We start from the raw sequence: 53,811 nt of genomic DNA on the forward strand, positions 1-53,811 counted from the left end.
CCACCCCGGCGGGCGGCATCCGCGAGACACGCGAGGACGGCTCGGTGATGTGGGACTTCGCGCTCATCGGGCGGAAGGTCGTCGTCGTCCGGTGACGGGCGGGAGCGGCGGGCGCTCCGGTGACGGGCGGGAGCGGCGGGCGCTCCGGTGACGGACAGGAGCGGCGGGCGCTCCGGTGACGGACAGGAGCGGCGGGCGCTCCGGTGGCGGGACGGGGGACGGACGAGGTGGGCGGGACGAATGGGGTAGGCGGGACGAACGGGGTGGACAGGGGTGACGAGGTGGGCGGGTTCCGCCCGCTCGGGCTCAGGCCGCCTCGCGGTGCTTCCGCACGGTCCCGGCACTCCCGGTGTTCCCGGTGTTTCCGGTGTTCTCGCCGTTCCCGCCGTTCCCGCCGTTCCCGCCGCTCCCGAGGGTCCCGGCGGTCCGCTGCCGCGTGCCCGGGTCCGGCTCCCGCGGCGGCGTGGAGACCAGCCGTGCCGCGGCACAGGACGCCAGAAGGGCGTGCATGGTCACACCGGGTGCCACGCGGGACTGTGCCGTGGTGTGTTCCGTGGCCGACATGGACGCCTCCTCACCCCCCGGGGGCGGACGTAGTTAGGTAAACCTAACTACGGACTGGGCACCATGTGACCACGGCGGAGGCACCGGGCGCAACAGCGTGCCGACGCCGTGTCGGAAACCGTGCCGGAAACCCGGCCGCCGCCCGCACGCCCGTGCGGGCCCGCGCCGACGCGCGTGCGGCAGCCTCAGCCGGCCGTCCCGGCCGTCCCGGCCGCCCCGGCCGCCCCGGCCGCCCCGGACAGACCCGACAGGTCGGCCCCGGCCCAGCGCTCCCCGACCCCGGTGACGGTCACCCGCCGTACGTCGTCGCCGTCGCCGCCGTCGTCACCGTCGCCGCCGGCCGCGGTGCCGCCGGCCGTGTCACCCGTCGCCCGGTGGATGACGACGTGCAGCCGGTCCTCGGTGAGCTCCTCGACCTTGCCCTCGCCCCACTCCACGACGACCACGGACTCCGGCAGGGACACGTCCAGGTCGAGGTCCTCCATCTCCTCCAGGCCGCCGGAGAGGCGGTAGGCGTCGACGTGGACGAGCGGCGGGCCGTCGCCGAGGGACGGGTGCACGCGGGCGATCACGAACGTCGGCGAGGTGACCGCGCCGCGCACGCCGAGGCCCTCGCCGATCCCGCGGGTCAGGGTCGTCTTGCCCGCGCCGAGCTCCCCGGTGAGCATCACGAGGTCGCCCGCCCGCAGCAGCCCTGCGAGCCGGCGGCCCAGTTTCCGCATCTGCTCGGGGGAGGTGACGGTCAGCTCGGTCTCAGCCGCGCCGTGCGGTACTGCTGGTGCTGCTTCCATGGCCACCAACCGTAGCCCCTGCCGGGACCGCGCCCACGCGGACGAGCAGGTCGGCGAGCCGGTCGGTGACCACGTCCGGGTGCTCCAGCATCACCAGGTGCCCGGCGTCCGGGACGAGGACCAGCTCCGCCTCCGGCAGCAGGTCGGCGATGGCCTCGCTGTGCTCGCTCGGCGTGACCAGGTCGTCGATCCCGGCCAGGACCAGCACCGGGATGTCCCGGAAGTGGGCGAGGGCCCCGGTCTTGTCGTGGTCGTCGAAGGCCGGGTAGAACTCGGCGACCACGTCGATCGGCGTGCTCTCGATCATCCGCTCGGCGAAGCGGGCGACGGCCGGATCGACGTCCCTGGACGCGAACGAGTACCGCTTGATGATCCCGGCGAACAGGTCGGCGGTGGCCCGGCGCCCCTTCTCCACCAGCTCCGCGCGCTGCCCCAGCGCCCTCAGCACGCCCGGCAGCACGCGCCGCACCATGGTGACCCCGGCCACCGGCAGCCCGAAGTTGACCTCGCCGAGCCGCCCGGACGACGTCCCGACCAGGGCGACGCCGACGACCCGCTCGCTGATCAGCTCCGGGTACTGGTCGGCCAGCGCCATCACGGTCATGCCGCCCATGGAGTGACCGACCAGCACGATCGGCCCCTCGGGCGCGGCGGCGTCGATGACCGCCTTCAGGTCCCGCCCGAGCTGTTCGATGGTGAGCGGCACCCCGTCCTCGACCTGCGCCCTGCCCCGCGCCGAGCGGCCGTGGCTGCGCTGGTCCCAGTGCACGGTGCGCACCACGCCGCGCAGCGCGGCGCGCTGGAAGTGCCAGGAGTCCTGGTTGAGGCAGTAGCCGTGGCTGAAGACGACGGTGACCGGGGCGGGGTGCCTGCGCCCGAACAGGCGGCGCCGGCGGGGTGCGGGCACCATGTCCGGCCGCACGTCGTCGACCTCGTAGTACAGCTCGGTGCCGTCGTCGGCGCACGCCTTGCCGGGCGTGCCGCGCAGCGCGCCGTACGGCCCCGCCGAGTCCAGCGCGAGCCGGGCCTTGCGCCGTATGCCGCGGCCCACGGTGAACCGCTCCACGGCGACGCCGGCGGCCGCGCCCGCGGCGAGCACGCCTATCGCGGCACCCGCGATGCCGGTGGCCCGGCGCCAGCCGCCGGCCACCCCCGAGGCGGAGGCCGCGGCCGCCGCGGCGACGGCCTCCGCGACGGCCTCCGCGCTGCTCTCGCTCACGTACCGCTCCTCTTGTGTGTCGCCGGGACCCCTGTGTGGCTACCCCGCTGATTCCTCGTTCACGTAGACGCGAGGAACACGCGTTCCGATGCGAGTGACGATCTCGTACGCGATGGTCCCGGCCGCCTGCGCCCAGTCCTCGGCGGTGGGCTCCCCCCGGTCGCCGGGCCCGAACAGCACCGCCTCCGCGCCGGCCGGCGGCTCGTCGCCGCCGAGGTCGACCACGAACTGGTCCATCGCGACCCGCCCGGCGACCGTGCGCCACTTGCCGCCGACCAGCACCGGGCCGGTTCCGGAGGCGTGCCGCGGGATGCCGTCCGCGTAGCCGAGGGGCACCAGACCGAGGGTGGTGTCGCCCGGGGTGACGTAGTGGTGGCCGTAGCTCACGCCGTGCCCGCCCGGCACCCGCTTGACCAGCGCCAGCGACGCGCTCAGGCGCATCACCGGGCGCAGCCCGAAGTCGGCCGGGGCGCCCAGCTCGGGGCTGGGCGAGATGCCGTACAGGGCGATACCGGGGCGGACCAGGTCGAAATGGGCCTCGGGCAGGGTGAGGACGGCCGGCGAGTTCGCGATGTGCCGCACCTCGGGCTTAAGGCCCTGCGCCTCGGCGTACGCCACCATCTCCCGGAAACGGGTGAGTTGCGCGGCGATGGACGGGTGCCCCGGCTCGTCGGCGCACGCGAGGTGCGACCACAGCCCGGTGACCCGGATCAGCCCCGCCCGCTCGGCACGCCGGGCCGCCGCCACCAACTCGGCCCAGTCCTCCCCGGGCTGGCAGCCGCCCCGCCCGAGCCCGGTGTCTGCCTTGAGCTGCACCCGCGCGACCCGGCCGGCGCTCCGCGCCGCCGCACCGACCTCCGCCAGCGCCCACAAGGCGCTCACCGACACGTCGAGGTCGGCCTCGACCGCCTCCCGCCACGGCCCGCCCGGCACCCACAGCCAGCACATGATCCGCCCGTCCAGGCCCGCCGCGCGCAGCGCCAGCGCCTCCTCGGGCGTGGCCGTGCCCAGCCAGGCGGCGCCCGCCGCGCGGGCCGCCCGGGCGCACCGGACGGCGCCGTGGCCGTACCCGTCCGCCTTGACGACGGCCATCAGCGCCGCCCGGGGCGCCCGCGCGCGCAGCGCGCGCACGTTGGCCCGCAGAGCGGCCAGATCGATCTCGGCGCGGGCGCGCAGCGGCGCGCTCCACGGGGGTGCACTCTCGTTCATCGCGCCCCCAGTGTCTCAGAGGGGTGGGACGGGCCTGTTCCGGCTCCCGTTGCCGGACGGATATTCCACATACCCGGCGACGGGCCGGGGAGCCATCGGGGCGGTGGCCTTGTATCGGCGATACCGGCAACACCGGTGATACCGGCGAGGGGCGGCTGACTCGGCAAATCATCCAAACTACGCAAACCGCCCAATCTGCGCGCCTCGTGGGCCTTCGCGCCTCTTCGGCACCCCGGGCTCCGCCGGCGCCCGCCCCGCCGGGCGCCGGGCGCCGCGCCCCCTGAGCCCCGCGCCCTGCGCGGTCCCGCGTCAGTCCCGTACGCTCCGCCAGGCCCGGGGGATGGCCTCGGCGACGTCGTGCGCCCCCACCGGTGCCCCCTGTGCGGCGAACCGCCCCGCGAGGCCGTGCAGGTACGCGGCCACGCTGCCCGCGTCGAGGGCCGGCAGGCCCGCCGCCAGCAGCGATCCCGCCAGCCCGGACAGCACGTCCCCGCTGCCGGCGGTGGCGAGCCAGGGCGTGCCGGTCGGGTTGACCCGCACCGGGCCGCCGGACGGGTCGGCGACGAGCGTGGTGGAGCCCTTGAGCAGGACGGTCGCCCGGTAACGCGCCGCCAGTTCGCGCGCACTGGCCAGCCGCGCCGCCTCGACCCGCTCCCGGTCCACTCCCAGCAGCGCGGCGGCCTCCCCGGCGTGCGGGGTCATCAGCGTCGGCGCGGTGCGCCGCCGCACCGCCTCCCGGTCCGCCAGCCGCAGCCCGTCCGCGTCCAGCAGCACCGGCACGTCGGCCTCCAGCACCTCCGCCACGGTCGCCGCGTCGTCCCCGGCCCCCGGCCCGACGACCCAGGCCTGCACCCGCCCGGCCTGGCGCGGGCCCCGGTCGGAGACGAGCGTCTCGGGGAAGCGGGCGATGACGGCCTGCCCGGCGGGCCCGACGTACCGCACCGCCCCGGCCCCGCCGCGCAGCGCGCCGGAGACGGCGAGCACGGCGGCCCCCGGATAGCGCGCGGACCCGGCGGCGACCCCGACGACCCCGCGCCGGTACTTGTCGCTCTCGGCGGCGGGCGCCGGCAGCAGGCGGGCCACGTCGGCGTGCTGAAGGGCCACCAGTTCGGGCCGGGCGGGCAGCAGTTCGCCCAGCCCGATGTCGACGAACCGGACCGTGCCGGCGTACTCCCGGCCCGGGTCGACGAGCAGGCCCGGCTTGTGCGCGCCGAAGGTGACGGTCACGTCGGCACGGACGGCGGCGCCGTGCACCTCGCCGCTGTCGGCCTCGATGCCGCTGGGCAGGTCGACGGCGACGACGAGGGCCCGGGAGGCGGCGGCGCGCGCGGCGAGCGGCGCGGCGTCCGGCCGCAGCCCGCCCCGGCCGCCGATGCCGACGATCCCGTCGACGACGAGGTCGGCCCGGTCGATCAGCTCCTCGGCGGTCCCGGGCCGCGCGACGCGCCCGCCGGCCCGGCGCAGCGCCGCGAGCCCCCCGGCGTGCGCCCGCTCGGGCCGCAGCAGGACCGCGGTCACGCCCGCGCCGCGCCGGGCGAGGCGCGCGCCGGCGTACAGGGCGTCACCTCCGTTGTCCCCGCTGCCGACCAGCAGCACCACCCGGCTGCCGTACACCCGTCCGAGCAGGTCCGCACACGCGGCGGCCAGCCCCGCGGCGGCGCGCTGCATCAGCGCGCCTTCCGGAAGCCGCGCCATCAGCTCGCGTTCGGCCGCCCTCACCGTCTCTACGCTGTACGCGGTACGCATGCCGTCGAGTCTCCCCCAGCGCGCCCCGCCGCCGCACCCGGGCGCCCGCGCACGCCCCGGGTCTCATCCCTCCGCGATCACCACCGCCGACGCCACCCCGGCGTCATGGCTCAGCGACACGTGCCACGACCGCACCCCGAGCTCCTCCGCCCGGGCCGCCACCGTCCCCGTCACCCGCAGCCGCGGCTGCCCGCCGTCCTCGACGTACACCTCGGCGTCGGTCCAGTGCAGTCCGCCGGGCGCCCCCAGCGCCTTGGCGACCGCCTCCTTGGCCGCGAACCGCGCCGCCAGCGACGCCACTCCGCGCCGCTCCCCGCTCGGCAGCAGCAACTCCCCGGGCAGGAACAGCCGTTGCACCAGTCCCGGAGTCCGCTCCAGCGACTGCGCGAACCGCTCGATCTCGGCCACGTCGATCCCGACCCCGATGATGCTCATGCCGGGCACTCTACGCAGGCGGCCGGGCCGGCGGCGCGGACGCCGGGCGCGGAGGCGGGCACGCACGGGGCGCGGGCACGGGCCCGCACGGGCCCCGACCGCGGACGGACACGAACCCGGCCGCGGTCCCAGCCGCGGACGGACACGAACCCGGCCGCGGCCCCGGTCGCGGACGGACACGAACCCGGCCACGCACACGCGCGGGCCCCGGCCGCGCTCCGCGACCGGGGCCCCGCCGCTACGGCGTCGACGACCGCCGCAGGCCATCCGCAGGCCGTCCGCAAGCCACTACCGGCGCTATCAGCGCTACCAGCGGTACCAGCGGCCGCGCCGGCCTCCCGTGCCGGCCGGGCGGACGACGAAGCCCAGCAGCCACAGCACCAGGACGATCGCCGCGATCCACCACAGCGCCTTCAGGGCGAAGCCCGCGCCGAAGAGGATCACGGCCAGCAGGAGAACCAGAAGAAGGGGAACCATTTCGCATCAACCTCCGGTCCTCCGGGTGCCCGCGACCGGCCGGGAACACGCACTCGAAATTCACGGTTTTTCCATCAAATCCCGGGGAATCCGCACGAGTTCGCCCTATTCCACGGTCACCGACTTGGCCAGGTTGCGCGGTTGGTCCACCTCGTTGCCCCGGGCCGTGGCGAGTTCGCAGGCGAAGACCTGCAGCGGCACCGTGGCGACCAGCGGCTGCAGCAGCGTGGGCGTGGCCGGGATCCGCACGAGGTGGTCGGCGTAGGGCACGACCGCCTCGTCGCCCTCCTCGGCGATGACGATGGTGCGCGCGCCGCGGGCCCGGATCTCCTGGATGTTGGAGACGATCTTGTCGTGGAGCACCGACCGCCCGCGCGGCGAGGGGACGATCACGACGACCGGCAGGTCCTCCTCGATCAGCGCGATCGGCCCGTGCTTCAGCTCGCCGGCCGCGAAGCCCTCGGCGTGCATGTAGGCGAGCTCCTTGAGCTTGAGCGCGCCCTCCAGCGCCACCGGGTAGCCCACGTGCCGGCCCAGGAACAGCACGGTGTTCTTGTCGGCGAGAGCGCGCGCCAGCTCCCGCACCGGTTCCATCGTCTCCAGGACCCGCTCGACCGCGCCGGCGATCTGCGACAGGTCCCGGATGACGGCCTGGATCTCGTCGCCCCACTTGGTGCCGCGCACCTGCCCCAGGTACAGGGCGACCAGGTAGCACGCCACGAGCTGGGTCAGGAACGCCTTGGTCGACGCCACCGCCACCTCCGGCCCGGCGTGCGTGTACAGCACCGCGTCCGACTCGCGCGGAATGGTGGAGCCGTTGGTGTTGCAGATCGCCAGCACCTTCGAGCCCTGCTCGCGGGCGTGCCGCAGGGCCATCAGGGTGTCCATGGTCTCGCCGGACTGGGAGATGGCGATGACCAGGGTCCGCGCGTCCAGGATGGGGTCCCGGTAGCGGAACTCGCTGGCCAGCTCCACCTCGCACGGGATGCGCGTCCAGTGCTCGATGGCGTACTTGGCGATCAGCCCGGCGTGGAAGGCCGTGCCGCAGGCGACGATGACGACCTTGTCGACCTCCCGCAGCTCGGAGGCGGAGATGCGGACCTCGTCCAGGGTCAGCGAGCCGGAGGCGTCGATGCGGCCCAGCAGCGTGTCGGCGACCGCCTTGGGCTGCTCGGCGATCTCCTTGAGCATGAAGTAGTCGTAGCCGCCCTTCTCCGCCGCCGAGGCGTCCCAGTCGACGTGGTAGGACCGCACCTCGGCGGGGTTGCCGTCGAAGTCGGTGACGGTCGCGCCGTCGCGGCGCAGCTCCACCACCTGGTCCTGGCCCAGTTCGATCGCCGAGCGCGTGTGGGCGATGAACGCGGCGACGTCCGAGGCGAGGAAGGCCTCGTCCTCGCCGATCCCCACCACCAGCGGCGAGTTGCGGCGCGCGCCGACCACCACGTCCGGCTCGTCGGCGTGCACCGCGACCAGCGTGAACGCGCCCTCCAGCCGCCGGCACACCAGCCGCATCGCCTCGCCCAGGTCGGCGCAGGAGGAGAACTCCTCGGCGAGCAGGTGCGCCACGACCTCGGTGTCCGTCTCGGAGGCCAGCGTGTGCCCGCGCTCGGCCAACTCGCCCCGCAGCGCGGCGAAGTTCTCGATGATGCCGTTGTGGACCACCGCGACCCGGCCCGCGTTGTCGAGGTGCGGGTGGGCGTTGGCGTCGGTCGGCCCGCCGTGCGTGGCCCACCGCGTGTGCCCGATGCCCGTCGAACCCGTCGGCAGCGGCCGTTCGACCAGCTCCTTCTCCAGGTTCACCAGTTTCCCGGCCTTCTTCGCCGCCGCCAGCCCGCCGTCCGCGAGCACGGCGACGCCCGCCGAGTCGTATCCCCGGTACTCCAGCCGCTTCAGCCCGGCCATCACGACCTCGAGCGCCGACTGCGACCCCACGTATCCCACGATTCCGCACATGGGCCGCAGCCTACGGGCGCGCCCCGGCCCGTTTCCGTCACTCCGTGCCCGATTTCGGAAATTCCCGCCGGAGTACGCACCGCCCGCCCCGCGGCACCGGTGGAGGAGGCCGCCCCTGGCGTTTTCGGGACACGGCTCCAGAAGCGCGGGCAATCGCGCCTCCGCCAGACCCGGAGCACTGCAAAGCCACCGCTCCGAACCATGAGGCCACTACGAACGGTACGTCGGCGCAGGCAGACTGATCGGTAGGACCTCCGAGCAGACCGGGAAAAAGCCGACCTCATGGTTCATCGTCGTGCAGGACAAGTGGAGGGCGTCCGCACGATGCGTCCGATCGGGAAGCCGGCAGTCCGCCGGGGAGGGGGATGAGGCATGGAGATCCATGTGCGGAACCGGCTGCACGTGCGGGTCTCGGAGAGGATCGGGGACGACGCCGACGGGAGCTTCCTGAAGGCGTGCCGGGAAGCTCCGGAGGACAGCCACCTGCACGGCGTGCAGTCGGTCGGCGACACGATGTTCAACGAGCTGCAGGCCGCCCACCTGGTGGCCGAACTCGGCGGGCTCGCCGAGGAGAAGCAGACGGACGTGATCCGTCGCGTGGCGAAGATGGCGCAGGAGGCGGCCGCCTGCCGTGGCTACCTGTACATCTCGGGAGACTGAAGGAAGACGTTCCGTATGCCTCTTGTCATCTACGTGGAGGATCAGAACCACGAACGCATGGCGAAGACCTATGAGGACCACAAGGAGACCTTCCTGGCCTTGTGCGAGGCGGCGCCGGAGGGCAGCATTCTGCGAGCCGTGAACCGCTATGGCGACACCATGCTCAACGAGATCCAGCTCAAGCGGTTCGTGGCCGAGCTGAACCGGTTGCCCGATGACAGGAAGAACAGCACGGTGCGGAAGCTCGTCGCCGCGGCTGAGTTCGCGATCGCCTCCCACGGCTACCTGTTCTTCACCGGGCCGGCACCCGCGTGAGCCGGTGCCCCATCCGCCGGGCGCGGCGGCAAGTGCGCCGGGACTCGGCCTCAGGACGGGCCGTCACCGACCCACCCCGACAACACGGCCGGCGCGGCAGAGGCTGCCGCGTGCCCGCCTGAAAGACGCGCCCAGTCACCAGCTCGGCTCCCACGTCCACACCGTGTTCCCAGGGATGTGACGGTTGATGAAACGCCACGACGAGTTCACGTTCGGCGTCCCCTGGATCACGGAGTTCTTCCACCAGGACTGGACGCACGACGCCCCGACGGCGGCCGAAGCGGTGGCCCGCCAGTTCCCGGGGGAACTCGATCCGGCAGCGGTACTGCTGGTGCGCCGTGACGCGCGGCTCCTCCTCGACCACCTCGCCCCGGACCGGATCGAGGTGCTGTGGGAAGCCTGCACAGCAGAGGAGTCCTTCTTCCCCCGCCGTGCCGCGGACGGCGCCGAGTGGATGCGCCGGCTGACCGAGGTGTGCGACCGGTGGCTCTCCCGGCGCGCGGACACACCGGCGCTTTCCGACGCCGACAGTTACGAGGGCAGGGAACTCGCCGGTCCGGTTCTGGCCGAGGTGGAGGAGTTCAGGAGCGTCATCGGCTCACAGGTGGCGGACGCGCTCACCGAATGCGCCCGGCGCTGTACGCCCGATCTCGCCTTCCGCTTCCTCCTCAAGGTTCTGCCCAGGAAGTACTTCACACCGCCGGACAGGTACTTCCATCTGACCCGCGAGCACTATGCGCGGCTGGAGGACATCGGGACGGCCCTGCGCTACGGCGAGTTCGTCGTCAGCGAGGTGAAGTACCTGGTCGAGGACGGCTGACGGCTCGGCGGAGAGGGCTCACGCGCACCACGGGCCCCCTCCGCCCTTCCGGTGCCCGCCGGTGATCGTGCAGGGCGGCGTGACGCACCCCCGCCCCGTTCGAACTCCGTCAACAACGGGCTGTGGTCTCCCCGGTCTCCCCCGTCTCCCGATCTCCCGGTCCCCTCGATGCCCGGAGCGCCCACCGGAACCGTCCGGAGGCGAGTTCCTACGCCGGTCTCACCCGCGCGGAGCGGAGCGCGCCCCGGACGGCGGAGCCGGCCGGTCCTCGGGAGGTAGGCCGAGGGCGGACAGGCCCTCGGTCGCGTGGCGTTGGCCGCGGTGGTAGCCCAGGGAGCGGGCCAGGCGCAGGGCGTGCCGGTAGTGGGCGGCCGCGCCGTCGGGGGCGCCGAGGGCGCGGTCCGCGTGGCCGAAGGCGTTGGCGCACTCCACCTCGGCCCACCGGTCGCCGAGCCTGCGGGCCGCGCGCAGGCCCTTTGCGCACAGCACGCGGGCCTCCTCGGCACGGCCCGCCTCCGCCTCCAGGACACCCAGGTAGGACTGGCCCAGCGCCTCGGGACGGCGGGGTTCGTCGGGCTCCCCGTCCCGGCTGAGCGCCACGCCCGCCTGGAAGGCCATCCGTGCCGAGCGGTGCCGGCCGAGCGCGTGGTGGGTGAGGCCCAGTTCCACCAGGATCTGCGCCTCCAGGTCGCGGCGCAGGTGGGCCCGGCTCAGGCGCAGCGCCCGGGTGCCCAGCCGGTGGGCGGCCGCCGCGTCGCCCGCGTCGATCTCCACGCGCGCCAGGGCGCCGAGCGCCAGGGCGGTGCGCAGGTGGTCGTGGACGGCCGCGTACCCGTCGAGCGCCTGGGTGAGCAGGGTGCGGGCGGCGTCGAGGTCGCCGCTGATCCAGCGGGACCGGCCCAGGTGCTCGCGGGCCAGGGCGGTCAGGTCGGGCCATCCGTGCGTGTCCGCGAGCCGCAGGACGCGCTGGATGTGCCGCTCCGCCTCCTGCGGCATGCCCGCCGTGAGGGTGGCGTCGACCAGGTTCAGCGCCAGCTCCGCCTCGGCACGCCGGTTCGCCGCCCGGCGCGCCGCCCGCAGGCCGGCTTCGGCGGCGGACAGCCACTCGGGGATCCGGCTCTGCTGCTTGCACGGGCCGTGCAACAGGGAGGCGAGGGTCCAGGCCGCCGGGTAGGGGCCGTGCTGCGAGGCGTACTCGACCGTCGCCAGGAGGTTGGGCAGTTCCCGGCGCGCCTGGCGCGGGGTGACGGCCGCCTCCTGGTGGGCGCCGGGGCCGGGGCCGACCGTGTACACGGGGCTCGGGTCGCCGCCGAGGGCCTGCGCGACGTACGTGTACCAGGCGATGAGCTGCCGCAGGGCGGCCTGCCGGTCGGTCTCGCCGTCCTCCCGCCGCGCGCGCTCCCAGGCGTATTCGCGCAGCAGGTCGTGCGGGAAGCGGAAGCGGCCCGGGGCGTGCTGTTCCAGGAGGTTGGCCGCGGTCAGGGCGGCGAGCAGGCGGTGCGGTTCGGTCGTGCCGGTGGCCGCCGCGACCGCCTGCAGCGACAGGTCGAGTCCGGGCAGCGAGCCCAGCAGCCGCAGCAGCTTGCGTGCCTCGTCGTCCAGGTGGCGGTACGACAGGCCGATCGAGGCGCGTACGGAGGCGCGCTCGTCGTGCGGCAGCGACGACACCTCGAGCGATCCGACCTCGGCCAGCGCGTGGGCCACGTCGTTCAGCCCGAGGCGGCCCCGGGCCGCTCCGGCGGCCACCACCCGCAGCGCCAGCGGCAGGTGCCCGCACAGCCGGGCGATCTCGGCCACCGCCTGGTCGGTGTCCTGGTCCGGGGCGGTCCGGCCGGCCGTGCCGAGCGCGGCGCGCAGCAGGGCGGCGGAGTCGCCGGGCGGCAGCACGCCGAGCCAGGTCAGCAAAGCTCCGTCGTGCACCGCCAGGCTGACCAGTGCGCGCCGGCTGGTGATCAGGGCCGCGCATCCGGCCGTGGCGGGCAGCAGGGGACGTACGTGCTCGGCGTCGGCGGCGTTGTCCAGCACGAACAGGACCCGGCGGCCCTGGAGCCGGGAACGCAGCGCGTCGGCCCGGTCGCGCGGGTCCACCGGCACCTGGCGGGCGGGGGTGCCGAGCGCGCGCAGGAAGAAGCCGAGCACCTCGGCGGGGTCGGCGGGCCCGCGGTGGTCGAAGCCGCGCAGGTCGGCGAAGAGCTGCCCGTCGGGGAAGGCGTCCTTGACCTGGTGGGCGCAGTGCACGGCGAGGGCGGTCTTGCCGACGCCCGCGGTGCCCTCGATGCAGATCAGCGGCGCGCCGTCGCGCAGTTGCCCGACGATGCGGGCGACGTCCTCCGAGCGCCCCACGAACTCTCCTGATTCGAGGGGAAGTTGACTCGGCGGTTCGGTGGAGGGGGTGGGCGGGGCCGAGGTGTCGAGCACCTCCTGGTGGGCCGCGCGCAGCTCGGGGCCCGGCTCGGCGCCGTACTCCTCCACGAGCCGCCGGCGCACCCTGGTGTAGGTGTCCAGGGCCTCGGCCTGGCGGCCCGACCGGGCGAGGACGCGCATCAGCAGGGCGTGCGGGCGCTCGCGCAGCGGGTGCCGGGCGGTCAGCCGGGTCAGTTCGGCCAGGTGCCGCTCCCCGCGGCCGAGTTCGATGTCGAGGGCGTACAGGTCCTCCCGCGCGACGAGCAGCCGCTCGGCGAGCCGCTCACGCTCCAGCTCGGCGCCCGGCCCCTCCACGCCTTCCGCGTAGACCCCGCGCCACAGGCCGATGGCGCGGGTCAGGGTCCTGGCCGCCTCCTCCAGGCCGCCCTTCTCCCGCAAATCCTGTGCGTGGGCGATCAGTTGCTCGAACTCGGCGAGGTCGCACTCGCAGCCCTCCAGGGCGTACCCGGTGTCGGTGAGGACGATCCGGGCGCCCGCCGGCAGCAGGCGGCGCAGACCGGACACGTACTTCTGCACGAGATTGGGCGCGTGGCCGGGAACGTCCTCTCCCCAGACGTCGGCCATGATCCGGTGCGTCGGCACGGGATACGGGGCCCGGGCGAGCAACGCCACGAGCACCGCCCGTTGCCGGGGCGGACCGAGCGGCACCTCCCGGCCCGCGTGGAACGCGCTCAGCGGACCCAGGACTTCGACACGCACGCGTGCACTGTTCATGACGACTTCTCCCCCGTGGTCGTCTGCATTGCACGCATCCTACCGATTTGATCGGTCAACAGCTCGATTCTTGGCGGGCTGTTCCCCGCATCGTCACCGTGCCGGCATCCCTCGCCGGACGGCCGCTTTCCGGTGCGTTCCCGTCCGGTTCTCTCCGGTTCGTTCCGGCCGGCTCTTTCCGGTTCCCTCCGGTTCGTTCCCGGCCGGCTCTTTCCTGTTCGTTCCGGTTCGTTCCCGTCCGGTTTGCGCCGTCTTCCTCCGTGCCGCGTGCTTCCCGCCGCGCTTCCGCCGCCTTCAGCGCGCGTTCCAGCGTCCGGTCAGCGGCCGCCCGTTGACTCGTTCACGCACCTGCTTCACCCACGCCCGATCCGGAGGCACTGCTGTGACCGCATCCACGGACGACTCCGTGTCCGCCCCCGCCGTCTCCCTGTCCTTCAACGCGACCGTCGACCGCACGCTCGTGCACCGCGCCTCGGTGGCCGAGGTGTTCGTCACCGACTCGGTCGAGGTTCCGGGTTCCGCCGCGCAGGGCGACGGGCCCCGGGCGTACGACGTGGCCGCCCAGCTCCCCCGGGGGCACCTCGTGGGCGAGCACCCGTCGGCGTACGACTTCCTGCTGCTGGTGGAGGTGCTGCGGCAGACCGGCGTCGTCATCGCGCACCGCCACATGGACGTGCCGCTCTCCAGCGCCTTCATCTTCAGCGCCCTCCGCTACGAGCTGCTCGACCTGGAGGCGATCCGCATAGGTGACCGGCCGGCGCACGCGGTGACGCACGTCACCGCCCGGCCCGAGACGAACCGGGCGGGCCGGGTCCTCGGCTTCGAGTTCGGCGGTGTGCTGGACCTCGACGGCGTGCCCACGCTGCGCGCCTCGGGCGGCCTGACCTTCGTCGGCTCCCGGGCCTACCGCATGCTGCGGGCGAGCGGGCTGGAGCGGGCCCGGACCGCGGCCGTGCCCCGCACCCACCGTCCGGCGCCCGCCTCGCCGGGTGCGGTGGGGCGCCGCGACGTCCGCAACGTGGTCGTGACCGAGCCGGTGGTCGAGTCGGGCGGTGAGGCACGCGCGTTCCTCGTCGTCGACACCAAGCATCCGCACCTGTTCGACCACGCCCTCGACCACGTGCCCGGCAACCTCCAGCTGGAGGCGGCCCGGCAGCTCGCGGTGGCCGCGGTGGCCCGCTCGCACGGCCTGTCGTCGCAGGAGCTGCTGATCACCTCGGTGCGCGGCCGGTTCACCGAGTTCGCCGAACTGGGCCTGGCCACCCGCGTGACGGCACGGGTCGGCGGGGTGCGGCACGCCGAGGAGCTCGGCACGCTCACCGTCCCCGTCGAGGTGCGGCTCAGCCAGGACGACACGACCGTCAGCGAGATCACCCTGGAGGTGGCCCAGTGGCTGTGACCACCCTCGTCTGCGACTACGGCGGTGTGCTCACCAACCCGCTCGCCGAGACGTACCTGGCCTTCAGCGACCACACCGGCATCCCCCTCGACGAGCTGCAGGCCGCGTTCGGCCGGGCCGCGCACCGGTACGGGGTGAGCCCGATGGCCGAGCTGGAGACCGGCGCCATCGAGGAGGAGGAGCTGGTGCGCCGGGTCGTGGCCGAACTGCCCGAGGAGCTGCGCGGACGGGACCTCCTCGGCGGGCGCCCCTTCGGCGAGGTCTGGTTCCGCGGCCGCCGCGCCAACCGGGAACTCCTGGCCTTCCTGCGCCTCGTCCGCGCCGAGGGGCACCGGGTGGCGCTGCTCACCAACAACGTCCGCGCCTGGCGGCCGCGGTGGCGCGCCACCCTCTCCCCCGACGGCTCCGGCGACCTCGGCGGCCTGTTCGACCTCGTCGTCGACTCCAGCGAGGAGGGCGTCCGCAAACCGGACCCCGAGATCTACCGCCGGCTGCTGTCCCGGCTCGGTGCCGCCCCGGAGACGGTCCTGTTCCTGGACGACCTGGAGGAGAACTGCGCGGCGGCGCGTGCCCTCGGCATGCGCGCGGTGCGGTTCGAGACCACGGCGCAGGCGGTCGCGGACGTGGCGGCGGCCATGGGGGTGCCGGTCGGCGCGCCCCACCACGACCTCGCGCTGGGCGTGCTGTGCCGGGGAGGCCGGCGGTGAGCCGGGACAGCGACGTCCTCGTCGTGGGCGCCGGGCCGACCGGGCTCGCCGCGGCGTGCACCCTGCTGCGCGAGGGCGTACCCGTCCGCGTGGTGGACCGGCGCCGCGGCCCGACCGCCCTGCCCAAGGCCCTGATCGTGTGGAGCGGCGCGCTGGAGGTGCTCGACCGGCTCGGGGTGGCCGACGCGCTCGCGGAACGCGCGCTGCGGCTGCGCGGCGCCTCCTACTGGTCGCGGGGCCGCGCCGTCGCCTCCGTGGGCTTCGGCGCGCTGGCCGGCAGCCGCTTCCCGGGACCGCTGTGCGTGCCGCAGCCCGTCACCGAGGAACTGCTGTACGAGCGGCTCCTGCAGCTCGGCGGGCGCGTCGAGTGGGGCACCGAGGCCGCGGACGTCACCGTCGAGGGCGACGCGGTGCGCGTCGGGCTGCGCACCGCGCCGGGCGGCGCGCACCCGCCGGGGACGCCGGCCGCGCCGCAGACCGCGCGGGCCCGCTGGCTGGTCGCGGCGGACGGGGCGCACAGCACCGTCCGCACGTCGCTGGGGATTCCCTTCGAAGGCGGCACGTACGCCCGTGACTTCCTGCTCGGCGACGGGGTGGTCAAGGTCGAGGGCCCGGCCGCCGTTCCGGTGGACGAGGCCCAGTACCACCTCACCCCGGACGGGGTGCTCGTCGTCGTCGCGCTGCCCGAGGGCGGTCACCGGGTCTTCTTCGACCAGCCGGCCGGCAGCGGCGAGGCCGCCCCCGCGCTGCCCGAGCTGCAGGCGCTCCTCGACGCCCGCGGGCCCGGCGGCTGGACCCTCGCCGACACCACCTGGACCAGCCGGTTCCGCGTGCACACCAGGGTCGCGGCCCGGTTCCGGCAGGGTCCGGTGCTGCTGGCCGGGGACGCGGCGCACTGCCACAGCCCGGCCGGCGGCCAGGGGCTGAACACCGGTGTGCAGGACGCCTACGACCTGGGCTGGAAACTGACCGCCGTACTCGGCGGGGCGGACGAGAGTCTGCTGGACAGCTACGAGGCCGAGCGCCGGCCCGCCGCGGTGCGCGCCGTTTCCCGGGCCGACGCGCAGACCAGGCTGTGGCTGCTGCGCTCCCCGCTGGCCCGGCTGGCGCGCGACACCGCCCTGCGCGCGCTGTCGGCGAGCGGCCTGCTGGAGAAGCGGCTGGTGCCGGAGCTGGCCCAGGTGGACCCGGACCTGACGGGCAGCCCCGCGGTGGGCGGGCCCGCCGGGGACGGCATCGTGCCGGGCCGCCGGATCCCCGACGCGCCCCTGTCGGCCCTGCACGGCCGGCAGGCCGACACCCTGCACGGCTACCTGGCGGCGGGCCGCCACACCGTCGTCGTCCTGGGCACGTCGGCGTACGACGAGGCGGCCGTCCGCGCCGCGCGGCGGGCCTGCGCGCACGACACGACCGGCCGGCTCGACGTCCTGCTGATCCGCCCCGGCGCGCTGCCCGGTGCGGGCGCGCTGCCCGCCCACGACACCGCGGACGGGCGCCTGGGCACGACGTCCCAGGCCGTGTACGTCCGCCCGGACGGCGTGGTCGGCGCCCGCCTGCCGCTGGGAGGAACGGCGGACGTCAACGATCTGCTGGCCCGCGTCCCCGTCCTGAAGGGAGCCGTGAACCACCGTGTTCCGCCCACGCGGTAGCCGAAAGCCCGAACCCGGCACGCCTCCCGCGGGCCGCCCGGGGGTCCGCGCCCCTTGGCTGGTCCTCCTCTTCGGGCTGCTCTTCGTCGTCAACGCCGTCGTCGTCGGCTCCGACGTGGGCGGCCGGCTGCACGGCGGCGGCACCACCGACCCGGCGTCCGCGTCGGCCCGGGCCGACGCGCTGCTGGAACGCCACTTCCCGACCGGCGCCCCCAACCTCGTCCTGCTCGTGCGGGGCAGCGCCCCCGGGGCCCGGGTCGACGACGCCCGCGTCGCGGCGCAGGGCGCGCGGCTCACCGAGCGTCTCGCCTTCGAACCCGGGGTGGAGGGGGTCAGCTCGTACTGGCAGACCGGCTCGCCGCAGTTGCGGTCGGCCGACCGCCGCGAGGCGCTGGTGGTGGCGCATCTGGCGGGCGGCGAGGACGAGACGGCCCGGGTGCTGCACCGTCTCGCGCCCCGCTACCGGGGCAGTCCGCCGGGCGCCGGGGCGCTCGAGGTGCGCATCGGCGGCACGGTCGCCGTGCGGGAGCAGATCCAGTCGACCGTCCGCGACGATCTGCGCACCGCGGAGCTGATCGCGCTGCCCCTGACGCTGGCCGTGCTGGTGCTGGTGTTCGGCAGCGTCGTCGCCGCGCTGCTCCCGCTGGGTGTCGGCCTGGTGGCGATCGCCGGCACCGACGCCGCGCTGCGGCTGCTCACCTCGTTCACCGAGGTGTCGGTGTTCGCCCAGAACCTGACCACGGCGCTCGGCCTGGGCCTCGCCATCGACTACGCCCTGCTGCTGGTGCGCCGCTTCCGCGAGGAACTGGAGACGGGCGCCGACCCGCAGGCCGCGGTGGGCCGCACCCTGCGCACCGCGGGCCGCACGGTCGCGTTCTCCGCGCTGACCGTCGCCGTGTCCCTGGCCGCGATGCTGGTCTTCCCGCTGTACTTCCTGCGCTCGTTCGCGTACGCGGGCATCAGCGTCGTCCTGCTCGCCGCGACGGCCGCGCTGGTGCTGCTGCCCGCGGCGCTGCGGCTGCTGGGCCGGCGCGTCGACGCGCTGCGGCTGCGCCGCCGGGGCGCCGCCCGTCCGGGCCGGGCGGCCGCGCACGTCGTGCGCCACCCGGTGCGCTACGCCGTGGCGGTCACGGCCCTGCTGCTCGTCGCCGGCGCCCCCTTCCTGCGCGCCGAGTACGGCACCGCCGACGACCGGCAACTGCCCGCGTCGGCCGAGGCCCGCGCGGTGCAGGACGCGATCCGCACCGACTTCGCCGCGGGCGCGACCGGGGGCGTCGAGATCGTCGCCCGCGGCGGCCCCCGGCTCGGCGCGTACGCGGCCCGCCTGTCGGCGCTGGAGTCGGTGGCCGAGGTGGACACGCCCCGCGGCACCTACCGTGCCGGACGCCTCGCCGCCGCCGCGGGCCCGGCCGACGCCGCGCGGGCCGCCGACGGCCTGAACCGGATCACCGTGGTGCCGCGCAAGGGCGTCGAGGAGTTCTCCCCGCGCGGCGCCCGCCTCGTGCGGCAGGTGCGGAAGGTCGGTGCCGACCGCGCGTTCCGGTCCCTGGCGCCCCTCGCGGGCGGGCCGGCGGCCGCCCTGCAGGACAGCAAGCACGCCATCGCGGCGAAGCTGCCCGTCGCCGGTCTCGTCGTCGCCCTGGCCACCGTGGTGCTGGTGTTCCTGCTGACGGGCAGTCTGCTGCTGCCCCTGCTCTCCGTGGTGTTCGGCGCGCTGAGCCTGACCGCGATGTTCGGCCTGGTCGTCCGGGTGTTCCAGCAGGGCGACCTGTCCGGCCTGCTCGGGTTCACCCCGACCGGCACCATCGAGACGACCCTTCCGGTGCTGATGTTCTGCGTGGCGTTCGGCCTCTCCATGGACTACGGCGTCTTCCTGCTGTCCCGGATCAAGGAGGAGCACGACCGCACGGGCGATCCGACGGCGGCGATCGTGACGGGGATGCGACGCACCAGCGGCCTGATCACCGCGGCCGCGCTCATCCTGTCCATCGTCTTCGTCGCCATCGGCACCTCGCGGATCACCAATATCAAGATGCTCGGCCTGGGCTGCGCGGTCGCGGTCCTGACCGATGCGACCGTGGTGCGTGGACTGCTCGTACCGGCCCTGCTGCGGCTCGCCGGGCACGCCGCCTGGTGGGCCCCGACTCCGCTGCGCCGTTTCCAGGAGCGGTTCGGTCTGCGCGAGGAGAGCGCCGGCACCCCCTCCCCCCTGTCCTCCGACACCGAACTGGAGCCCGTGAGATGACCCGGGAACCCGATCCCGCCCCGCCCCGCCGCATCGTCGTCACCGGAGCCACCGGCCTGCTCGGCACGGCCGTCGTGGAGCGGCTGCTGACCGAGGGCTGCGAGGTGACCGCCCTGGTGCGGGACCCCGCCAAGGCGGCCCGGCAGTTGCCCTCCGGGCTGCGGCTGTCCGTGGTACGGGCCGACGTGACCGACCCGGCGAGCTACCGCGCCACCCTTCCCGGCGCCGCCGCGGTCATCCACACGGCCGCCTACTTCCGCGAGTACTACCAGCCGGACGCCGACCTGGCCCTGCTGCACGCCACCAACGTCGACGCGGTCACCGTCCTGCTGCACGAGGCGGCCGACGCCGGGGTGCCCACGGTCGTGCACACCAGTTCCATCAACACGCTCGCCCCGGGCACCGCCGAGCACCCGGCCGACGAGTCGGCCCCGCCGCCGCGGGACTGGGAGAGCAACGCCTACCGGGCCAGCAAGGTACGGGCCGAGCAGGCCGTCGCCGCGTTCGGCGCGAAGCGGCCGGAGCTGCGGGTGCCGATCGTGCTGCCCGGCTGGATGTGGGGCCCCGCGGACGCCGGGCCCACCTCGGCCGGCCGGCTCTTCCTGGCCGTCGCCCGGGGCGAGATGCGCGCGGTGCCCCGCGCGGGCAACCACGTGGTGGACGCGCGGGACGTGGCATACGCACTGGTGCGGGCGGTGGACCACGGCCGGCACCTGCGCCGCTACATCGTCGCCGGCCGCTGGCAGGCGCTCTCCGCGACCTGTGCGGGCATCGCGGCCAGTGTCGGGGTGCCCGCGCCCCGGCAGATCCCGGCGGGCGCGGCCCTGGCCTTCGCCACCGTCCTCCAGGCGCGGGCGAGGCTGCGCGGCGTGCCGCCCGTCGCCACGCGGGAGGGCGTGCGGGTCCTGCTGGACGGCAACCGCACCCGGATCACCTCCGCCCGCGCCCAGCGCGAACTGGGCGTCACCTTCCGGCCGTTGCAGGAGACCTTCGCCGACATGGCCGCCTGGTACCGCCGGGCCGGGATGCTCGGCGCCGAGCACACCGCACCCGAGGAGCGCACGCGATCATGAGGATCCGTCTGAAGTCCGCCCTGCTGACGGCCGCCGCGGCGGTCCTCGCCGTGACGCCGGTGTACTGGGCGAACGCCGTCGCCAAGGACACACCGCCCCGGGCGGCGGCGCCCCGGTCCGGACAGCCCGGCACGGACCGCGAGCCCTTCGCCCTCGACCGGGACATCACCGACCTGCCGGTGAGCTTCACCGTCCGCAACATCAACCGCACCCCGGCCGCCTGCCCCACCGACGGCAGGACGTACACGGTCCGCGGCCACCTCACCGCGCCCACCGCCCTGCTGGCACGCGGCGGCACCCAGGCCGTCACGCTCTACGAGCACGGCATCGCGGCCGGCGAGTGGTACTGGCGGCTGCCCGCCCGGGGCTACCACCACACCGAGGAGCTGGCCCGGCGCGGCCACGCCTCGCTCACCATCGACCGCCTCGGCTACGACAGCAGCGACAAGCCCGACGGCTACGCCACGTGCATCGGCGGCCAGGCCGACATCGCCCACCAGATCGTGCAGCAGCTCCGCCACGGCACCTACCACGTCCGCGGCACCGCACCGAGGTTCGCCAAGGTCTTCCTCGCCGGGCAGTCCAACGGCGGGCAGATCGTGCAGATCGAGGCCTACTCCTTCCACGACGTCGACGGCCTGGTGATCATGGACTGGACGGACCGCGGCCTGACCCCGCAGGCCAACGCCCGTTTCTTCACCTCCCTGCAGACCTGCCTGCGCGGCGGCACCCACGGCTACGCCTACTACGACCTGGGCACCCGCGAGTTCCGGTCGGGCAACTTCCACGACACCGACCCGGCCGTCGAGGACCTCGCCGCCCCGCTGCAGAACCGCCACCCGTGCGGCGACATGGTCTCCCAGCTCGGCGCGGTCCTCGTCGACGTCCAGCGCCTGCGGACCATCACCGTGCCGGTGCTCTTCCTCTACGGGGAGGACGACGCCCGGGTGCGGGGCGGGGCCCAGCAACGGGCCCTGTTCACCGGGGCCAAGGACACCCGGCTCGTCACGGTCGGGGGCGCCGGCCACTACATGGGCATGGCCCGCAACGCGCACGTCGTGCACGACACGCTCGCCGCCTGGCTGCACGCGCACGGCGGCTGACCGCCGTCCCTCCGCCTCCCCGTCTCCCCGCGCCTCTCCGCGCTCTTCCGCTCCCCTCCGCATCCCGTCCCTCCCCTCTCTTCCGCTCCCCTCCCCTCCGCCTCCCGTCCCTCCCCTCCCCTCCGCTCCGCCCACCGTCATCCGATTCCCGAAGGAGTCACGCCATGTCAGCCAAGCCGCCGGTCCTCGACCGGCTCGGCACCCTCACCACCGTCAGGCGGCGTGCCGTGCTGATCACCGCGGCGGTCCTGTTCCTGCTGGCCGCCGCCGTGGGGGCGGGAGCACAGTCCGCGCTGTCGCTGTCCCGGTTCGAGGCGCCCGGCTCGCCGTCCTGGTCCGCGGACGACGTGCTGCACCGGGAGTTCAAGGACGGCTCGCCCAACTTCGTGCTGCTGGTGACCGCCCGGCACGGCACCGTCGACGATCCGGCCGTCGCCGCCGCGGGCCGCGCCCTGACCGGCGAGCTGGCCCGGACCGAGGGCGTGGACACGGCGGGTTCGTACTGGACCCGCGGTCCGCACAGCCCGCTGGTGAGCACCGACCGCAGGCAGGCCCTGGTGGTGGCCTGGCTGCACGGCAGCCCGACCCACGTCCGCGGCGAACTCGCCGACGTCTCCCCGCGTTTCACCCGCACCACACCGCTGCTCACGGTCCGTCCCGGCGGTCAGGACGAGGTGTTCCGGCAGGTCGGTGAGGAGACCCGCAAGGATTTCCTGCGGGCCGAGGCGGTGATCGTCCCGTCCGTGTTCCTGCTGCTGCTCGTGCTCTACCGGCGCTGGGCGGCTGCCGCCCTCACCCTCGCCGTCGGCTTCTTCTCGGTGCTCGCCTCCCTCGCCCTGCTGCGCGGCGTGACGCTGTTCACGGACGTGTCGACGTTCGCGGCGAACCTGGCGCTTGTGCTGGGTCTCGGACTCGGCCTGGACTACAGCCTGTTCGTGATCGCCCGCTTCCGTGAGGAGGCGCAGGCGGGCGGCGACCGGCTCGCCGCCGTGCGCCGCACGGTCTCCAGCGCCGGCCGCACCGTCCTGTTCAGCGGTTTCACCGTGGCCGCCTCCCTGGCGGCCCTGTTCGCCTTCCCGTTCCCCTTCCTGCGCTCCTTCGCCTACGCGGGCATCGCGGTCGTGGTCACCTCGGCGTTCGGCGCGGTGGTGCTGCTGCCCGCGGCCCTCGCGACGGTCGGGCAGCGCACCCTGCGTCCCGGCCGGGCCGGCCGGGACGCGCAGCTCGCCTCGGGCCGCTGGTACCGGGCGGCGCTGCGCGTGATGCGCCGCCCGCTGCTGTACGGGCTGCCCGTCCTGGCCGTCCTGCTGGCGCTCGGCGCGCCGTTCCTGGGCGCCCGGTTCGGCCTGCCGGACGAGCGGGTGCTGCCGGCGTCGGCGTCCAGCCGGGTGGTGCAGGAGCGGATCGACGCCGCGTTCCCCGCGCAGGAGACCGACGCGCTGCAGGTCGTCGCCCGGGACGCCGGGGAACGGGCCGCCGCCTACGCGCGGCGCCTGTCGGCCCTGCCGGGCACCTACCAGGTCGACACCGCGACCGGCACGTACCGCGCCGGCACCCGTATCGCGCCCGTCGCCGATCCGGCCCGCTACCGCGCCGACGGCGGCCGCCTGGTCCGCTTCTCCGTCGTGCCCGGCAAGCGCGCGCTGAACGGCGACATGGCCGACTACGTGGCCGCCGTCCGCGCCGTCGAGCCGCCCTCGCCGGACGTCCGGGTGGGCGGTTTCCCCGCCGACATGGCGGACTTCCGCTCGGCGCTGCTGCACCGGCTGCCCTACGTCGTCGCGGCGATCCTGCTCATCACCTTCACCGTCCTGTTCCTGATGACGGGCAGCCTGCTGATCCCGGCGAAGGCCACCGTGGCCAACCTGCTGTCCCTGACGGTGATGTTCGGCGTCCTCGTGTGGGTCTTCCAGGACGGGCACCTGTCGGGCGTCCTGGGCTTCACCGCGTCCGGGCGGATGGAGCCGAGCATCCCGATCCTGATGTTCTGCATCGCCTACGGCCTGTCCATGGACTACGAGGTGTTCATCATGGCCAGGATCGCGGAGGCCCACGACCGCACGGGCGACACCCGCACCGCCGTCGCCGAGGGCATCCAGCGCAGCGCCCCGCTGGTCAGCGCGGCCGCCGGCATCCTCGCCCTGACCTTCGCCACCTACACGACGGGCTCCGTCGTCTTCCTGAAGGAACTGGGCGTCGGCATGGCGCTCGCGGTCCTGGTGGACGCGTTGCTGATCCGCACGGTGCTCGTCCCGGCGTTCATGCGGCTGGCGGGGAACGCCAACTGGTGGGCACCCGCGCCGCTGAAGCGGCTGCACGGACGCTACGGCCTGCGCGAGAGCGCGGCCACGCCACGGCCCGCGCCGCACACGCCCTGACCCACGGCCCGCACCGCACACGCCCTGACCCACGGCCCGCACCGCACACGCCCTGACCCGCGGCCCGCGCCGCGCCCGCGCCGCGCCCGCTCCACGCGCGGGCGCGGCGCGGATTCCGGGCGCCCCCGGCCCGGGCGGCGGGCCCCGCGTGACGCACCCCACCCCCCGCCCCGTTCAAACTCCGTTAACAATGGACTGTGATCTCTCCGGTCTCCTCGATGCCCCGGAGCGCCCACCGGAACCGTCCGGAGGCGACTCCCTACGTCGATCTCACCCGCGCGGAGTGGAGCGCACTGCGGGACAAGACGCCGCTGCCGCTGAGCGCGGAGGAGGTGGAGCGGCTGCGCGGCCTGGGCGACGTGATCGACCTGGATGAGGTGCGCGACATCTACCTGCCGCTGTCCCGGCTGCTCAACCTCTACGTCGGCGCCACGGACGGCCTGCGCGGCGCCCTGAACACCTTCCTCGGCGAGCAGGGCTCCCAGTCCGGCACGCCGTTCGTCATAGGCGTCGCCGGCTCGGTCGCGGTCGGCAAGTCCACCGTCGCCCGCCTGCTGAAGGCGCTCCTGGCCCGCTGGCCCGAGCACCCGCGCGTGGAGCTGGTCACCACCGACGGCTTCCTGCTGCCGATGAAGGAGCTGCAGGCCCGCGGCCTGATGTCCCGCAAGGGCTTCCCCGAGTCCTACGACCGCCGCGCCCTGACCCGGTTCGTCGCCGACGTCAAGGCCGGCAAGGACGAGGTCACCGCGCCCGTCTACTCCCACCTGATCTACGACATCGTCCCCGGCGAGAAGCTCGTGGTGCGCCGCCCCGACATCCTCATCGTCGAGGGCCTGAACGTCCTGCAGCCCGCCCTGCCCGGCAAGGACGGCCGCACCCGCGTCGCGGTCGCGGACTACTTCGACTTCAGCGTGTACGTCGACGCCCGCACCGAGGACATCGAGCGCTGGTACCTCAACCGCTTCAAAAAGCTGCGCGAGACCGCCTTCCAGGACCCGTCCTCCTACTTCCGCAAGTACACGCAGGTGTCGGAGGAGGAGGCCCTGGACTACGCGCGCACGATGTGGCGCACGATCAACAAGCCGAACCTGGTGGAGAACATCGCCCCGACCCGCGGCCGCGCCACCCTGATCCTGCGCAAGGGCCCGGACCACAAGGTGCAGCGCCTCAGCCTGCGCAAGCTGTGACGTCTACGCTGCCGCCATGCTGCATCTGCGTGTGATCACCCCGGCCGACCGGACCGACGACGTGGTCCGGCTGATCGAGCGGACGGTCGGCACCACCCACCTGGTGGTCCTGCCGGGCGCCGCCCGCGACCCCGCCGGCGACGTCGTGCTGTGCGACGTGGCGCGGGAGGCGGGCGACGAGCTGCTCACCGGGCTGCAGCGGCTGGGCCTCGCGGACAGCGGTTCCATCGCCGTGGAGAACATCGACCTGTCGCTGTCGCGGCGGGCCGACCGGGCCGAGGAGGAGGCGCCCGGCGAAAGCGCGGACGCGGTGCTGTGGGAGCACCTGGTCGAGGCGACGCACGAGGAGTCGACCCTGTCGGTGACGTACGTCGCCTTCCTCACGCTCGCCACGATGATCGCGGCCTGCGGCGTCGTCCTGGACAACGCCATCCTGATCGTGGGCGCGATGGCGGTCGGGCCGGAGTTCGGGCCGCTGGCGGGCATCTCCACGGCGGTGGTGCGCCCCGCGCCCCGGCTCGCGCTGCGCTCGCTGGTGGCGCTGCTGGTGGGTTTCGCGGCCGCGATGGCGCTGACGGCGGGCTTCAGCCTGTTCATGGACGCCGTGGGGCTGTTCAGCGAGGGGCGGCTGGAGGCCGACCGGCCCAACACCGGCTTCATCTACGCCCCCGACTGGTTCTCCTTCGTCGTGGCGGTCCTCGCCGGAGCCGCCGGCACGCTGTCCCTGACCTCCGCCAAGTCCGGCGCCCTGGTCGGCGTGGCGATCTCCGTGACGACGGTGCCGGCCGCCGCCAATGCGGCCGTGGCCCTGGTCTACGGCGACACCCACCAGACCCTGCGGTCGACGGAGCAGCTCCTGCTGAACCTGCTCGGCATCCTGCTGGCGGGCACGCTCACGCTGCTCGCCCAGAAGTGGTTCTGGTCCAGGCAGCGCGAGCGCACCCGCGGGCCGGCGGTCTGACCGGCGAGCGCACCCGCGGGCCGGCGGTCCAAAAGGCTCATGAGAAGGCTCAGGAGAAGGCTCATGAAGACCCTGGTGAGCCTTCTAGCCGAGCGCCGACTTCACCGCGTCCGCCAGCCGCCCGGCCACCGACCGCGCCTGGTCGATGTCCGCGGCCTCGACCATCACCCGCACCAGCGGCTCGGTGCCCGAGGGCCGCAGCAGCACGCGCCCGGTGGAGCCCAGCTCCCGCTCGGCCTCGGCGACGGCGGCGGCCAGCTCGGCGGAGGTCTTCACCCGGGACTTGTCGACGTCGGGGACGTTGATGAGGACCTGCGGCAGCCGCTCCATCACCGACGCCAGTTCCCGCAGCGTGCGGCCGGTCTCGGCGACCCGAGCCGCCAGCAGCAGGCCGGTCAGGGTGCCGTCGCCGGTGGTGGCGTGGTCGAGGACGATGACGTGCCCGGACTGCTCGCCGCCGAGCGCGTAGCCGTTCTCCTTCATCTCCTCCAGCACGTACCGGTCGCCGACCGCGGTCTGCACGAGCCGGATGCCCGCGCGCTCCATGGCGAGCTTGAAGCCCAGGTTCGACATCACGGTCGCGACGACGGTGTCGGAGCGCAGTGCGGAACGCTCCCGCATCGCCAGCGCGAGCACGGACAGGATCTGGTCGCCGTCGACCTCCTCGCCGGTGTGGTCCACCGCGAGGCAGCGGTCGGCGTCGCCGTCGTGCGCGATGCCGAGGTCGGCGCCGTGCTCGACGACGGCCGCCTTGAGCTTGTCGAGGTGGGTGGAGCCGTAGCCGTCGTTGATGTTGAGGCCGTCGGGCTCGGCGCCGATGGTGATCACCTCGGCGCCGGCCCGCCGGAACGCCTCGGGCGAGACCCGGAAGGCCGCGCCGTGCGCCTCGTCCAGGACGATCCGCAGCCCGTCGAGGCGGTGCGGGAGGACGGCGAGCAGGTGCTCGACGTAGCGGTCGAGGCCCTCCTCGTAGGAGCGGACGCGTCCGACGCCCGCGCCGGTGGGCCGCTCCCACGGCTCGCCGCGCTTGTGCTCCTCGTACACGGTCTCGATGCGGTCCTCCAGCTCGTCGGCGAGTTTGTGGCCGCCGCGGGCGAAGAACTTGATGCCGTTGTCCGGCATGGCGTTGTGGCTGGCGGAGAGCATCACGCCCAGGTCGGCGCCGAGCGCGGCGGTGAGGTGGGCGACCGCGGGTGTCGGCAGCACGCCGACGCGCAGCACGTCCACGCCGGCGCTGGCCAGGCCGGCGACCACGGCGGCCTCCAGGAACTCCCCGGACGCGCGCGGGTCCCGCCCGACCACCGCCGTCGGCCGGTGGCCCTCGAAGGTGCCCGCCTCGGCCAGTACGTGCGCCGCGGCGACGGAGAGGCCGAGTGCCATCTCGGCCGTCAGATCCGCGTTGGCGACGCCGCGCACGCCGTCCGTGCCGAAGAGTCGTCCCACTTGTCCTCCTGAGCAAACATCAGTTCCGAACAGCCCCGCCGAGGGCGTCCGCGGCGTCCGGCCCACCGGGCGAATCGTTCCGTCCGGATCTGCCGCGGGGGGGCGTACGACGCCCGGTCATCAGATCACACGAGCCTGAGAGCGTCTTGTGCCGTTATACGCCTCCGGCCGCGATAAACGAACGCCCCGGCGGGCACAGTGGCGTGCCGCCGGGGCGTTCGGAGTACAGCAGGCAGCAGGGGTCAGCGCTTGCTGTACTGCGGAGCCTTGCGGGCCTTCTTCAGACCGGCCTTCTTGCGCTCGACCGCGCGGGCGTCGCGGCGGAGGAAGCCGGCCTTCTTCAGCGGGCCGCGGTTGTTGTCCACGTCCGCCTCGTTCAGGGCGCGGGCCAGACCCAGGCGCAGGGCGCCGGCCTGACCGGAGACGCCGCCGCCGGAGATGCGGGCGATGACGTCGTAGCGGCCCTCCAGCTCGAGCACCTTGAAGGGCTCGTTGACCTCCTGCTGGTGCACCTTGTTCGGGAAGTAGTCCTCGAGGGTGCGGCCGTTGATCTTCCACTTGCCGGTGCCCGGGACGATCCGGACGCGGGCGATGGCGTTCTTGCGGCGGCCCAGGCCGGCGGCCGGCTGGGGCTCGCCGAAGCGGGAGGCGAGGGACTCCGAGGTGTACTCGCCCTCGACGGGGGCCTCGGACTCGGTGGTGTAGCTGTCGAGGTCAAGCTCTTCGAGCGGCTGCTCGGGGGTGGTCTCGGCCACGGTTCTCCTCAGATTCTCTATCTCAGTCTTAGGGGGTGGCCGGACTTACTGCGCGACCTGACGGATCTCGTACGGCACCGGCTGCTGGGCCTGGTGCGGGTGCTGGTCACCCCGGTAGACCTTCAGCTTCGAGAGCATCTGACGGCCCAGGGAGTTTTTCGGGAGCATGCCCTTGACGGCCTTCTCGATGGCCTTCTCCGGGTTCTTCTCGAGCAGCTCGTCGTAGCGGACGGAGCGCAGACCGCCCGGGTAGCCGGAGTGGCGGTAGGCCATCTTCTGGGTCCGCTTGTTGCCGGAGAGGTGCACCTTGTCGGCGTTGATGATGACGACGAAGTCACCGGTGTCGACGTGGGGCGCGTAGATCGGCTTGTGCTTGCCCCTCAGAAGAGTGGCGGCGGTCGACGCCAGGCGGCCCAGGACGACATCCTGGGCGTCGATGACGTGCCACTGGCGGGTGACATCGCCGGGCTTGGGGCTGTACGTACGCACGGTTCGTAGCCTTCGCTTCTTCAGTGAATGGTCCTGACAAGGTCACCGAAGACGATCACGACAGCCTTGACCGCACGGCGGTGACGCAAGCCGCGTGCTGATCGCTGGTCATCGGCCCGGTGGACCGGTGTAAGGCCCCTCACGTGAGATTGAGCAAGCCAATACACAACAAGGAAGTAGGGTACCCGCCGCCGGGCAGCGGGGTCAAAACGGGATCGCGGCACCCGGCGTGCCGCCGTTGACCTGCACCGACCTGCACCGACACGGCCCTCTTCCGCACCATCATCGTACCGGCGCCCGGCACCCCGGCGTCCGGCACCCGGCACCACCGCCGCCGGCGACGCCCAGGAAACACCCCTCGCCGAACTCGACCGAACAGGAACAAAACGGTCCGGACCCGACCGGTCCGCTCTCCCGGAGACGCCACTCGGAGACGCCCCTCGGAGACGCCCCTCGAAGACGGCCGCGCCGGCCACCCCGGAGACGACCACACCGCCCCTCCCCGGAAACACCTCCGCCGCCCCCGCGGGAAGACGGGAACACGGGAACCGGGAAGACGGGAACACGGGAACACGGGAACACGGGAACACGGACCGCGGGCACAAGGTCCGGGATGCCCCGAACCCGGGACCCGAAGCACCCGGAGATGTCGCCTTTGCCCGCCCCGGACGCCGAATCCCCGGAACTGCCGGGCCACTTGAGGCGGACCGGAGGCGGACCAGAGGGGGGCGCGCCCCGTCTAAGATGCGCCCCATGAGTTACGGGCAGGGCGGACCCCAGTCCCAGTGGGATCCCTGGAAACCGCATTCCCAGCAGCCGTGGAGCAGCGACGGCGGCGGTCAGGCGCCGGACTGGGCCGCGCTCGCCGAGGCCTCCGAGGCCCGCGCGCGGCGGCGCCGTCTGCTGTTCATCGGCGGCGGCGCGGTGGCCACGGTCGCGATCGGCGCGGCCGTCGCGATGGGCGTGGTGTCGGCCGACGGCGGCGATCCGGCGGACCGGGCCGCCTCCGGGCTGCCCTCCGCCGCGTCCCTCCCCAGCGACTCGGCGACCCCGTCCTTCGCGCCGACCACCGCTCCGCCCCCGCTGGATCCGAAGGACTTCATATCCAGCGCCAAGAAGGACACGGCCCCGCTCAGCGCGCAGACCCTCTTCCCGGGCACGCGGCTCACCATGGGCTCGACCGTGTACCAGAAGGGCCCGACGGCCGACACGCGCGACTGCGCCTCGGCCGCCGCCCACACCCTCCCGGCGGTGCTCACCGCCAACGACTGCACGCGTCTGATCCGCGTCACCTACACCCTGGACGGCATCGCCGTCACCGTCGGCGTCGCCGTCTTCGACACCGAGGCGCAGGCCACCAAGGTCAAGCAGCAGGCCGACAAGAGAAGCATCGTCAAGCCCCTCACCGGCAGCGGTGTGAAGCCCTTCTGCAACGGCGCCGTGTGCCGCTCCACCACCAACTCCCTCGGCCGCTACGCCTACTTCACCCTCACCGGCTTCACCAGCGGCAAGGACGTCACGACGAAGGACACGAAGGTCTTCAGCACCGGCAACGACCTCGCGGAGTTCACGTTCCGCCAGATCCGCCGGCGCGGGGAGGCGCAGGCCTCTGCGGCGGCGAACCAGTGACCGGCCGCCGCCGCGCGCGGCCCGCCGCCGCCCCGGACACGCCCTGAGCCGGACCCGCCGCCCGCCGCCCGCCGCGCACCGGTCCCGCCGCCCGCCCGGCGGGCGGCGGACGAGGTCAGCAGCAGCCCGCGGCCCCCGGCAGCGACCGCTTCCGGCGCGCCTGCCGGTTCCGCTCCGCGAGCTGGTCGTCCGGCGGGTAGCCGACCTCCTCCAGCGTCAGCCCGTGCGGCCGTACGACGTGCACGGCGGAGTCGCGCACGCCCGCGGCGAGCACCTTGGCCGGCCAGTCCGGGGGACGGTGGCCGTCGCCGACGAACAGCAGGGCGCCGATGAGGGAGCGGACCATGTTGTGGCAGAAGGCGTCGGCGCGCACGGTCGCGGTGATGATCCCGTCGGCGCCGCGCACCAGGCTCAGCTCCTGCAGGGTGCGGATCGTCGTGGCGCCCTCGCGTTTCTTGCAGTACGCGGCGAAGTCGTGCTCGCCCAGCAGGCCCCGCGCGGCCTCGTTCATCGCGTCGACGTCCAGGGGCCGGTCGTGCCAGAGGACGTGGTGGCGCAGCAGCGGGTCGACGCCGCCGGGGTTGTCCGTGACTCGGTACGCGTACCGGCGCCAGATCGCCGAGAAACGGGCGTCGAAGCCGGGCGGTGCCTCCCGCAGGGCCCACACGCGCACGTCCTTGGGCAGCCGGCCGGCGAGCCGCTTGAGCAGCTTCTCGTGGTGCTCGCGCCACACCCCCTCCGGCAGGTCCACGTGCGCCACCTGGCCGCGCGCGTGCACCCCGGCGTCGGTGCGGCCGGCCACGGTCAGCTCGTACGTCTCCTTCGACCGCGTCACCGTGCGCAGGGCGTCCTCGATCTCCCCCTGCACGGTTCGCCGGCCGCCGGCCTGCTTGGCCCATCCGGAGAAGCCGGTGCCGTCGTAGGACAGGTCGAGGCGGACCCGGACGTACCCGGGCTGTACTTCATCGCTCACGACAGGGATCTCCTCGTCAGGTACGCGAAAGCGGGCCCGCCCGGCAAGGGGCGGACCCGCTCACAGCGCTCAGGCGGCGCCTCAGGCGTCCTTGGACTCCTCGGCGGACTCCTCGGCCTTCTCGGCGGCCTCCTCGCCCTTGGCGTCCTCGGCCTTGGCCTCGGTCTCCTCGGCCGGGGTCTCCTCGGCCTTGGTCTCCTCCGCCTTGGCCTGCTCGGCCTCCTTCACGGCGCGCTTGGTCGCCGCCTCGGCCTCGCCGACCGCCTTCTGCTGCACCGTCAGCGCCTCGACCAGCTCGATCACGGCCATGGGCGCGTTGTCGCCACGGCGGTTGCCGATCTTGGTGATGCGGGTGTAGCCGCCGGGGCGGTTCTCGTAGCGCGGGCCGATCTCGGTGAAGAGGGTGTGCACGACGCTCTTGTCGGTGATGACCTGCAGCACCTGGCGGCGGTTGTGCAGGTCGCCCTTCTTCGCCTTGGTGATCAGGCGCTCGGCGTACGGGCGCAGGCGGCGCGCCTTGGCCTCGGTGGTGGTGATCCGGCCGTGCTCGAAGAGCGACTTCGCGAGGTTCGCGAGGAGCAGCTTCTCGTGCGCGGCGCTGCCGCCCAGACGGGCGCCCTTGGTGGGCTTCGGCATGGTTCTTTCTCCTTGGTTTCTGCCCCGGCCGTATCAGGTACCGGGGTCAGGGCCCGGTGAGCGGACGCTCACCGGCAACAACCAGCCCCTGGGGAAGAGGGGCGGGGTGGTCCGGGGGCCGCACGGCCCCCGGCACGTCAGTACTGCTCGGTCTCGACGAAGCCGGAGTCGGCGTCGTCGTCCGTGCCGAAGGTGTCGGCAGCGGAGGTCGGGTCGAACCCGGGCGGGCTGTCCTTGAGGGCCAGGCCCATGCCGGCCAGCTTCGCCTTGACCTCGTCGATCGACTTCGCACCGAAGTTGCGGATGTCGAGCAGGTCGGCCTCGGAGCGGGCGACGAGCTCGCCCACGGTGTGGATGCCCTCGCGCTTGAGGCAGTTGTAGGAGCGGACGGTGAGCTCCAGCTCCTCGATCGGCAGCGCCAGGTCGGCGGCGAGCGCGGCGTCCGTCGGGGACGGACCCATGTCGATGCCCTCGGCGTCGACGTTGAGCTCGCGGGCCAGACCGAACAGCTCGACCAGCGTCTTGCCCGCGGACGCCATGGCGTCGCGCGGCCGCATCGCCGGCTTGGTCTCGACGTCGACGATCAGCTTGTCGAAGTCGGTGCGCTGCTCGACACGCGTGGCCTCGACCTTGTACGTGACCTTCAGCACCGGCGAGTAGATCGAGTCGACCGGGATGCGGCCGATCTCCTGACCCACCTGCTTGTTCTGCACGGCGGAGACGTAGCCGCGACCGCGCTCGACGGTCAGCTCCATCTCCAGCTTGCCCTTGCTGTTGAGGGTCGCGAGGACGAGGTCGGGGTTGTGCACCTCGACACCGGCCGGGGGCGCGATGTCGGCGGCGGTGACCACACCCGGACCCTGCTTGCGCAGGTACATCACCACGGGCTCGTCGTGCTCGCTCGAGACGACCAGCTGCTTGATGTTGAGGATGAGGTCGGTGACGTCCTCCTTGACGCCCGGCACGGTGGTGAACTCGTGCAGGACGCCGTCGATCCGGATGGAGGTGACGGCGGCACCGGGGATCGACGACAGGAGGGTGCGGCGCAGGGAGTTGCCGAGGGTGTAACCGAAGCCCGGCTCCAGCGGCTCGATCACGAACCGGGAGCGGAACTCGTCGACGACCTCTTCGGTCAACGAGGGACGCTGAGCGATCAGCATGAGTGGATCAGATCCTTCAGTCGTGGGCGACCGCTATATGACGCCCGACGGAACCCGTGCCTCACCGCACGGGGTACTGCAAGGGTACGGGCGGTACGCCCCGGAGCGAGCCGTACCGCCCGAAATCCTGCGGCGCCGTACGTCAGACCCGGCGACGCTTCGGCGGACGGCAGCCGTTGTGCGGAACCGGCGTCACGTCCTGGATGGACCCGACCTCGAGGCCGGTGGCCTGCAGGGAGCGGATCGCGGTCTCGCGACCGGAGCCCGGGCCCTTGACGAACACGTCGACCTTGCGCATGCCGTGCTCCTGGGCGCGGCGGGCGGCCGACTCGGCGGCCATCTGCGCGGCGAACGGGGTGGACTTCCGGGAGCCCTTGAAGCCGACGTGGCCGGCGGAGGCCCAGGAGATCACGTTGCCCTGCGGGTCGGTGATCGAAACGATGGTGTTGTTGAACGTGCTCTTGATGTGCGCGTGGCCGTGAGCGACGTTCTTCTTCTCCTTGCGGCGCACCTTCTTGGCAGCGCCCTGACGTCCCTTGGGGGGCATGTCTCTAACTCCTACGGGAGGTGGTCGGACCGACAGCGAGGACCGCTTCTTGCTTCAGCGAGCGACGACCGCTTGCTGCGGGGTCCGCTGCGGACTACTTCTTGCCCGGCTTCTTCTTGCCGGCGATGGCGCGACGCGGGCCCTTGCGGGTACGGGCGTTGGTCGAGGTGCGCTGACCGCGGACGGGCAGGCCACGGCGGTGACGCAGGCCCTGGTAGCAGCCGATCTCGATCTTGCGGCGGATGTCGGCCTGGATCTCGCGACGGAGGTCACCCTCGGTCTTGATGTTGGCGTCGACGTACTCGCGGATGCGGACCAGCTCGTCCTCGGTCAGGTCGCGGACGCGGGTGTTCGGGTCCACGCCGGTCGCGGCCAGCGTCTGCTTCGAAAGGGTCCGGCCGATGCCGAACACGTAGGTGAGGGCGACTTCCACGCGCTTGTCGCGCGGGATGTCAACACCGGAAACGCGTGCCATGCAATGGCTCCAGTTTGATCGTCGGAGGTCTGCCGCAGGACCGGTTCCCGACCGCCGTATCAGGTACGGACCGGGTCCCCGGCCTCCGACCGGGGGTGTCAGGCGGGCGTCGGCCCGCCTGGGCCCTGCGTATGTACATGTGTTGCTCGCGTCGCGCGAAGGTCTGCTTCGGGCGCAGAGGGGTGGGTCGTGCGTCAGCCCTGGCGCTGCTTGTGGCGCGGGTTCTCGCAGATGACCATGACCCGGCCGTGACGGCGGATCACCCTGCACTTGTCGCAGATCTTCTTGACGCTCGGCTTGACCTTCATGGGATGTGAGGTTCTCCGGGTCAGTTGCCGGCGGCCCCGCCCGGCACGGGCCGGCGGGACGTGGGCAAGATCTACTTGTACCGGTAGACGATCCGGCCACGCGTCAGGTCGTACGGGGACAGCTCCACCACGACCCGGTCGTCAGGGAGGATACGGATGTAGTGCATCCGCATCTTTCCGCTGATGTGTGCCAGGACCTGGTGGCCGTTCTGGAGCTCGACCTTGAACATGGCGTTCGGCAGAGACTCGACGACAGTGCCCTCGATCTCGATGGCACCTTGTTTCTTGGCCACGCTTCGCCCTTCGGAATCGACTACCTTGATCGACCCCTGCACTCCCGTACGGACCGCACGGGAGAAGCCGTACGGGAGATCGTACGAGCGCATGCGGACATGCGGGTGCACAAGAGCCGACGAGTCAGTCTACGCCAGCACACCCGGAAAGGCGAAATGAGGGAAGCCTGCCCGGCGCCGGAGATCGTTACGCGAGGGGGTCGGGCGCGGCGGTGACGCCGTACTCGGCGAGCTTGGCCCGGCCGCCGTCGGGGGCCGTCAGCACCAGGGGGCCCTGCTCGGTGAGGGCGACGGAGTGCTCCCAGTGGGAGGACCAGCTGCCGTCGGTGGTGACGACCGTCCAGTCGTCCTCCAGCACGCGCGTCTTGGACGTGCCGAGCGAGACCATCGGCTCGATGGCGAGGCAGAAGCCCGGCACCAGCTTCGGACCCTTGCCGCGGCGGCGGTCGACGTAGTTCAGCAGGTGCGGGTCCATGTGCATCTCGGTGCCGATGCCGTGGCCGCCGTAGTCCTCGATGATCCCGTACCGGCCGCCGCCGGGCTTGGGCTGGCGGCGGATGTAGGTCTCGATGGCCCGGGAGATGTCCACGAGCCGGTTGCCCTGCTTCATCGCGGCGATGCCGGCCCACATCGACTCCTCGGTCACCCGGGAGAGCTCGATCAGCTCGGGCGCGTGCCCGGAGCCGACGAAGGCGGTGTACGCGGCGTCGCCGTGCCAGCCGTCGACGATCGCGCCGCAGTCGATGGAGATGATGTCGCCGTCCTTGAGGACGACGTCCTCGGAGGGGATGCCGTGGACGACGACCTCATTGACGGAGGTGCAGATCGTCGCGGGGAAACCGCCGTAGCCGAGGAAGTTGGGCTTCGCGCCGTGCTCGGCGAGCACCTTGCGCGCGACCTCGTCCAGGTCCCGCGTCGTCGCCCCCGGCACGGCCGCCTCCCGCGTGGCCGCGTGGATGGCGGCGACGACCAGCCCCGCCGCACGCATCTTGGCGATCTGCTCCGGGGTCTTGATCTGCACCATGGGGGCTACGGCCTTTCCTGGGACCGGGGGAACACGGACGCCTCCCACCATACGGTGCCCCGGACCGCCGCGGATCCGGGGCGGGCGGGAGGCACCCGCGCCGCGCCGCGGCCGCGGTCCCCCACCCGGGGAGCCGCGGCCGCGGTCTGCTCGTCGTGCGTCTGCTCGTCGTACGTCTGCTGCGTCGGTCGCCGTGCGTCCGCTACGCGGCGTCACCCTCGCGGTTGAGCGCCTCCAGGGCGCGCCGCGTCACCTCGTCGACCTTGCCCAGCGCGGAGATGGTGACGACCAGCCCCTGCGTCTTGTAGTAGTCGATGATCGGCTCGGTCTGGGTGTGGTACACCTCGAGCCGGGTCCGCACGGTCTCCTCGGAGTCGTCGTGCCGCTGGTACAGCTCGCCGCCGCAGAGGTCGCAGACGCCCTCCTGCCGGGGCGGGCTGTAAGTGACGTGGAAGACGTGCGCGGAGTCGTTGCGGCACACCCGCCGGCCGGCGATGCGCTTGACGACCTCCTCCTCGGGGACCTCCAGGTCGAGGACGGCGTCCAGCTGCATGCGTTCCGTCTGGAGCAGTTCGTCGAGCGCCTCGGCCTGCGGCACGTTGCGCGGGAAGCCGTCCAGCAGGAAGCCGCCGGCGGCGTCCGGCTGCTCCATGCGGTCCTTGGCCATCCCGATGGTGACCTCGTCCGGTACCAGTTCGCCGGCCTCGATGTAGGACTTGGCCAGCTTGCCCAGCTCCGTCTGCCGGCTCATGTTGGTGCGGAAGAGGTCGCCGGTGGAGATGTGGGGGATCTTCAGCTTCTCGGCAAGACGCGTGGCTTGCGTACCCTTTCCGGCACCCGGCGGCCCGACGAGGACGATTCGCATCAGCGGAGGAACCCTTCGTAATTGCGCTGCTGAAGCTGGCTCTCGATCTGCTTCACCGTCTCGAGGCCGACACCCACGATGATCAGGATGCTGGTCCCGCCGAACGGGAAGTTCTGGCTCGCCCCGAAGCCCACCAACGCCATTGTCGGTACGAGAGCGATCAACCCCAGATACAGCGAACCCGGCCAGGTGATCCGGTTGAGCACGTACGTCAGGTACTCAGCGGTCGGTCGGCCAGCCCGGATGCCCGGGATGAAGCCACCATACTTCTTCATGTTGTCGGCGACTTCCTCGGGGTTGAAGGAGATCGCCACGTAGAAGAAGGCAAAGAAGACGATCAGGAGGAAGTAAAGGGTGATGTAGATGGGATGGTCACCCCTGGTGAGGTTTTCCTGGATCCAGACCTTCCATCCGGATTTTCCGCCGGAGAACTGGGCGATCAGGCTCGGAATGTAGAGCAGCGACGACGCGAAGATGACCGGAATCACACCGGCCTGGTTCACCTTGAGCGGGATGTAGGTCGAGGTGCCGCCGTAGGACCGGCGGCCGATCATCCGCTTGGCGTACTGCACGGGGATGCGGCGCTGGGCCTGCTCCACGAAGACCACCAGGGCCACCATGAACAGACCGACGGCGAGCACGGTGCCGAACTCGATCCAGCCGCCGGCCAGCTTGCCCTGGACCTTGATCGCCCACAGGGCGCTCGGGAACGTCGCGGCGATCGAGATGAACATCAGGATCGACATGCCGTTGCCGATGCCGCGGTCGGTGATCAGCTCGCCGAGCCACATCACCACGGTGGTGCCGGCCGTCATGGTGATGACCATGGTGATGGTCGTGAAGATGGACTGGTCCGGCACGATCTGGTTGGCCACCGGGCAGCCGCTGAACAGGGCGCCGCTGCGGGCGGTCGCCACCAGGCCGGTGCCCTGCAGCACGGCGAGCGCCAGCGTCAGGTAGCGGGTGTACTGGGTGATCTTCGCCGTACCGGTCTGGCCCTCCTTCTTCAGGGCCTCCAGACGGGGGATCACCACGGTGAGCAGCTGCAGGATGATGCTGGCGGTGATGTACGGCATGATGCCGAGCGCGAAGAGGCTGATCTGGAGCAACGCGCCGCCGCTGAACATGTTGATCAGGCTGAACAGCCCACGGTTCGAGCTGGCCTGGTCCACACAGGTCTGGACGTTGCGGTAGTCCACACCCGGAATCGGGATGCTGGTACCCACCCGGTACACCACGATGATGCCGAGCGTGAAGAGCAGCTTCTTGCGCAGGTCGGGCGTCTTGAACGCCCGGGCGAACGCGGTGAGCACGGTGCCTCCTGCGACCCCCGCGCAACTGCGTCAAGGGTGACGGTCTTGAGGTTCCAACAGACAACAACGACTGAACAACGGTTCACCGCCGCTCCGGGTGCCGGGGGTGCCGCGCCCGGAGGAAAAAATCGGCAGTGCAGGCCACCTTACCGGCGACCCCGCCGCCCTTGGAACGACCGACCGGGGATACCCCATGTGTGGGGTATCCCCGGTCGGGATCATTCAGGCCATCGAGACGTCCGAGGGGTCTCAGACGAGCTCGGTGACGGAACCGCCGGCGGCGGTGATCTTCTCCTTGGCGGAGGCGGAGGCCGCGTCGACCTTCACCTGCAGCGCCACGGAGATCTCGCCCTGGCCGAGAACCTTGACGGGACGGTTCTTGCGCACCGCGCCCTTGGCCACGAGGCCCTCGACGGTGACCTCGCCGCCCTCGGGGTAGAGCTCGGCCAGCTTGTCGAGGTTCACGACCTGGTACTCGGTCTTGAACGGGTTCTTGAAGCCCTTCAGCTTCGGGAGGCGCATGTGCAGCGGCATCTGGCCGCCCTCGAAGCGCTCCGGAACCTGGTAGCGGGCCTTGGTGCCCTTGGTGCCACGACCGGCCGTCTTGCCCTTCGACGCCTCACCACGACCGACACGGGTCTTGGCGGTCTTGGCGCCGGGGGCGGGACGGAGGTTGTGGATCTTGAGCGGGTTCTGCTCCGCCATGATCAGTCGACCTCCTCGACCGTCACGAGGTGGCGGACGGTGTGCACCATGCCGCGGACCTCGGGGCGGTCCTCCCGCACGACGCTGTCGTTGACCTTCTTCAGGCCCAGGGTGCGCAGCGTCTCGCGGTGGTTCTGCTTGCTGCCGATGTACGACTTAACCTGCGTGATCTTGAGCTGAGCCATTACGCACCCACCCCGGCACGCGCACGCAGCAGGGCCGCGGGGGCGACGTCCTCGAGCGGCAGACCGCGGCGGGCCGCGATCTCCTCCGGACGCTGCAGGCCCTTGAGGGCCTCCACGGTGGCGTGCACGATGTTGATCGCGTTCTCGGAGCCCAGGGACTTCGAGAGAACGTCGTGGATACCGGCGCACTCCAGCACGGCACGCACCGGACCACCGGCGATCACACCGGTACCCGGCGAGGCCGGCTTGAGCAGCACGACGCCGGCGGCCTTCTCACCCTGGATCGGGTGCGGAATGGTGCCCTGGATCCGCGGGACCTTGAAGAAGTGCTTCTTGGCCTCCTCGACGCCCTTGGCGATGGCGGCCGGCACCTCCTTGGCCTTGCCGTATCCGACACCCACGGTGCCGTCGCCGTCGCCCACCACGACCAGCGCGGTGAAGCTGAAGCGACGACCACCCTTCACAACCTTGGCGACGCGGTTGATCGCGACGACGCGCTCAACGTACGCGGTCTTCTCGGCGGCAGCAGCGCCGCCGTCACGGCCCTTCCGGTCCCGCCGCTCGCCGCCACCGGCGCCGCCACCGCGGCGCTGGGGTCCAGCCATTGGAATTACCTCTCTCTGTTTCCGCTAGCTACGGAACCGTGGCTCAGAACTTGAGCCCGGCCTCGCGGGCGGCGTCGGCGAGGGCCGCGATACGGCCCGCGTACCGGTTACCACCGCGGTCGAACACGACGGCCTCCACGCCCGCGGCCTTGGCACGCTCGGCGACCAGGGCGCCGACCTTGACGGCCTGCGCGGACTTGTCGCCCTCGGTGCCGCGGATGGAGGCGTCCATGGACGACGCCGACGCCAGGGTGTGGCCCTTGAGGTCGTCGATCACCTGCGCCACGATGTGGCGGTTGGAGCGGGTCACCACCAGGCGGGGACGCTCCGCGGTACCGGAGACCTTCTTGCGGATCCGGATGTGGCGGCGCTTGATCGCGGCGCGCTTGTAGCCGGCGCCCTTCTGGATCTTCTGCCCGTATGCCATGGCTTACTTACCCGCCTTTCCGACCTTGCGGCGGATGACTTCGCCCTCGTACTTGACACCCTTGGCCTTGTACGGGTCGGGCTTGCGCAGCTTGCGGATGTTGGCCGCGACCTCGCCGACCTTCTGCTTGTCGATGCCCTCGACCGAGAAGCGGGTCGGGCTCTCGACCTTGAAGGTGATGCCCTCGGGCGCCTTGACCGTGATCGGGTGGCTGTAGCCCAGGGAGAACTCCAGGTCGGAGCCCTTGGCCTGGACACGGTAGCCGACACCGCTGATCTCGAGCTTCTTCACGTAACCCTGGGTCACGCCGGTGATCATGTTCGCCACCAGCGTGCGGGACAGGCCGTGCAGGGCCTTGTTCTGACGCTCGTCGTTGGGACGGGTCACCTGGAGGGTGCCGTCCTCGTTCTTGACGATCTCGATCGGCGCGGCGACGGTGTGGGTCAGCTCGCCCTTGGGGCCCTTGACCTTGACCGTACGGCCGTCGATGGTGACGTCCACGCCGGCGGGAACCGCGATGGGGAGCTTGCCGATGCGCGACATAGCTGTTTCCTCCGTTCCCTTCCGTTACCAGACGTAGGCGAGGACTTCCCCACCCACGCCCTTCTTGCCGGCCTGCTTGTCGGTGAGGAGACCGTGGGACGTGGAGATGATCGCCACGCCCAGGCCGCCGAGCACCTTGGGCAGGTTGGTGGACTTCGCGTACACCCGGAGACCGGGCTTGGAGATCCGCTTGATGCCCGCGATGGAGCGCTCGCGGTTGGGGCCGTACTTGAGCTCGATGACGAGGTTCTTGCCGACCTCGGCATCCACGGTCTTCCAACCGGTGATGAAGCCCTCCTGCTGGAGGATCTCCGCGATGTGCGACTTGATCTTGGAGTGCGGCATGGTCACCGTGTCGTGGTATGCCGCGTTCGCGTTCCGCAGACGCGTGAGCATGTCTGCGATCGGATCAGTCATGGTCATGAATTGGCCTTGGGCCTCTCTCGCCGGGGTTTCCTGGTGCGCCGTCCCTCTCCCCGATCCGAGACGGGACGGGTGCGGCGCGGTGGACCTACGGCGTAGTAAGTCGTACGGGCGGGCAGGCGCCCAACCCCACAAGCCTACGGCATGCGGGCTGGGCGTCCTGCCGTCCCAGTTGCCTACCGAGAGTCCTGCAAGTCGCCTGCCGGCGGCTTACCAGGAGCTCTTGGTCACGCCCGGCAGCTCGCCGCGGTGAGCCATCTCACGAAGGCACACGCGGCAGAGGCCGAACTTGCGGTACACGGAGTGCGGACGGCCGCAGCGCTGGCAGCGGGTGTACGCGCGCACACCGAACTTGGGCTTGCGGGCAGCCTTGGCGATCAGAGCCTTCTTCGCCATCTCGCTCACGCCTCCTTGAAGGGGAAGCCGAGGTGACGGAGCAGGGCACGGCCCTCTTCGTCGGTCTTCGCCGTGGTCACCACGGTGATGTCCATACCCCGGACGCGGTCGATCTTGTCCTGGTCGATCTCGTGGAACATGACCTGCTCGGTGAGACCGAAGGTGTAGTTGCCACGACCGTCGAACTGCTTGGGGGACAGACCGCGGAAGTCGCGGATGCGCGGCAGCGCGAGCGACAGGGTGCGGTCGAGGAACTCCCACATGCGGTCGCCACGGAGCGTGACGTGGGCGCCGATCGGCTGCCCCTCGCGCAGCTTGAACTGCGCGATGGACTTGCGGGCCTTGGTCACGGCCGGCTTCTGCCCGGTGATCGTGGCCAGGTCGCGCACGGCGCCCTCGATCAGCTTCGAGTCACGGGCGGCGTCGCCGACACCCATGTTGACCACGATCTTGACGAGGCCCGGAACCTGCATGACGTTCTGGTACTTGAACTCGTCACGCAGCTTGCCGACGATCTCGTCCTTGTACTTCTGCTTCAGACGCGGAGTCGTGGTGGTGGTCGTCATCAGATGTCCTCACCCGTCCGCTTGGCAACACGGATCTTGTTGCCGTTCTCGTCGAAGCGGTAGCCGACGCGGGTCGGGACCTTCTTGCCGTCCTTCTCCACGACCAGCATGACGTTGCTGACGTGGATGGGGGCCTCGGTGGTCACGATGCCGCCGGCCTGCGAGCCGCGGGCGGTCGGCCCGGCCTTGGTGTGCTTCTTGACCCGGTTGACACCCTCGACCAGGACACGCTCCTCGCGCGGGTAAGCGGCGATGACCTTGCCCTGCTTGCCCTTGTCCTTGCCGGTGATGACCTGGACCAGGTCACCCTTCTTGATCTTCATGCTCACAGCACCTCCGGCGCGAGGGAGATGATCTTCATGAACTTCTTCTCGCGCAGCTCACGGCCGACGGGGCCGAAGATACGGGTGCCGCGAGGGTCGCCGTCGTTCTTGAGGATGACAGCGGCGTTCTCGTCGAAGCGGATGTACGAGCCGTCCGGCCGACGGCGCTCCTTGACGGTGCGCACGACGACGGCCTTGACGACGTCGCCCTTCTTCACGTTGCCACCGGGGATCGCGTCCTTGACGGTGGCGACGATGACGTCACCGATGCCCGCGTAGCGGCGACCGGAGCCGCCGAGCACACGGATGCAAAGGATCTCCTTCGCACCCGTGTTGTCGGCGACACGCAGTCGCGACTCCTGCTGGATCACGTCTATCTCCTGATCGTCTGCCGGTTCCCCGGGGGCTGGCGGATCACGTGGATCACAGCCCCCGGAGCCTGGCGGAACTTTCCCTAGGGTGTCCCCCTAGGAGGGATTACTTGGCCTTCTCGAGGATCTCGACGACGCGCCAGCGCTTGGTCGCGGACAGCGGCCGCGTCTCCATGAGGAGGACGCGGTCGCCGACACCCGCGGCGTTCTGCTCGTCGTGCGCCTTGAGCTTGTTGGTACGGCGGATGACCTTGCCGTACAGCGCGTGCTTGACGCGGTCCTCGACGGCGACGACGACGGTCTTGTCCATCTTGTCGCTGACGACGTAGCCCTCGCGGGTCTTACGGAAGCCGCGCTCCGTCTTCTTCTCAGTCACGTTGCTCTCGCTCATCAGGCGTTCTCCACCGTCTCGATGCCGAGCTCACGCTCACGCATGAGGGTGTAGATCCGGGCGATGTCCTTGCGGACCGCCTTCAGACGGCCGTGGTTCTCGAGCTGGCCGGTCGCCGCCTGGAAGCGGAGATTGAACAGCTCTTCCTTGGCCTCGCGGAGCTTGGTCAGCAGCTCCTCGTTGCCCAGCTCGCGCAGCTCGGACGCCTTGGTACCGGCCGACATCACGCTTCACCTGCCTCGCGCTTGACGATCCGGCACTTCATCGGCAGCTTGTGGGCCGCACGCGTCAGCGCCTCTCGGGCGATCTTCTCGTTCGGGTAGGACAGCTCGAACATCACGCGCCCCGGCTTGACGTTCGCGACCCACCACTCGGGCGAACCCTTACCGGAACCCATGCGGGTCTCGGCGGGCTTCTTGGTCAGCGGACGGTCCGGGTAGATGTTGATCCAGACCTTGCCGCCACGCTTGATGTGGCGGGTCATGGCGATACGCGCCGCCTCGATCTGGCGGTTGGTGACGTACGCCGGGGTCAGCGCCTGGATGCCGTACTCGCCGAACGCGACCTGCGTACCACCCTTGGACATACCGCCACGCTTGGGGTGGTGCTGCTTGCGGTGCTTGACCCTACGGGGGATCAGCATGTCGGTCAGGCCTCCGTTCCGGTGCTCTCAGCCGGAGCGGCGGACGCGGGCGCCTCGGCCTTGGGGGCCTCGGTGCCGGCGGCCTGCTGCTGCTGCGGCTTGCGACCGCGCCGCTCGCCGCCGCGGCCACCACGGGCCGGACGGTCGGCGCCACCGCGGGCCGGGCGGTTGCCGGCGCGGGCGGCGGCGTTCTCGGCGCGGACCTCGGCGATGTTCTTGACGTCGCCCTTGTAGATCCAGACCTTCACGCCGATGCGGCCGAAGGTCGTCTTGGCCTCGAAGAAGCCGTAGTCCACGTTCGCGCGGAGCGTGTGCAGGGGCACGCGGCCCTCGCGGTAGAACTCCGAGCGGGACATCTCGGCGCCGCCGAGGCGGCCCGAGCACTGGATCTTGATGCCCTTGGCGCCCGCCTTCAGCGCCGACTGCATGCTCTTGCGCATGGCGCGGCGGAAGGAGACGCGGCTGGACAGCTGCTCGGCCACGGCCTGGGCGACCAGCTGGGCATCGGTCTCGGGGTTCTTGACCTCGAGGATGTTCAGCTGGACCTGCTTGCCGGTGAGCTTCTCCAGGTCGCCGCGGATGCGGTCGGCCTCGGCGCCGCGGCGGCCGATGACGATGCCCGGGCGCGCGGTGTGGATGTCCACGCGGACACGGTCACGGGTGCGCTCGATCTCCACCTTGGAGATGCCGGCGCGCTCCATGCCGGACGTCATCATCCGGCGGATGGCGACGTCTTCCTTGACGTAGTCCTTGTAGAGCTTGTCGGCGTACCAGCGCGACTTGAAGTCGGTGGTGACGCCCAGCCGGAACCCGTGCGGGTTTACCTTCTGGCCCATTACCGGGTCCCTTCCTTGCTCGCGACGACCACGGTGATGTGGCTGGTCCGCTTCCGGATCCGGTACGCGCGGCCCTGGGCGCGCGGACGGAACCGCTTCAGGGTCGGTCCCTCGTCGACGTAGGCCTCGGACACGTACAGGCTGTCCACGTCCGTGTGGTCGTAGTTGTGCGCGGCGTTGGCGATGGCGCTGTCGAGCACCTTGCCGACCGGCACGCTCGCGGCCTGCGGGGCGAAACGCAGGACCGCCTGAGCCTCCGTGGCAGGCAGGCCACGGATGAGGTCCACCACACGGCGGGCCTTCATGGGCGTGACGCGGATGTACCGCGCCTGGGCCCTGGCTTCCATGGTTGTCCCTTCAGTGTTTGTCATTGGTCGTTCGCGCCCCGCTGGTCAGCGGCGCTTCGACTTCCGGTCTTCCTTGACGTGGCCCCGGAAGGTGCGGGTCGGCGAGAACTCGCCGAGCTTGTGGCCGACCATCGACTCGGTGACAAACACCGGGATGTGGGTCTTGCCGTTGTGCACCGCGATCGTGTGGCCCAGCATGGCCGGGACGATCATCGAGCGACGGGACCAGGTCTTGATGACGTTCTTGGTGCCGGCTTCGTTCTGGGCTTCCACCTTCTTCATCAGGTGGTCGTCGACGAAGGGCCCCTTCTTCAAGCTACGAGGCATCTCAACCCGTCCTTAGCGCTTCTTGTTCGTCTTGCGGCGGCGGACGATGTACTTGTTCGACGCCTTCTTGGGCGAACGAGTACGGCCTTCCTTCTTGCCCCACGGGGACACCGGGTGGCGGCCACCGGAGGTACGGCCCTCACCACCACCGTGCGGGTGGTCGACCGGGTTCATGACCACACCACGGACGGTCGGGCGGACGCCCAGCCAGCGCTTGCGGCCGGCCTTGCCCCAGTTGATGTTCGACTGCTCGGCGTTGCCGACCTCGCCGACGGTGGCGCGGCAGCGCACGTCCACCAGCCGGATCTCACCGGACGGCATGCGCAGGTGGGCGTAGGCGCCCTCCTTGGCCAGCAGCTGGATGGAGGCGCCGGCGGAGCGGCCGAACTTGGCGCCGCCGCCCGGACGCAGCTCCACCGCGTGGATGGTGGTACCGACCGGGATGTTGCGCAGCGCCAGGTTGTTGCCGGGCTTGATGTCGGCCGTGGGGCCGTTCTCCACCCGGTCGCCCTGTCCGAGGCCCTTGGGGGCCAGGATGTAGCGCTTCTCGCCGTCGGCGTAGTGCAGCAGCGCGATGCGCGCGGTGCGGTTGGGGTCGTACTCGATGTGCGCGACCTTCGCCGGCACGCCGTCCTTGTCGTGACGACGGAAGTCGATCACGCGGTAGGCGCGCTTGTGGCCACCGCCCTGGTGGCGGACGGTCACACGGCCCGAGTTGTTCCGGCCGCCCTTGCTGTGCAGCGGACGGACCAGCGACTTCTCCGGCGTGGACCGCGTGATCTCGACGAAGTCGGCGACGCTGGCGCCTCGACGGCCAGGAGTCGTCGGCTTGTACTTGCGGATACCCATTTCTCAGTCCTCGTCCGATATCGGACGATCCGGACCTCCGTCAGGAGGTCGGACCGCCGAAGATGTCGATACGGTCGCCCTCGGCGAGGGTCACGATCGCGCGCTTGGTGTTGGGACGCTTGCCGAACCCGGTGCGGGTCCGCTTGCGCTTGCCCGGGCGGTTGATCGTGTTGACCCCGGTGACCTTGACCTCGAAGACCGCCTCGACGGCCTGCTTGATCTGGGTCTTGTTGGAGCGCGGGTCGACGACGAACGTGTACTTGTTCTCGTCGAGCAGCGCGTAGCTCTTCTCGGAGACGACCGGGCGGATCAGCACGTCACGGGGGTCCGTGAACGCCTTGCTCGCCGGGGTCTCGACGGTCTGCTTGCCCTCGAGCGCGTGCCGCTTCGCCTTGGCGATGCGCGCTTCCTTGGCCTTCTTGGCGGCCTTGGAGGCAATGGCGGGGTGACGGATGGCCATCAGGCCTCGCTCCCTTCGGTGTCGTTGGCCTTGTTCGGGCCGGCGACGAAGGACTCGAAGGCGGCCTTGGTGAAGACCACGTCGTCCGAGACGAGAACGTCGTACGTGTTCAGCTGGCCCGGCTCCAGGATGTGGACCTGGGGCAGGTTGCGGGCGGACAGCCACGCGACCTCGTCGGAGCGGTCGGCGACGAGCAGCACGTTCTTGCGCTCGCTGATCTTGCCGAACAGCGCCTTGGCGGCCTTGGTGGACGGGGTCTCGCCCTCGACCACGCCGGTCACGACGTGGATGCGGTTGTGGCGGGCCCGGTCGGTGAGGGCACCGCGCAGGGCGGCGGCCTTCATCTTCTTCGGGGTCCGCTGCGAGTAGTCGCGCGGCACGGGACCGTGCACGGTGCCACCGCCGGCGAACTGCGGCGCGCGGGTCGAACCCTGGCGGGCGCGACCGGTGCCCTTCTGGCGGTACGGCTTCTTGCCACCGCCGCGGACCTCGCCGCGGGTCTTGGTCTTGTGCGTGCCCTGGCGGGCGGCGGCCAGCTGCGCGACGACGACCTGGTGGATCAGCGGAACGCTGACCTTGGCGTCGAAGATCTCCGCGGGGAGCTCGACGGTACCGGCCTTCTCGCCCGCCGGCGAAAGGATGTCAACAGTGCTCATCGGTTACCTCAGGCCCCCTTGGCCGCGGTGCGGACCAGGACGAGGCCGCCGTTCGGACCGGGAACCGCGCCCTTGATGAGCAGCAGGCCCTTCTCCGCGTCAACGGCGTGGACGGTCAGGTTCTGGGTGGTCACCCGCTCGTTGCCCATGCGACCCGCCATGCGGAGGCCCTTGAACACGCGGCCCGGCGTGGCGCAGCCGCCGATGGAACCGGGCGAGCGGTGCTTGCGCTGGGTACCGTGCGCGGCGCCGAGGCCACCGAAGTTGTGGCGCTTCATGACACCGGCGAAGCCCTTGCCCTTGCTCTTGCCGGTGACGTCGACCTTCTGGCCGGCCTCGAACACCTCGGCGGTGATCTCCTGGCCGAGCTCGTACTCGGCGGCGTCCGCGGTGCGGATCTCGACCAGGTGGCGGCGCGGGGTGACGTTGGCCTTGGCGAAGTGGCCCTTGAGGGGCTTGTTCACCTTGCGCGGGTCGATCTCGCCGAAGGCGATCTGGACGGACTCGTAGCCGTCGGTTTCCTTCGTACGGACCTGGGTCACGACGTTGGGCCCGGCCTTGACGACGGTGACCGGGACGACACGGTTGTTCTCGTCCCAGACCTGCGTCATACCGAGCTTCTCGCCCAGGATGCCCTTGATCTGCTTGGTCATCGCTCAGATCACCGGCCTCAGAGCTTGATCTCGATGTCGACACCGGCCGGGAGGTCGAGTCGCATCAGAGAGTCAACGGTCTTGGGGGTCGGGTCGAGGATGTCGATCAGGCGCTTGTGCGTGCGCATCTCGAAGTGCTCGCGCGAGTCCTTGTACTTGTGCGGCGACTTGATGACGCAGTACACGTTCTTCTCAGTGGGCAGCGGCACCGGGCCCGCGACCGACGCACCGGTACGGGTCACCGTCTCGACGATCTTCTTCGCCGAGGAGTCGATGACCTCGTGGTCGTAGGCCTTGAGCCGGATGCGGATCTTCTGTCCCGCCATGGCTACTTCGTAGTCCTGTCTCTCTTCACGCTCTGGAACCCGGCGTTCCATGGCCTGCTTCTCCGACCCACGCGGTCGGGCGTGTCGCGCCCCCGCCGACACAGATGTCCCTTGTTCGAACATCCCTGCGTGGGGAGCGCGGCCTTACCAGACCGCAGGACCGGGGACGAAGGCCCACCGGGTGCCTGGCCGGCGCCGCGCACACGCTTCCCGGAAGATTCCCGTACGTCCGCCCCAGCGCTGCCGTCAGGCAGTTAAGACGACGAGTACTGTGGGACTCGCTTCCGGTCCTCCCGGCGGGAGGCGCGCAGCATCAACACTCGACCGAGCAACTCGGCTAGTCTGCCATACATGGCTTGACCGACGCCAATCGAGCTGTAGAGGTTACCCCGGGTGTGGCGCAGGTCAAACGCGAGGGGAGCCGCACCACCGCCGCCCTCGCCCTGCCCGGAGGATACGACCTGGCCCACATGGCCCTCTTTGGCCCCTCTCGGGCCCGGCCCCTCCCAGGCCGGTTCCTCCCGGACCGGCGCCCTGCCCCTTCTCCGCGCCGCTTCCCGGCAGGTCCTGCCCCTTCCCCGCGCCGCCTCCCGGCAGGTCCTGCCCCTTCCCCGCGTCTTCTCCCGGCAGTCGATCATCCTCGCGGGTGATTCCCCGGCGGTTCCGTGCGCCCTGCGGGGCGCCGGGACCCATCCTGGCCTCCGCTTGCAGGTACACGGCTTGCAGGCACATGGCAGGGAGACGTCATGGTCAAGGTGCGGCTGGAGACCAGCCGGGAGCACGTCGCCGAGCCGGCGCGGCTGCGCGATCCGGTCGGCGCCGTCGAGGAGCTGATCTGGAACGCCCTCGACGCGGACGCCGAGCACGTGGTCGTCGTACTGGAACGCAACGACCTCGGCGGCGTGGACCGGGTCCGGATCCAGGACGACGGCTGCGGGATGTCCGCCGAGCACGGCGAGGAGTACTTCCGGCCCATCGGCGCCTCCTGGAAGAAGCACGCGCCGGGAACCCCGGCGAAGAAACGCGCTCTGCACGGCAAGAACGGGCGCGGGCGGGTGCGCGCCTTCGCCCTGGGCACCCAGGTGCGCTGGACCAGCGTCAGCGAGGGGACGGACGGCCGGCGGCAACTGCTGATCGAGGCCGACCGGCACTCCATGGACGAGTTCGACATCGGCGACCCGGAGCCCACCGACGCCCCCACCGGCACGCTCTTCGAGGCGTTCGGCGGCGAGGACCTGGACGGACTGGGCGAATGCGGTGCCAGGTCGTCGCTGACCGCCGCCTTCGCCACCTACCTGGAAAGATACCCGGACGTGCGCATCGAGTACGACGGCCGGGACCTCGACCCGGCGGCGGAGCAGCAGCACGTACGCGACTACGTCCTGCCGTCCCCGTCCGGCTGGAGCGGCGAGCCGGCCCGGCTGAAGGTCATCGAATGGCGCAGGCCGGTCACCCGCGCCCTCTTCCTGTGCGACGGCGAGGGCATGTCCCGGGCGCAGCTCAAGCCGGGCATCCAGGCCCCCGGTTTCGAGTTCACGGCACACCTGAGCTGGGCCGGCTTCGACGACGTCGACTCCGAGGACCTCGCCTTCACCGACTGGGCGCCGGACGGGCCCCTGGCCGAGGTGCTCTCCGCGGCCCGCGACCAGCTCCGCAAGCACTTCCGCGCCCGCGTGGACGAACGACGGCGCGAGCAGGTCGCCGAGTGGCAGAAGGAGGGCATCTACCCCTATACGGGCCGCCCCGCCGATGCCCGTGAGCGGGCCGAACGCGAGACCTTCGACGCCGTGGCCACGACCGTCTTCCGCCACCTGCCCAAGTTCACGGGCACTCGCAGGACCGTCTTCGCGCTGCTCCGCTCCGTGCTCGCGCACGAACCCTCGGACGTCCTGCGCATCGCGGAGGAGCTGTTCAGCCTGACCAAGCAGGAGAGGGAGCAGCTCAACCGGCTCCTCGACCGAACCCCCCTGTCCGCTCTCGTCAAGGCGTCGACGGCGGCCACGAACCGGCTCGACTTCCTTGCGGCCCTCGAACACCTCGTCTTCGCCCCGGAGGCCAAGGACCGGGTGAGGGAGCGCTCCGAGCTGCACCGGATCCTGGAGAACGAGTGCTGGATCTTCGGCGAGGAGTACAGCCTGCACGTGAGCGACCGCAGCCTCAACGAGGTGCTGCGCCAGCACTGCCATCTCCTCGGCCGGGAAGCGCCGGCCGAGGCCCCGGTCCTGCGCCCCGACGGACGGCGCGGGATCGTCGACCTCATGCTGTCCCGCGCGTCCCGGCACCGGCTCGACGAGCGGCACCACCTCGTGGTCGAGCTCAAGCGCCCCGGACTCGTCCTGGGATCGGCCGAGTTCGAGCAGCTCAGCAGCTACGCACAGGCGGTACGGAAGGACGACCGGTTCCGGGACACCCACACGACCTGGGACTTCTGGCTCGTCGGCAACGACATGTCCGACACGCTCCGGGAACTGGCGCACCAGCCGCACAACCCGCCCGGCTGCGCCCTCAACCAACCGACGTACCGGATCTGGGTGCGTACCTGGGGCGAGCTCTTCCAGGACTGCGAGGCCCGGCTCCGCTTCTACCGGGAGCACTTGGAGTACCAGTCCTCCACCGAGCACGCCATGGACTACCTGGTCCGCAACCACGGTGACGCGGTGACGGAACTCGTCAGCGACGGGACGATTCCCGCACCGCGGGGCGATGGGGCGGCACACCCGGCTCCGTGACGCGCGAAGGGCTCAGCGGCCGCCTCATCCCGCAATTGATCGGCACCGACGGCGCCGGTCTGGCCGCCGGCGGTCTGCGCACGGCGGCCGAGGAGGGCGCGGAAGTCGCGGCCATGAACACCGAAATGGAGTCTCATAAGTGGTGACCAAAGAAGAAGCAGTGGCAGCCGCTGCCGAGTATCTGAAAAGCAGGGCGTACCCGGAGCGGGCGGACTCCGTCGTCATGCTTCCGGACACGGCGATCGAGTTCCCCTACGGATGGAGCGTGCGTTTCGACTTCAAGGAACACCTCGAGACGGGAGATCCCGCGGCGGCCCCGTTCTCCTCCGTGGTCGTCGTCCCGCACGACGGCACGGCCGCGCACTTCCCCCCGACGCACCTGCCGATGGCCCGGTACATGGAGATGTGCGCCTCGGGCGACTGGCCGCCCACGAAGGGATAGCAAGGTGTCCGATCAGGGCCGGGTCGTCCTGCTGGACGGCCTGACCTCCGCGGTCGCCAAGGCCAGGACGTGGCTCGACGACGCGTACCACGGCGGGGTCGGGCTGGACGCGCCGACCGCCCAGGACGAGACGGCTCCCTTCGGTCTGCCGAACTCCGACCCGTGGACTTGGCCGGCCCGTTGGGACGCCGGCGAGCAGCCCGGGTCGCAAGTCTTCCGGTGACAATCGGGCGCGCGGTACGAGCAGTTGAGGGGTCAGCGCTGCGAGGCGTACGCCACGAAGTCCGCCCACGCGGCCGCCGTGAGAGCGAGCCGGGGGCCGTCGGTGTGCTTGGAGTCACGGACGTGGACGGTGCCGGGGGTGGTCGCGACCTCGACGCAGGACTCGCCGTCGGTGCCGCCGCTGTAGCTGCTCTTGAACCACGCCAGTTCGGAGGTGTCCCCGCCAGTGGTCTTGCGGATCATGTTTCCCCCAGCAGTTGCTCGATGAAGGCCAACGACTCCCGGGGCGGGAGTGCCTGAGCCCGGATGGTGCCATACCGCAGCTCGAGAATGCGCAGCTGTTTGGGATCATGCGTCGGCCGGCCGCCGAACGCGCCGTCGGAGCGGCCCACCGCCGTACCGTCCGGGAACTTCAGCAACTCGATCCTGCCGTCCAGCCCCGGATGGGCCTCGGTGTCGGTCGGCATCACTTGAAGCGTGACGTTGTGCAACTGCCCCGCCTCCAACAAACGTTCGAGCTGCTTCCGCCACACCATTGTGCCCCCGACCTGCCGACGCAGCGGCGCCTCTTCCAGGACGAAATGGAGGGATGGCGCCGGATCCCGCTCGAAGACCGACTGCCGGGCCAGACGAGCGGCCACCATGCGCTCCACGTCGTCCGGCGAGTACGGCGGCTGCGCCGCCTTGATCATGGCGCGCGCGTGCTCCGGGGTCTGCAGCAGACCGGCGATGATGTTGCACTCGTACACGCCGATCTCGACCGCCTGGGCCTCCAGCTTCGCCAGCTCCCGCACCTTCTTCGGGTACCGGACCTTCTTCACGTCCTCCCAGGCCGCCGCGATGAGCCCGCCCGCGTTCAGCACCTCGTCGGCCTTGATCAGGTACTCGCGCCGGGGAATCCGCTTGCCGCCCTCGATCTTGTAGACGAGGTCCTCGCCGTACCCGACGGCCTTCCCGAAGTCGCCGGCCCGCATCCCCGCGGCCTCGCGCCGCAGCCTGAGTTGCCGCCCCACGGTCGTGAGGACCGCGACTCCCCACTCGTCGTCCGGGTCCACCTCCCAACCCGGCTCCTCCGCCTCGCCGATGAGCCGTACCGCGTCGCCGTCGACCGCCGTCATCCCGTGCCCCTCCGTCGTACCGCTGTGGTGCAGCAGCGCCCTACCCGTACGTCCCCTACCGACAGCCCGGACACGACCGGACAACTCGCGGACAGTTATCGCACGCATACGCTGAGTCACTTTTCACAGTAAGCACGCGCCGTCGCGCCGGGTGGCGTATCCGGAAAAATGCGTCCCGGTCGCGGTCTCCTCCTCGCGGAAGCCCTGCCCGACCGCTGGGGAGTGGCCCGGGCCCGCCCCCGCGCAAGACCGCCTGGGCCGAAGTGGCGAGAAGCGGCGAGGAGCGGCGATCCGCCTCACCGCATCGCGGCCCTCCACGTCCCGGTGCCCCACTACGCGGCCCGGCGCGCGATCAAAGCTTTCAAAGACCCTTGGGTGAATAACCCGCCCAACCCCACCCCACCGAACCGCCCCAGGCCCCCCGGCACCCCGTCACCCGGAAGAGTGGTGATCCCAACTCGGCTGGATTCCGGCCCGGTTCCCCGGCATATGCTCGCCGCGACCACACCATCGCAGACATGCGACGGCCCCCGGCCAGGAGTAGCGATCCTGATCGAGGGCCTGACCACCAAGGAAGCGTAGGCCCTTCCCGATGGATACCCAGCACCTTAGCGCGCCCACGCGGCCGCAGTCCCTCAATCCGCGCGGCGTCACCCACATCAACACCCCGCACACCAGCCACTACACGGTCGTCGGCAACCACCTCGCCCAGCACCGCGAGTTGAGCCTCACCGCGATCGGCCTCGGACTGCACATCCAGTCGCTGCCCTCCGGCGCCCGCGTCGACATCAAGACCCTCGCCGCCCGCTTCCCCGAGGGCGAGACCAGCGTCGCCGCCGCCCTGCGCGAACTGGAGGCCCACGGCTACCTCGCCCGCATCCGCGAACGCCTCCCCAACGGCCGCATCGTCACCCACACGGTGTCCTACAACCAGCCCGCGCACCGCCGGTCCGGCCACACCACCCCCACCGAAACCGAGCCCGCGTCCGACCGCAGCACCCCCAAGACGCCGGCCTCGAAGACACCACCCGCCCCGCCCCCGACCACCAGCCCCGAACCGGAGCCGACACCCGCACCCCCGCCCCCGCCCTCGTCCTCGTCCTCGCCCTCGTCCTCGCCTCCGGCAGAGCCGGAGCCCGCAGCCACCCCCGAACCCCCGCTCCCCGAGCCCCGCACCCCCGACCTCGACCGCCACCGCGCGGCCACCGCCCTCCTCACCACCCTCCACCACCACGACCCCCGCCTCCTCCTCCCCGAACGCGCCGTCCGCCGCCTCGCCCCCGCCGTCGCCGCCTGGCTCGAACGCGGCGCCCACCCCGACGCCGTACG

64 protein-coding genes (2 of these 64 running past the window's edge) are annotated in these 53,811 nt (G+C 71.8%); 19 read left to right on the forward strand and 45 right to left on the reverse strand.

What is annotated here, in order from left to right:
* Nucleotides 1–95: the 3' end of a hypothetical protein gene (locus tag IE225_RS15290; RefSeq protein ID WP_190058044.1), read on the forward strand. The gene continues 469 nt to the left of window position 1, outside the view; the window shows 95 of its 564 coding nt (coding positions 470–564); its start codon lies off the left edge, out of view; it ends in the stop codon at nt 93–95.
* A gap of 211 nt (nt 96–306) precedes the next feature.
* Here IE225_RS15290 and IE225_RS15295 read toward each other — a convergent pair whose 3' ends face one another.
* From IE225_RS15295 to glmS, 8 genes are all read right to left on the reverse strand, one after another.
* Complete coding sequence (locus tag IE225_RS15295; RefSeq protein WP_190058120.1) at nt 307–564, reverse strand: hypothetical protein; 258 nt, start codon at nt 562–564, stop codon at nt 307–309.
* Between the two features lie 185 nt (nt 565–749).
* Nucleotides 750–1,355 (reverse strand): tRNA (adenosine(37)-N6)-threonylcarbamoyltransferase complex ATPase subunit type 1 TsaE, encoded by a 606-nt coding sequence (tsaE, locus tag IE225_RS15300; RefSeq protein WP_190058045.1) that lies wholly within the window; start codon nt 1,353–1,355, stop codon nt 750–752.
* Entirely contained in the window at nt 1,318–2,574 is a 1,257-nt protein-coding gene (locus IE225_RS15305; RefSeq protein ID WP_190058046.1) for an alpha/beta fold hydrolase, read from the reverse strand. Before IE225_RS15305 ends, tsaE begins: the two co-directional genes overlap by 38 nt.
* A 39-nt stretch (nt 2,575–2,613) precedes the next feature.
* Nucleotides 2,614–3,783 (reverse strand): alanine racemase, encoded by a 1,170-nt coding sequence (gene alr, locus IE225_RS15310; RefSeq protein ID WP_190058047.1) that lies wholly within the window; start codon nt 3,781–3,783, stop codon nt 2,614–2,616.
* 309 nt (nt 3,784–4,092) lie between these two features.
* Nucleotides 4,093–5,529, reverse strand: coding sequence for an NAD(P)H-hydrate dehydratase (locus tag IE225_RS15315; RefSeq protein WP_190058048.1), 1,437 nt, complete (start codon nt 5,527–5,529; stop codon nt 4,093–4,095).
* Nucleotides 5,530–5,592: 63 nt separating this feature from the next.
* Nucleotides 5,593–5,964, reverse strand: coding sequence for a holo-ACP synthase (locus tag IE225_RS15320; RefSeq protein ID WP_190058049.1), 372 nt, complete (start codon nt 5,962–5,964; stop codon nt 5,593–5,595).
* 306 nt (nt 5,965–6,270) lie between these two features.
* Nucleotides 6,271–6,441 carry a hydrophobic protein gene (locus tag IE225_RS15325; protein ID WP_190058050.1) on the reverse strand — a complete coding sequence of 57 codons (171 nt, stop codon included), beginning with the start codon at nt 6,439–6,441 and terminating at the stop codon, nt 6,271–6,273.
* Nucleotides 6,442–6,546: 105 nt separating this feature from the next.
* Nucleotides 6,547–8,394 carry a glutamine--fructose-6-phosphate transaminase (isomerizing) gene (gene glmS / locus IE225_RS15330; RefSeq protein ID WP_190058051.1) on the reverse strand — a complete coding sequence of 616 codons (1,848 nt, stop codon included), beginning with the start codon at nt 8,392–8,394 and terminating at the stop codon, nt 6,547–6,549.
* 372 nt (nt 8,395–8,766) lie between these two features.
* On the opposite strand from glmS, the gene IE225_RS15335 reads away from it, so the two are divergent.
* The 3 genes from IE225_RS15335 (at nt 8,767) to IE225_RS15345 (ending at nt 10,189) form a co-directional block, all read left to right on the forward strand.
* Nucleotides 8,767–9,054: a hypothetical protein gene (locus IE225_RS15335; RefSeq protein ID WP_190058052.1), complete on the forward strand. Its 288-nt coding sequence runs from the start codon at nt 8,767–8,769 to the stop codon at nt 9,052–9,054.
* A gap of 15 nt (nt 9,055–9,069) precedes the next feature.
* Nucleotides 9,070–9,369, forward strand: a complete 300-nt coding sequence (locus IE225_RS15340; RefSeq protein ID WP_190058053.1) for a hypothetical protein — start codon at nt 9,070–9,072, stop codon at nt 9,367–9,369.
* Nucleotides 9,370–9,556: 187 nt separating this feature from the next.
* Nucleotides 9,557–10,189, forward strand: coding sequence for a hypothetical protein (locus IE225_RS15345; RefSeq protein ID WP_190058054.1), 633 nt, complete (start codon nt 9,557–9,559; stop codon nt 10,187–10,189).
* A 219-nt stretch (nt 10,190–10,408) separates the two neighbouring features.
* Here the strand turns inward: IE225_RS15345 and IE225_RS15350 are convergent, their stop codons facing one another.
* Complete coding sequence (locus tag IE225_RS15350) at nt 10,409–13,312, reverse strand: AfsR/SARP family transcriptional regulator (protein ID WP_190058055.1); 2,904 nt, start codon at nt 13,310–13,312, stop codon at nt 10,409–10,411.
* Nucleotides 13,313–13,709: 397 nt separating this feature from the next.
* Here IE225_RS15350 and IE225_RS15355 point away from each other — a divergent pair, with 397 nt between their 5' ends.
* The 9 genes from IE225_RS15355 to IE225_RS15395 all read left to right on the forward strand — a co-directional run bounded on the left by IE225_RS15355 (nt 13,710) and on the right by IE225_RS15395 (nt 26,029).
* The gene (locus IE225_RS15355; RefSeq protein ID WP_190058056.1) at nt 13,710–14,726 is read left to right on the forward strand and encodes a ScbA/BarX family gamma-butyrolactone biosynthesis protein; all 1,017 of its coding nucleotides are present in this window, start codon (nt 13,710–13,712) and stop codon (nt 14,724–14,726) included.
* Nucleotides 14,717–15,433: an HAD family hydrolase gene (locus IE225_RS15360; RefSeq protein ID WP_190058057.1), complete on the forward strand. Its 717-nt coding sequence runs from the start codon at nt 14,717–14,719 to the stop codon at nt 15,431–15,433. The genes IE225_RS15355 and IE225_RS15360 overlap by 10 nt, the downstream gene beginning before the upstream one ends.
* The gene (locus tag IE225_RS15365) at nt 15,430–17,082 is read left to right on the forward strand and encodes an FAD-dependent monooxygenase (protein WP_190058058.1); all 1,653 of its coding nucleotides are present in this window, start codon (nt 15,430–15,432) and stop codon (nt 17,080–17,082) included. The genes IE225_RS15360 and IE225_RS15365 overlap by 4 nt, the downstream gene beginning before the upstream one ends.
* Nucleotides 17,063–19,327, forward strand: coding sequence for an MMPL family transporter (locus IE225_RS15370; RefSeq protein WP_190058059.1), 2,265 nt, complete (start codon nt 17,063–17,065; stop codon nt 19,325–19,327). The genes IE225_RS15365 and IE225_RS15370 overlap by 20 nt, the downstream gene beginning before the upstream one ends.
* Entirely contained in the window at nt 19,324–20,400 is a 1,077-nt protein-coding gene (locus IE225_RS15375; protein ID WP_190058060.1) for an NAD-dependent epimerase/dehydratase family protein, read from the forward strand. The genes IE225_RS15370 and IE225_RS15375 overlap by 4 nt, the downstream gene beginning before the upstream one ends.
* Nucleotides 20,397–21,503, forward strand: a complete 1,107-nt coding sequence (locus IE225_RS15380; protein ID WP_190058061.1) for an alpha/beta hydrolase — start codon at nt 20,397–20,399, stop codon at nt 21,501–21,503. Before IE225_RS15375 ends, IE225_RS15380 begins: the two co-directional genes overlap by 4 nt.
* Before the next feature lie 164 nt (nt 21,504–21,667).
* A complete protein-coding gene (locus tag IE225_RS15385) occupies nt 21,668–23,881 on the forward strand; it encodes an MMPL family transporter (RefSeq protein WP_190058062.1) in 2,214 nt (737 codons plus the stop codon).
* Between the two features lie 218 nt (nt 23,882–24,099).
* Nucleotides 24,100–25,068: a type I pantothenate kinase gene (gene coaA / locus IE225_RS15390; protein ID WP_190058063.1), complete on the forward strand. Its 969-nt coding sequence runs from the start codon at nt 24,100–24,102 to the stop codon at nt 25,066–25,068.
* Between the two features lie 16 nt (nt 25,069–25,084).
* A complete protein-coding gene (locus IE225_RS15395; RefSeq protein WP_190058064.1) occupies nt 25,085–26,029 on the forward strand; it encodes a DUF389 domain-containing protein in 945 nt (314 codons plus the stop codon).
* An 84-nt stretch (nt 26,030–26,113) separates the two neighbouring features.
* On the opposite strand, the gene glmM is transcribed toward IE225_RS15395, so the two are convergent.
* From glmM to rplM, 3 genes are all read right to left on the reverse strand, one after another.
* Nucleotides 26,114–27,472 (reverse strand): phosphoglucosamine mutase, encoded by a 1,359-nt coding sequence (gene glmM / locus IE225_RS15400; protein ID WP_190058065.1) that lies wholly within the window; start codon nt 27,470–27,472, stop codon nt 26,114–26,116.
* A 242-nt stretch (nt 27,473–27,714) separates the two neighbouring features.
* Nucleotides 27,715–28,227: a 30S ribosomal protein S9 gene (gene rpsI / locus IE225_RS15405; protein ID WP_190058066.1), complete on the reverse strand. Its 513-nt coding sequence runs from the start codon at nt 28,225–28,227 to the stop codon at nt 27,715–27,717.
* Between the two features lie 45 nt (nt 28,228–28,272).
* On the reverse strand, nt 28,273–28,716 hold the full coding sequence (gene rplM, locus IE225_RS15410; protein WP_190058067.1) for a 50S ribosomal protein L13: 444 nt from the start codon (nt 28,714–28,716) through the stop codon (nt 28,273–28,275).
* Between the two features lie 753 nt (nt 28,717–29,469).
* On the opposite strand from rplM, the gene IE225_RS15415 reads away from it, so the two are divergent.
* A complete protein-coding gene (locus tag IE225_RS15415; protein ID WP_190058068.1) occupies nt 29,470–30,345 on the forward strand; it encodes a hypothetical protein in 876 nt (291 codons plus the stop codon).
* Between the two features lie 115 nt (nt 30,346–30,460).
* Here IE225_RS15415 and truA read toward each other — a convergent pair whose 3' ends face one another.
* The 31 genes from truA to rpsJ form a co-directional block, all read right to left on the reverse strand.
* Nucleotides 30,461–31,318 (reverse strand): tRNA pseudouridine(38-40) synthase TruA, encoded by an 858-nt coding sequence (gene truA / locus IE225_RS15420; protein ID WP_190058069.1) that lies wholly within the window; start codon nt 31,316–31,318, stop codon nt 30,461–30,463.
* 81 nt (nt 31,319–31,399) lie between these two features.
* Nucleotides 31,400–31,954: a 50S ribosomal protein L17 gene (gene rplQ / locus IE225_RS15425; RefSeq protein ID WP_190058070.1), complete on the reverse strand. Its 555-nt coding sequence runs from the start codon at nt 31,952–31,954 to the stop codon at nt 31,400–31,402.
* A gap of 137 nt (nt 31,955–32,091) precedes the next feature.
* Nucleotides 32,092–33,114, reverse strand: coding sequence for a DNA-directed RNA polymerase subunit alpha (locus IE225_RS15430; protein WP_190058071.1), 1,023 nt, complete (start codon nt 33,112–33,114; stop codon nt 32,092–32,094).
* 142 nt (nt 33,115–33,256) lie between these two features.
* Entirely contained in the window at nt 33,257–33,661 is a 405-nt protein-coding gene (rpsK, locus tag IE225_RS15435; protein WP_190058072.1) for a 30S ribosomal protein S11, read from the reverse strand.
* Between the two features lie 94 nt (nt 33,662–33,755).
* Complete coding sequence (gene rpsM / locus IE225_RS15440; RefSeq protein ID WP_190058073.1) at nt 33,756–34,136, reverse strand: 30S ribosomal protein S13; 381 nt, start codon at nt 34,134–34,136, stop codon at nt 33,756–33,758.
* Nucleotides 34,137–34,330: 194 nt separating this feature from the next.
* Nucleotides 34,331–34,444, reverse strand: a complete 114-nt coding sequence (rpmJ, locus tag IE225_RS15445) for a 50S ribosomal protein L36 (RefSeq protein WP_003998809.1) — start codon at nt 34,442–34,444, stop codon at nt 34,331–34,333.
* Nucleotides 34,445–34,515: 71 nt separating this feature from the next.
* Nucleotides 34,516–34,737: a translation initiation factor IF-1 gene (gene infA, locus IE225_RS15450; protein WP_003948620.1), complete on the reverse strand. Its 222-nt coding sequence runs from the start codon at nt 34,735–34,737 to the stop codon at nt 34,516–34,518.
* Nucleotides 34,738–34,924: 187 nt separating this feature from the next.
* Nucleotides 34,925–35,761: a type I methionyl aminopeptidase gene (gene map, locus IE225_RS15455; protein ID WP_190058074.1), complete on the reverse strand. Its 837-nt coding sequence runs from the start codon at nt 35,759–35,761 to the stop codon at nt 34,925–34,927.
* Between the two features lie 202 nt (nt 35,762–35,963).
* A complete protein-coding gene (locus IE225_RS15460) occupies nt 35,964–36,626 on the reverse strand; it encodes an adenylate kinase (RefSeq protein ID WP_190058075.1) in 663 nt (220 codons plus the stop codon).
* A complete protein-coding gene (gene secY / locus IE225_RS15465) occupies nt 36,626–37,939 on the reverse strand; it encodes a preprotein translocase subunit SecY (protein ID WP_190058076.1) in 1,314 nt (437 codons plus the stop codon). The genes IE225_RS15460 and secY overlap by 1 nt, the downstream gene beginning before the upstream one ends.
* Before the next feature lie 249 nt (nt 37,940–38,188).
* Nucleotides 38,189–38,644, reverse strand: coding sequence for a 50S ribosomal protein L15 (gene rplO / locus IE225_RS15470; RefSeq protein WP_190058077.1), 456 nt, complete (start codon nt 38,642–38,644; stop codon nt 38,189–38,191).
* A gap of 2 nt (nt 38,645–38,646) precedes the next feature.
* Complete coding sequence (rpmD, locus tag IE225_RS15475; RefSeq protein ID WP_190058078.1) at nt 38,647–38,829, reverse strand: 50S ribosomal protein L30; 183 nt, start codon at nt 38,827–38,829, stop codon at nt 38,647–38,649.
* Nucleotides 38,829–39,434, reverse strand: coding sequence for a 30S ribosomal protein S5 (gene rpsE / locus IE225_RS15480; protein WP_190058079.1), 606 nt, complete (start codon nt 39,432–39,434; stop codon nt 38,829–38,831). The genes rpmD and rpsE overlap by 1 nt, the downstream gene beginning before the upstream one ends.
* A 43-nt stretch (nt 39,435–39,477) precedes the next feature.
* A complete protein-coding gene (gene rplR, locus IE225_RS15485; protein WP_190058080.1) occupies nt 39,478–39,861 on the reverse strand; it encodes a 50S ribosomal protein L18 in 384 nt (127 codons plus the stop codon).
* Between the two features lie 3 nt (nt 39,862–39,864).
* Entirely contained in the window at nt 39,865–40,404 is a 540-nt protein-coding gene (gene rplF, locus IE225_RS15490) for a 50S ribosomal protein L6 (protein ID WP_190058081.1), read from the reverse strand.
* 24 nt (nt 40,405–40,428) lie between these two features.
* The gene (gene rpsH / locus IE225_RS15495) at nt 40,429–40,827 is read right to left on the reverse strand and encodes a 30S ribosomal protein S8 (RefSeq protein ID WP_190058082.1); all 399 of its coding nucleotides are present in this window, start codon (nt 40,825–40,827) and stop codon (nt 40,429–40,431) included.
* A 210-nt stretch (nt 40,828–41,037) separates the two neighbouring features.
* On the reverse strand, nt 41,038–41,223 hold the full coding sequence (locus IE225_RS15500; RefSeq protein WP_003956452.1) for a type Z 30S ribosomal protein S14: 186 nt from the start codon (nt 41,221–41,223) through the stop codon (nt 41,038–41,040).
* 5 nt (nt 41,224–41,228) lie between these two features.
* The gene (gene rplE, locus IE225_RS15505; protein WP_190058083.1) at nt 41,229–41,789 is read right to left on the reverse strand and encodes a 50S ribosomal protein L5; all 561 of its coding nucleotides are present in this window, start codon (nt 41,787–41,789) and stop codon (nt 41,229–41,231) included.
* Nucleotides 41,789–42,112, reverse strand: a complete 324-nt coding sequence (gene rplX, locus IE225_RS15510; RefSeq protein WP_190058084.1) for a 50S ribosomal protein L24 — start codon at nt 42,110–42,112, stop codon at nt 41,789–41,791. Before rplX ends, rplE begins: the two co-directional genes overlap by 1 nt.
* Before the next feature lie 2 nt (nt 42,113–42,114).
* On the reverse strand, nt 42,115–42,483 hold the full coding sequence (gene rplN / locus IE225_RS15515) for a 50S ribosomal protein L14 (RefSeq protein WP_055718836.1): 369 nt from the start codon (nt 42,481–42,483) through the stop codon (nt 42,115–42,117).
* Between the two features lie 106 nt (nt 42,484–42,589).
* A complete protein-coding gene (rpsQ, locus tag IE225_RS15520) occupies nt 42,590–42,874 on the reverse strand; it encodes a 30S ribosomal protein S17 (protein ID WP_190058085.1) in 285 nt (94 codons plus the stop codon).
* A complete protein-coding gene (gene rpmC / locus IE225_RS15525; protein ID WP_004984525.1) occupies nt 42,874–43,098 on the reverse strand; it encodes a 50S ribosomal protein L29 in 225 nt (74 codons plus the stop codon). The genes rpsQ and rpmC overlap by 1 nt, the downstream gene beginning before the upstream one ends.
* Complete coding sequence (gene rplP / locus IE225_RS15530) at nt 43,098–43,517, reverse strand: 50S ribosomal protein L16 (protein ID WP_190058086.1); 420 nt, start codon at nt 43,515–43,517, stop codon at nt 43,098–43,100. Before rplP ends, rpmC begins: the two co-directional genes overlap by 1 nt.
* Before the next feature lie 5 nt (nt 43,518–43,522).
* Nucleotides 43,523–44,353, reverse strand: a complete 831-nt coding sequence (gene rpsC, locus IE225_RS15535) for a 30S ribosomal protein S3 (protein WP_190058087.1) — start codon at nt 44,351–44,353, stop codon at nt 43,523–43,525.
* Nucleotides 44,353–44,700 carry a 50S ribosomal protein L22 gene (gene rplV, locus IE225_RS15540; RefSeq protein ID WP_190058088.1) on the reverse strand — a complete coding sequence of 116 codons (348 nt, stop codon included), beginning with the start codon at nt 44,698–44,700 and terminating at the stop codon, nt 44,353–44,355. The genes rpsC and rplV overlap by 1 nt, the downstream gene beginning before the upstream one ends.
* Before the next feature lie 45 nt (nt 44,701–44,745).
* Nucleotides 44,746–45,027 (reverse strand): 30S ribosomal protein S19, encoded by a 282-nt coding sequence (gene rpsS / locus IE225_RS15545; RefSeq protein ID WP_190058089.1) that lies wholly within the window; start codon nt 45,025–45,027, stop codon nt 44,746–44,748.
* Between the two features lie 12 nt (nt 45,028–45,039).
* Complete coding sequence (gene rplB, locus IE225_RS15550) at nt 45,040–45,876, reverse strand: 50S ribosomal protein L2 (RefSeq protein ID WP_190058090.1); 837 nt, start codon at nt 45,874–45,876, stop codon at nt 45,040–45,042.
* 40 nt (nt 45,877–45,916) lie between these two features.
* Nucleotides 45,917–46,336: a 50S ribosomal protein L23 gene (rplW, locus tag IE225_RS15555; protein WP_190058091.1), complete on the reverse strand. Its 420-nt coding sequence runs from the start codon at nt 46,334–46,336 to the stop codon at nt 45,917–45,919.
* On the reverse strand, nt 46,336–46,992 hold the full coding sequence (rplD, locus tag IE225_RS15560) for a 50S ribosomal protein L4 (protein ID WP_190058092.1): 657 nt from the start codon (nt 46,990–46,992) through the stop codon (nt 46,336–46,338). The genes rplW and rplD overlap by 1 nt, the downstream gene beginning before the upstream one ends.
* Before the next feature lie 8 nt (nt 46,993–47,000).
* Complete coding sequence (gene rplC, locus IE225_RS15565) at nt 47,001–47,645, reverse strand: 50S ribosomal protein L3 (protein ID WP_190058093.1); 645 nt, start codon at nt 47,643–47,645, stop codon at nt 47,001–47,003.
* Nucleotides 47,646–47,662: 17 nt separating this feature from the next.
* Nucleotides 47,663–47,971 carry a 30S ribosomal protein S10 gene (rpsJ, locus tag IE225_RS15570; RefSeq protein ID WP_003948644.1) on the reverse strand — a complete coding sequence of 103 codons (309 nt, stop codon included), beginning with the start codon at nt 47,969–47,971 and terminating at the stop codon, nt 47,663–47,665.
* Between the two features lie 746 nt (nt 47,972–48,717).
* Between rpsJ and IE225_RS15575 the strand changes: the two genes are divergently transcribed.
* From IE225_RS15575 to IE225_RS15590, 4 genes are read left to right on the forward strand one after another with little or no spacing between them, the layout of a single operon-like run.
* Complete coding sequence (locus IE225_RS15575; protein ID WP_190058094.1) at nt 48,718–50,700, forward strand: ATP-binding protein; 1,983 nt, start codon at nt 48,718–48,720, stop codon at nt 50,698–50,700.
* Nucleotides 50,697–50,846, forward strand: coding sequence for a hypothetical protein (locus IE225_RS15580; protein WP_190058095.1), 150 nt, complete (start codon nt 50,697–50,699; stop codon nt 50,844–50,846). Before IE225_RS15575 ends, IE225_RS15580 begins: the two co-directional genes overlap by 4 nt.
* A gap of 14 nt (nt 50,847–50,860) precedes the next feature.
* Nucleotides 50,861–51,142: a YrhB domain-containing protein gene (locus tag IE225_RS15585; RefSeq protein ID WP_229879585.1), complete on the forward strand. Its 282-nt coding sequence runs from the start codon at nt 50,861–50,863 to the stop codon at nt 51,140–51,142.
* Nucleotides 51,143–51,146: 4 nt separating this feature from the next.
* Entirely contained in the window at nt 51,147–51,365 is a 219-nt protein-coding gene (locus tag IE225_RS15590) for a hypothetical protein (RefSeq protein WP_190058097.1), read from the forward strand.
* Nucleotides 51,366–51,397: 32 nt separating this feature from the next.
* On the opposite strand, the gene IE225_RS15595 is transcribed toward IE225_RS15590, so the two are convergent.
* Entirely contained in the window at nt 51,398–51,607 is a 210-nt protein-coding gene (locus tag IE225_RS15595) for a DUF397 domain-containing protein (RefSeq protein ID WP_190058098.1), read from the reverse strand.
* Entirely contained in the window at nt 51,604–52,482 is an 879-nt protein-coding gene (locus tag IE225_RS15600) for a helix-turn-helix domain-containing protein (protein ID WP_190058099.1), read from the reverse strand. Before IE225_RS15600 ends, IE225_RS15595 begins: the two co-directional genes overlap by 4 nt.
* A 592-nt stretch (nt 52,483–53,074) precedes the next feature.
* Between IE225_RS15600 and IE225_RS15605 the strand changes: the two genes are divergently transcribed.
* Nucleotides 53,075–53,811, forward strand: partial view of a helix-turn-helix domain-containing protein gene (locus IE225_RS15605; RefSeq protein ID WP_190058100.1) — the 5' portion only. 214 nt of this gene lie beyond the right edge of the window; only the first 737 of its 951 coding nucleotides appear in the window; it begins with the start codon at nt 53,075–53,077; the stop codon falls past the right edge of the window.

It is taken from the genome of Streptomyces echinoruber, from assembly GCF_014651135.1.
In the GTDB taxonomy this organism is placed as follows: domain Bacteria; phylum Actinomycetota; class Actinomycetes; order Streptomycetales; family Streptomycetaceae; genus Streptomyces; species Streptomyces echinoruber.

Excerpts from the sequence above, each read along its gene's own strand:
- IE225_RS15325 (WP_190058050.1), bottom strand. The coding sequence starts at position 6,441 with ATGGTTCCCCTTCTTCTGGTTCTCCTGCTGGCCGTGATCCTCTTCGGC.
- rpsK (WP_190058072.1), bottom strand. The coding sequence starts at position 33,661 with ATGCCCCCCAAGGGACGTCAGGGCGCTGCCAAGAAGGTGCGCCGCAAG.
- coaA (WP_190058063.1), top strand. The coding sequence starts at position 24,100 with ATGCCCCGGAGCGCCCACCGGAACCGTCCGGAGGCGACTCCCTACGTC.
- rpmJ (WP_003998809.1), bottom strand. The coding sequence starts at position 34,444 with ATGAAGGTCAAGCCGAGCGTCAAGAAGATCTGCGACAAGTGCAGGGTG.
- rplP (WP_190058086.1), bottom strand. The coding sequence starts at position 43,517 with ATGCTGATCCCCCGTAGGGTCAAGCACCGCAAGCAGCACCACCCCAAG.
- tsaE (WP_190058045.1), bottom strand. The coding sequence starts at position 1,355 with ATGGAAGCAGCACCAGCAGTACCGCACGGCGCGGCTGAGACCGAGCTG.
- rplF (WP_190058081.1), bottom strand. The coding sequence starts at position 40,404 with ATGTCGCGCATCGGCAAGCTCCCCATCGCGGTTCCCGCCGGCGTGGAC.
- rplD (WP_190058092.1), bottom strand. The coding sequence starts at position 46,992 with ATGAGCACTGTTGACATCCTTTCGCCGGCGGGCGAGAAGGCCGGTACC.
- rpsC (WP_190058087.1), bottom strand. The coding sequence starts at position 44,353 with ATGGGCCAGAAGGTAAACCCGCACGGGTTCCGGCTGGGCGTCACCACC.
- IE225_RS15575 (WP_190058094.1), top strand. The coding sequence starts at position 48,718 with ATGGTCAAGGTGCGGCTGGAGACCAGCCGGGAGCACGTCGCCGAGCCG.
- IE225_RS15335 (WP_190058052.1), top strand. The coding sequence starts at position 8,767 with ATGGAGATCCATGTGCGGAACCGGCTGCACGTGCGGGTCTCGGAGAGG.
- rpsQ (WP_190058085.1), bottom strand. The coding sequence starts at position 42,874 with ATGAGCGAGAGCAACGTGACTGAGAAGAAGACGGAGCGCGGCTTCCGT.
- IE225_RS15500 (WP_003956452.1), bottom strand. The coding sequence starts at position 41,223 with ATGGCGAAGAAGGCTCTGATCGCCAAGGCTGCCCGCAAGCCCAAGTTC.
- rpmC (WP_004984525.1), bottom strand. The coding sequence starts at position 43,098 with ATGTCGGCCGGTACCAAGGCGTCCGAGCTGCGCGAGCTGGGCAACGAG.
- rplO (WP_190058077.1), bottom strand. The coding sequence starts at position 38,644 with ATGGCGGAGCAGAACCCGCTCAAGATCCACAACCTCCGTCCCGCCCCC.
- IE225_RS15395 (WP_190058064.1), top strand. The coding sequence starts at position 25,085 with ATGCTGCATCTGCGTGTGATCACCCCGGCCGACCGGACCGACGACGTG.
- rplX (WP_190058084.1), bottom strand. The coding sequence starts at position 42,112 with ATGAAGATCAAGAAGGGTGACCTGGTCCAGGTCATCACCGGCAAGGAC.
- map (WP_190058074.1), bottom strand. The coding sequence starts at position 35,761 with ATGGTGCAGATCAAGACCCCGGAGCAGATCGCCAAGATGCGTGCGGCG.
- IE225_RS15415 (WP_190058068.1), top strand. The coding sequence starts at position 29,470 with ATGAGTTACGGGCAGGGCGGACCCCAGTCCCAGTGGGATCCCTGGAAA.
- rpsM (WP_190058073.1), bottom strand. The coding sequence starts at position 34,136 with ATGGCACGCGTTTCCGGTGTTGACATCCCGCGCGACAAGCGCGTGGAA.
- rpmD (WP_190058078.1), bottom strand. The coding sequence starts at position 38,829 with ATGGCTCAGCTCAAGATCACGCAGGTTAAGTCGTACATCGGCAGCAAG.
- rplV (WP_190058088.1), bottom strand. The coding sequence starts at position 44,700 with ATGGAAGCCAGGGCCCAGGCGCGGTACATCCGCGTCACGCCCATGAAG.
- rpsE (WP_190058079.1), bottom strand. The coding sequence starts at position 39,434 with ATGGCTGGACCCCAGCGCCGCGGTGGCGGCGCCGGTGGCGGCGAGCGG.
- alr (WP_190058047.1), bottom strand. The coding sequence starts at position 3,783 with ATGAACGAGAGTGCACCCCCGTGGAGCGCGCCGCTGCGCGCCCGCGCC.
- IE225_RS15315 (WP_190058048.1), bottom strand. The coding sequence starts at position 5,529 with ATGCGTACCGCGTACAGCGTAGAGACGGTGAGGGCGGCCGAACGCGAG.
- glmS (WP_190058051.1), bottom strand. The coding sequence starts at position 8,394 with ATGTGCGGAATCGTGGGATACGTGGGGTCGCAGTCGGCGCTCGAGGTC.
- rplB (WP_190058090.1), bottom strand. The coding sequence starts at position 45,876 with ATGGGTATCCGCAAGTACAAGCCGACGACTCCTGGCCGTCGAGGCGCC.
- IE225_RS15430 (WP_190058071.1), bottom strand. The coding sequence starts at position 33,114 with ATGCTGATCGCTCAGCGTCCCTCGTTGACCGAAGAGGTCGTCGACGAG.
- rplR (WP_190058080.1), bottom strand. The coding sequence starts at position 39,861 with ATGGCATACGGGCAGAAGATCCAGAAGGGCGCCGGCTACAAGCGCGCC.
- IE225_RS15295 (WP_190058120.1), bottom strand. The coding sequence starts at position 564 with ATGTCGGCCACGGAACACACCACGGCACAGTCCCGCGTGGCACCCGGT.
- rplE (WP_190058083.1), bottom strand. The coding sequence starts at position 41,789 with ATGACGACCACCACCACGACTCCGCGTCTGAAGCAGAAGTACAAGGAC.
- IE225_RS15460 (WP_190058075.1), bottom strand. The coding sequence starts at position 36,626 with ATGCGAATCGTCCTCGTCGGGCCGCCGGGTGCCGGAAAGGGTACGCAA.
- rpsS (WP_190058089.1), bottom strand. The coding sequence starts at position 45,027 with ATGCCTCGTAGCTTGAAGAAGGGGCCCTTCGTCGACGACCACCTGATG.
- rplW (WP_190058091.1), bottom strand. The coding sequence starts at position 46,336 with ATGGCCATCCGTCACCCCGCCATTGCCTCCAAGGCCGCCAAGAAGGCC.
- IE225_RS15320 (WP_190058049.1), bottom strand. The coding sequence starts at position 5,964 with ATGAGCATCATCGGGGTCGGGATCGACGTGGCCGAGATCGAGCGGTTC.
- IE225_RS15380 (WP_190058061.1), top strand. The coding sequence starts at position 20,397 with ATGAGGATCCGTCTGAAGTCCGCCCTGCTGACGGCCGCCGCGGCGGTC.
- IE225_RS15595 (WP_190058098.1), bottom strand. The coding sequence starts at position 51,607 with ATGATCCGCAAGACCACTGGCGGGGACACCTCCGAACTGGCGTGGTTC.
- rpsJ (WP_003948644.1), bottom strand. The coding sequence starts at position 47,971 with ATGGCGGGACAGAAGATCCGCATCCGGCTCAAGGCCTACGACCACGAG.
- IE225_RS15340 (WP_190058053.1), top strand. The coding sequence starts at position 9,070 with ATGCCTCTTGTCATCTACGTGGAGGATCAGAACCACGAACGCATGGCG.
- rpsH (WP_190058082.1), bottom strand. The coding sequence starts at position 40,827 with ATGACCATGACTGATCCGATCGCAGACATGCTCACGCGTCTGCGGAAC.
- IE225_RS15345 (WP_190058054.1), top strand. The coding sequence starts at position 9,557 with ATGAAACGCCACGACGAGTTCACGTTCGGCGTCCCCTGGATCACGGAG.
- rplQ (WP_190058070.1), bottom strand. The coding sequence starts at position 31,954 with ATGCCGAAGCCCACCAAGGGCGCCCGTCTGGGCGGCAGCGCCGCGCAC.
- IE225_RS15385 (WP_190058062.1), top strand. The coding sequence starts at position 21,668 with ATGTCAGCCAAGCCGCCGGTCCTCGACCGGCTCGGCACCCTCACCACC.
- IE225_RS15375 (WP_190058060.1), top strand. The coding sequence starts at position 19,324 with ATGACCCGGGAACCCGATCCCGCCCCGCCCCGCCGCATCGTCGTCACC.
- IE225_RS15600 (WP_190058099.1), bottom strand. The coding sequence starts at position 52,482 with ATGACGGCGGTCGACGGCGACGCGGTACGGCTCATCGGCGAGGCGGAG.
- rplC (WP_190058093.1), bottom strand. The coding sequence starts at position 47,645 with ATGACCAAGCAGATCAAGGGCATCCTGGGCGAGAAGCTCGGTATGACG.